Source organism: Tahibacter sp. (assembly GCF_032229445.1).
Lineage (GTDB): Bacteria > Pseudomonadota > Gammaproteobacteria > Xanthomonadales > Rhodanobacteraceae > Tahibacter.
The window spans coordinates 1-57,671 of the sequence record NZ_JAVTWC010000093.1; the positions used below are offsets into that span (position 1 = coordinate 1).

General features: G+C 67.2%; 28 protein-coding genes and 1 pseudogene (1 of these 29 running past the window's edge). 7 read left to right on the forward strand and 22 right to left on the reverse strand.

Annotation, left to right across the window (positions count from 1 at the left end; all coding sequences use genetic code 11):
* Positions 1–1,375, reverse strand: a pseudogene (locus RUU78_RS15685) (hypothetical protein); the annotation flags it as partial.
* Positions 1,376–1,637: 262 nt separating this feature from the next.
* Positions 1,638–2,216, reverse strand: coding sequence for a hypothetical protein (locus tag RUU78_RS15690; RefSeq protein ID WP_313918236.1), 579 nt, complete (start codon positions 2,214–2,216; stop codon positions 1,638–1,640).
* 31 nt (positions 2,217–2,247) lie between these two features.
* Here RUU78_RS15690 and RUU78_RS15695 point away from each other — a divergent pair, with 31 nt between their 5' ends.
* The 6 genes from RUU78_RS15695 to asnB all read left to right on the forward strand — a co-directional run bounded on the left by RUU78_RS15695 (position 2,248) and on the right by asnB (position 27,766).
* Positions 2,248–2,901: a hypothetical protein gene (locus tag RUU78_RS15695; protein WP_313918238.1), complete on the forward strand. Its 654-nt coding sequence runs from the start codon at positions 2,248–2,250 to the stop codon at positions 2,899–2,901.
* Positions 2,902–3,944: 1,043 nt separating this feature from the next.
* Positions 3,945–4,265 carry a hypothetical protein gene (locus RUU78_RS15700; protein WP_313918240.1) on the forward strand — a complete coding sequence of 107 codons (321 nt, stop codon included), beginning with the start codon at positions 3,945–3,947 and terminating at the stop codon, positions 4,263–4,265.
* 163 nt (positions 4,266–4,428) lie between these two features.
* Positions 4,429–19,761 carry a non-ribosomal peptide synthetase/type I polyketide synthase gene (locus tag RUU78_RS15705; protein WP_313918242.1) on the forward strand — a complete coding sequence of 5,111 codons (15,333 nt, stop codon included), beginning with the start codon at positions 4,429–4,431 and terminating at the stop codon, positions 19,759–19,761.
* The gene (locus RUU78_RS15710; protein ID WP_313918244.1) at positions 19,754–24,034 is read left to right on the forward strand and encodes an amino acid adenylation domain-containing protein; all 4,281 of its coding nucleotides are present in this window, start codon (positions 19,754–19,756) and stop codon (positions 24,032–24,034) included. Before RUU78_RS15705 ends, RUU78_RS15710 begins: the two co-directional genes overlap by 8 nt.
* On the forward strand, positions 24,031–25,896 hold the full coding sequence (locus tag RUU78_RS15715) for a serine hydrolase domain-containing protein (RefSeq protein ID WP_313918246.1): 1,866 nt from the start codon (positions 24,031–24,033) through the stop codon (positions 25,894–25,896). Before RUU78_RS15710 ends, RUU78_RS15715 begins: the two co-directional genes overlap by 4 nt.
* A 13-nt stretch (positions 25,897–25,909) precedes the next feature.
* Positions 25,910–27,766, forward strand: a complete 1,857-nt coding sequence (asnB, locus tag RUU78_RS15720) for an asparagine synthase (glutamine-hydrolyzing) (RefSeq protein WP_313918248.1) — start codon at positions 25,910–25,912, stop codon at positions 27,764–27,766.
* On the opposite strand, the gene RUU78_RS15725 is transcribed toward asnB, so the two are convergent.
* The 10 genes from RUU78_RS15725 to RUU78_RS15770 form a co-directional block, all read right to left on the reverse strand.
* Positions 27,737–28,504 carry a prohibitin family protein gene (locus tag RUU78_RS15725; RefSeq protein ID WP_313918250.1) on the reverse strand — a complete coding sequence of 256 codons (768 nt, stop codon included), beginning with the start codon at positions 28,502–28,504 and terminating at the stop codon, positions 27,737–27,739. The genes asnB and RUU78_RS15725 overlap by 30 nt on opposite strands.
* Positions 28,505–28,686: 182 nt before the next feature.
* Positions 28,687–30,330, reverse strand: coding sequence for a cyclic peptide export ABC transporter (locus tag RUU78_RS15730; protein ID WP_313918252.1), 1,644 nt, complete (start codon positions 30,328–30,330; stop codon positions 28,687–28,689).
* A 3-nt stretch (positions 30,331–30,333) separates the two neighbouring features.
* Positions 30,334–36,780, reverse strand: coding sequence for a type I polyketide synthase (locus RUU78_RS15735; RefSeq protein ID WP_313918254.1), 6,447 nt, complete (start codon positions 36,778–36,780; stop codon positions 30,334–30,336).
* Positions 36,777–38,900 carry a beta-ketoacyl synthase N-terminal-like domain-containing protein gene (locus tag RUU78_RS15740; protein WP_313918256.1) on the reverse strand — a complete coding sequence of 708 codons (2,124 nt, stop codon included), beginning with the start codon at positions 38,898–38,900 and terminating at the stop codon, positions 36,777–36,779. Before RUU78_RS15740 ends, RUU78_RS15735 begins: the two co-directional genes overlap by 4 nt.
* A gap of 198 nt (positions 38,901–39,098) precedes the next feature.
* A complete protein-coding gene (locus RUU78_RS15745) occupies positions 39,099–41,177 on the reverse strand; it encodes a TonB-dependent copper receptor (RefSeq protein WP_313918258.1) in 2,079 nt (692 codons plus the stop codon).
* Positions 41,178–41,611: 434 nt separating this feature from the next.
* On the reverse strand, positions 41,612–42,124 hold the full coding sequence (locus RUU78_RS15750; protein ID WP_313918260.1) for a hypothetical protein: 513 nt from the start codon (positions 42,122–42,124) through the stop codon (positions 41,612–41,614).
* Between the two features lie 321 nt (positions 42,125–42,445).
* Complete coding sequence (locus RUU78_RS15755) at positions 42,446–42,727, reverse strand: acyl carrier protein (protein WP_313918261.1); 282 nt, start codon at positions 42,725–42,727, stop codon at positions 42,446–42,448.
* Positions 42,728–42,893: 166 nt separating this feature from the next.
* On the reverse strand, positions 42,894–43,664 hold the full coding sequence (locus RUU78_RS15760) for a 4'-phosphopantetheinyl transferase superfamily protein (RefSeq protein WP_313918263.1): 771 nt from the start codon (positions 43,662–43,664) through the stop codon (positions 42,894–42,896).
* On the reverse strand, positions 43,661–43,921 hold the full coding sequence (locus RUU78_RS15765; protein WP_313918265.1) for a hypothetical protein: 261 nt from the start codon (positions 43,919–43,921) through the stop codon (positions 43,661–43,663). The genes RUU78_RS15760 and RUU78_RS15765 overlap by 4 nt, the downstream gene beginning before the upstream one ends.
* A 183-nt stretch (positions 43,922–44,104) precedes the next feature.
* A complete protein-coding gene (locus RUU78_RS15770; RefSeq protein ID WP_313918267.1) occupies positions 44,105–45,079 on the reverse strand; it encodes an acyltransferase domain-containing protein in 975 nt (324 codons plus the stop codon).
* A 726-nt stretch (positions 45,080–45,805) separates the two neighbouring features.
* On the opposite strand from RUU78_RS15770, the gene RUU78_RS15775 reads away from it, so the two are divergent.
* On the forward strand, positions 45,806–47,086 hold the full coding sequence (locus tag RUU78_RS15775) for a hypothetical protein (protein ID WP_313918268.1): 1,281 nt from the start codon (positions 45,806–45,808) through the stop codon (positions 47,084–47,086).
* A 446-nt stretch (positions 47,087–47,532) separates the two neighbouring features.
* On the opposite strand, the gene RUU78_RS15780 is transcribed toward RUU78_RS15775, so the two are convergent.
* The 10 genes from RUU78_RS15780 to RUU78_RS15825 form a co-directional block, all read right to left on the reverse strand.
* The gene (locus RUU78_RS15780) at positions 47,533–47,823 is read right to left on the reverse strand and encodes a hypothetical protein (protein ID WP_313918270.1); all 291 of its coding nucleotides are present in this window, start codon (positions 47,821–47,823) and stop codon (positions 47,533–47,535) included.
* A gap of 127 nt (positions 47,824–47,950) precedes the next feature.
* Positions 47,951–48,226: an enoyl-CoA hydratase-related protein gene (locus tag RUU78_RS15785; protein WP_313918272.1), complete on the reverse strand. Its 276-nt coding sequence runs from the start codon at positions 48,224–48,226 to the stop codon at positions 47,951–47,953.
* A 110-nt stretch (positions 48,227–48,336) separates the two neighbouring features.
* A complete protein-coding gene (locus RUU78_RS15790; protein WP_313918274.1) occupies positions 48,337–49,554 on the reverse strand; it encodes a beta-ketoacyl synthase N-terminal-like domain-containing protein in 1,218 nt (405 codons plus the stop codon).
* Positions 49,555–49,739: 185 nt separating this feature from the next.
* The gene (locus RUU78_RS15795; protein ID WP_313918276.1) at positions 49,740–50,336 is read right to left on the reverse strand and encodes an aldehyde dehydrogenase family protein; all 597 of its coding nucleotides are present in this window, start codon (positions 50,334–50,336) and stop codon (positions 49,740–49,742) included.
* Between the two features lie 259 nt (positions 50,337–50,595).
* Complete coding sequence (locus RUU78_RS15800; protein WP_313918278.1) at positions 50,596–51,387, reverse strand: 4'-phosphopantetheinyl transferase superfamily protein; 792 nt, start codon at positions 51,385–51,387, stop codon at positions 50,596–50,598.
* A gap of 69 nt (positions 51,388–51,456) precedes the next feature.
* Positions 51,457–52,215 carry a hypothetical protein gene (locus RUU78_RS15805; RefSeq protein WP_313918279.1) on the reverse strand — a complete coding sequence of 253 codons (759 nt, stop codon included), beginning with the start codon at positions 52,213–52,215 and terminating at the stop codon, positions 51,457–51,459.
* Between the two features lie 69 nt (positions 52,216–52,284).
* Positions 52,285–54,264, reverse strand: a complete 1,980-nt coding sequence (locus tag RUU78_RS15810; RefSeq protein WP_313918281.1) for a hypothetical protein — start codon at positions 54,262–54,264, stop codon at positions 52,285–52,287.
* Positions 54,265–54,330: 66 nt separating this feature from the next.
* Complete coding sequence (locus RUU78_RS15815) at positions 54,331–56,049, reverse strand: thiamine pyrophosphate-dependent enzyme (RefSeq protein ID WP_313918283.1); 1,719 nt, start codon at positions 56,047–56,049, stop codon at positions 54,331–54,333.
* A 592-nt stretch (positions 56,050–56,641) separates the two neighbouring features.
* On the reverse strand, positions 56,642–57,583 hold the full coding sequence (locus RUU78_RS15820) for a sodium-dependent bicarbonate transport family permease (protein WP_313918285.1): 942 nt from the start codon (positions 57,581–57,583) through the stop codon (positions 56,642–56,644).
* Positions 57,584–57,655: 72 nt separating this feature from the next.
* Positions 57,656–57,671 carry the final stretch of a hypothetical protein gene (locus RUU78_RS15825; RefSeq protein WP_313918287.1) on the reverse strand. The gene runs 668 nt beyond the window's last position, so 16 of the gene's 684 nt are visible here — the last part of the coding sequence; its start codon lies beyond the right edge, outside the window; the stop codon is at positions 57,656–57,658.

The window sequence follows — 57,671 nt, forward strand, 5'->3', positions numbered from 1 at the left end:
CTACTGGCTCCATTAGCCCGATCTTGGGTGGCTCCATTAGGCCGGTCGGTGACAGCAGACCCATGGGTGTTTCATGGGCCTGCCGCCACGCAAGACCTGGCGCCATCTGCAGCGTGCGGTGCGTGTCGCGGTGGTATGCCACAATCTCACGCACGAGCCAGATCTCGGATTCTTGCAGCGTCATGCAGGCCGTCTCGGCTGGGTCGTACCCGCGGCGCTGTTTCGCGCTCGCGCCGGTCGCGCCGGGAAGTACCTCGGCTTTGCGTTGGAACGTGCCAATCAGACGCTCAACAAAGGCGCCCTGTTCCTTGGCTCCCGGATTGCGCCACTCCGGCGTGATGCCCCATTCATGGCATCCAGTGATGTACGCATTCCCCTTAAACTCAGCCGCATTGTCTGCTTTGGAGGCGGTTGGCTTCCCATACATGGGCCACTCGATGTCACTTAAACCGCGTTCAGCTAGCCACGAGTCCTTCGGCAAGATCGCGTGCACAAGTGCCAGCGCGGCCGTCAGCGAACTAGGCGGCTCGAGTGACACGCAAATACCCAATACTGCACGCGTATGGATATCCATCACCCAGGTGACGTATCCCCGCCCGATCGGCAGGCGCTCGATCGAGTCCACCAGGATTAAATCCAACGGCGAGTGATCGATCTGGACCTGCGCGAGCGCGTGGCTCGTTTTCATGACACCCGGTTTGGCACGCACACGTTCGCGCGCACGTTGGGGCCCCAATCGGCGCCGAAATCGTAGTTCGGGGCCATCGACGCTCACTCGGCGCGCTAGAGTCTGGCGATGCGGTGCCTTTTGTCCGGCATTCCCACAGAGTCGGGTGACCTCGTCATTCAACGCCGACAGGGACACCGTTTTCTTACCTCGCACCGCCCCAATAATCGCGGTGCGAACGATGCTCTCGACCGGCTTTGGAAGCATGCGGCAGTTGCGACGCCGTCCGCGCGCCCTGCGAACGATGGACAATGGCACGGGGTCGCGGGCCAGCTGCCGCATGAGCTTGCGAATCTGGCTTTCCTTGAGACCCAACTCTTCCTTGATCATGCTCATCTGCGCGGCACTGAGGCGTTCGCCGCACAGCACGAACGGCCGCAGGGCTTTCTCACGCGTGCATGCACGCGCAAGTTCAGCAGGATCGACGTCGCCGACAGGTGGGCTCTCGAGGGACGCCCCCATCGGCAACAACTCACCGACAGGAGCAACAACACGCTCACCCGTGATCAAATGGCGTAGTTGCACACGCTGCAGGTCGTCAATCGAGACGACGTCGTACAGGGCCGTGTTCCATACAACGCTCGCGCCGGGCACGAGCTGCCACAACGCTGGAGCACGCTCCGGCGCCTCTTGTTCGTTCATGGTCATGCCTCCTCCTTCAGGAGGCAGCAACCAGCCCTGCCAGCAGCGAGAACTGCTTGACACCTACGCTGCACGTCAGGACACTAACGCCCGGACTCTCCGCTCAATTGAGTCCTCCCGGCCCCAAGCGACCACGAATCGCTGGGGCCGGCGCGTTTTTGGCTGCTGCAAACACTTGTGCTTGTGCCAAAATCGCCTCCGTGCCGACCCTCCTTGTTCGCGTCGGGTACGTCCTTCGCACCCAGCGAACGCACCTGCCCTCCCCTGTTTAGTCGGCGGCCTCGCCACCGGGCTGTTTGTTGACGCTGTTCGTCTGCGATACCACCAGGTCAGGGCGCCGAAACTGCCGCCCCTCCGAGATGCTCCAGAGCCAATCCGCGATATCCGCGGTCAAAGCAAAACGCCCCCGCCGACCTTGGATCTCAAAAACGGCGACGGGTAGGCGCTGATGCGCCAAGGCTTGCCGAAAGGCGCTCTGACTGGGATAGCCCAACGCACGGGTCAACGCAGCGCCGCCAACCAGCGGCCCGTACGAACTCGTGAGCGATTCACGCAATGCGCGTAACCGGCTAGTCACGGAAAACGCCTCCTCGTGCGCGCCAATCACGCTAGATGACGCTTGAGAGATCGTAGACTTGTCGGTCAGCACCGCAAGTACGTCGCCCGAATCCAGAACGACAAAAATCTGAGCAGGAGGAAAGAAGTGGACTCTTCCAACCTTCTTTACCACATGCAACCTCGCCTCAAGCGTGCGCGACGAGGATGATCGTTGGCGCGGGAACGACGCGCTTTGGCGGCACCGGTACGCCGTCGCTCGCTGCGCGGGCTCGGCATGCTTTGCTGCCATTGCGCTTCATTTCGGGACGGACTCGCCCATTGTGCTTGAGCGACGTATCGACCGCCGCCGTCCCTACCTCACCGAACTCGGTACGCCAGTCTGGGCGGGCACTTATCGTCGCTGGCGCAACCATGGCGTGGTTCCGAGTGCTGCCAAATCGGCGCTGATCGAGAAACGCTCGGGCGGCTCCGTGCACATCCGCACCTGGAGCCGATCATGGCTGTGGCCGCTGCTCGCGGAACCGACTATCGTTCTCGGGCAAACGGAGTTGCTCTACGCCTTCCCGGCGCAGATTGTGCGCATCTTGCTGCGCAGCGCGCCACGCAACGACACGGCAATTGTCTGGTTGGAGGCTCGCCCACCCGACGTACAAGCGCTGTTTCGTCTGGGCTCGCTCAACGCATTTCTGGCACTGCTTCTGTTGGCACGACATGCCGAGCGACTCGGAAGTACAGGCCGCGACCTCTACGCCAGTCAGTGCGCCTATCGCTTGCTGCCGCAAATCTTGTATCAGACGCCGGTCTTGCGGTACCGCTGGAGCGCGCTCTATCAATGCATCGGGCGGGTGCTCAAGCGTTCTTTCAGTGAGCCCATCTCGATGGAAATGTCAGAACGCGACGTAGCCTCACGGTTGACGGAACTGGATCAGAGGCCCTGCGGGGCCAGCGAACTGAACCCGCCTCCGATTTCGTGACGGAAGCAATACAGGTGATCCTCGCAGCCTAAGCCCCCCGCGGTACATCGTTCGCCGGCAAGCGCTGCGCGCGCCGAGCCTGCCCAACCGGCGTACGGTCGCGAGCTTTTCCGCCAGCAGTGGGCGCACATCTTGCCCTGCTCTCGGTCGTGGATAGACTGGCCGCAGGTCATGTTTTTACGGGACTGCCGGCGGGTACGAACACCCCTAAGCAACTGCTACGACTGCCGGACAGACGAATGGGTGTGCAGAAATCGTCGCCGATTCGACTCATTGATCGCCGTTTCCAAGAACGACATCGAAAAACATTTAGGATTCGTTCCGTCCGCTCAATCAGCGATTTTTTGTGCAGCGGCACACCGCTCTAACTATATGAAAAATCATTATTTTTGGCGATATTCCGATTGAGCGCGATTTAGCGCGTCTGCCAGAGACTTACAGCCCAGCAGACCTACGTCCCAGCCTCTGCTCTATCGGAGTCAGGCTCATCCCCGATCAGGGCGCCTCGGCCGCAAGCGCGCTTGCTTCGTCGAGCCGCATCCCAACCGAGTGCAGCCGATGGTCTGGCCCATGATCCCTTGCCGCTTTCTGGTCCAGGCGTGACCCACCTCAGTGCTGCGCGCCGATGGCAAAGCCCCCGAGGTCGCGGTTAGTGTGTTGGCCGCGGGAGATCTCCTGAGCCCGGCCCTGAGCCCGGCGCGGCGCAAAGGCTTAGATGCTTGCGCACCAAGCCAAGGCTCGACCATTTCCACGCGGTCCGGGAGCGCAGTTACGCCAACCCCACCCCGATCGGCGACATGGTGTTCTGCTTCGTCGCATCGAATGCGGTGCGACGAGCACAGGCTGCCACTCGCGCACCGCAGGATGCGCTCCCTGGCTTGTTCTCCAGGCTCCTCTGGCGGTGAAGACTTGCATAAATAAGTTGTTGCATTTTAGTTTTATACCGCTATTCTCGCCCATGAGAACGCTAGGATTTCTGCAGTAACCGTAGCGGTCGCGTGATTCCGCGAAAGATTCGTCGAATTCTTCGGAAAGGACAGCAGATGAATACCACTGAGACGATGGACGGCAACACCACGCTCGCCAAGACCGCGATGGTGGCAGCCGAGATTCTTGTTCCCGGAGCTTCAAACCTCGTTGCCGGAAACGTCGGTACTGGCGTGGCCACGTTCGTGGGCACTGTAGCCGCGGTAGCGGTGCTCGCGCCGACGATGCCGATCCTCGGTGCGCTCGCTGCGATTGGCCTGCGCATCAATTCGTACAAGTTGGCGACCACCGGCACGAGCCTGATGAGCGATGCCAGCAGCGCGCTCAATGCCGCCAACGAGAAGATCAACAAATCGCCCAGCAAGACCGCAGGCTGAGACCTTCCTCTGACCGGCGCGTGCGGCGCGCCGGTCGGCCATTCGCAGACTAGGTTCCAGGTGCTGGGCCTGATCGCATGCACTGTGATCCGGTATCGCGGCATGCTTTTGCGTGCCCGATGCACGCGATTCTCGACCTGGATGTCCATCCGCCGGGGGCGCAGTGCGGATCGAAACCGAAACGCCAGAGCAGAACCAATATGTCGAGGCGCTGCGGCGCGCCTCGATTCAGATCCGCGCGCTGCGTGAAGAAAACGCGGCGCTGCGTGCGACCAGTCCGATCGCGGTGGTAGGCATGGGCTGCCGCTATCCGGGCGGTGCCGACGATCCCGAACGCTTCTGGGAATTGCTGGCCGAAGGCCGCGACGCTGTCGCGCCGATTCCGCGCGAACGTTTCGACATCGACCGATGGTATAGCGCGAATCCGACCGACCCCGGCCGCATGTATGTGCGCGAGGCGGCGCTTATCGGCGACGTCCGCGGGTTCGATCCGGGCTTCTTCCGCATTACCCCCGCCGAAGCAGAAGCAATGGATCCGCAGCAGCGCCTGCTGCTCGAAGTGAGCTGGGAAGCGTTCGAGGACGCGCGGATCGACACGCGGCGCCTCGCCGGCACGCGTACAGGCGTGTTCATTGGGCTGTCGAACTACGACTACATCCAGGCGCACGTCCATTCAGGCGACCCAGCGCGGATTACGCCGTATTCGGGTAGCGGCGTGATGTTCAGCACCGCGGCGGGACGCCTTTCCTATTTCTACGATTTTCGCGGACCGTGCATCACGCTCGACACCGCCTGCTCGTCTTCCCTGGTCGCGCTCGATGCGGCGATCAAGGCGCTGCGCCGCCGCGATTGCGACGTCGCGCTGTCTGGTGGGATCAGCCTGATCCTTTCGCCCGACAGCAGCGTCGCCCTGTGCAAGGTCCAGGCGCTCGCGGCCGACGGACGCAGCCGCGCGTTCGACGACCGGGCCTCGGGCTATGGTCGCGGTGAAGGCTGCGGACTGCTGGTTCTCAAACGGCTCGACGATGCACTGCGCGACGGCGATCCGGTGCATGCGCTGCTAGCCGGCTCGGCAGTCAATCACGACGGGCGCAGCAACGGGCTTACCGCGCCCAACGGCCTCGCGCAGCAGGCCGTGATCCGCGCTGCACTTGCCGACGCGCAGCTCGGGCCTGATGCAATCGACTATATCGAAGCACACGGCACCGGCACGCTGCTTGGCGATCCGATCGAGTTCGGCGCGCTCGACGCGGTGTTCGGCAAGCGTGTCCCGGAGCGCACGCTAAAGCTCGGATCGGTCAAGACCAATATCGGTCATACCGAAGCCGCAGCGGGTGTGGCGGGCGTGATCAAGACGATTCTGGCGATGCGCCACGCGACGCTGCCGCCAAGTCTGCACTTCAAAACACCCAACAGTCATATCGACTGGGCTTCGGCTTCGATCGACGTCGTCGCGGCGCCGCAGACCTGGCCGGCGCAGGCGGCAGGGATCAGTTCGTTCGGGCTGAGCGGGACCAACGCACATCTGGTCGTCGCGGCAGCGCCGACGTACGACGCGGCCAGCGTGGCCCCCCCCCTGCCCCACGTCCTTGCGCTTTCCGCTGCGACGCCTGCTGCGCTGGCGGCGATGGCCGCGGCCTGGGAGTCGCGGCTCGCCGAAGCGACGAGTGCCGATATCGCCGACCTCTGCGCCACTGCCGCGCGGCGGACGCCGCTGGCCGCACGCCTGGTCGCGGTCGGCGCCGACGCTGCGCAGCTCGTCGCCGATCTTCGCGCCGCCGCGGCGCGCGCGCCTGCTTCGCCGCGCCAGTCTGCCACGGCGTTCCTCTTCACCGGCCAGGGTGAGCACGATGCCGGGATGGGCCGTGTGTTGATGACGACCGAGCCGGTGTTTCGCGCGGCGTTCGAGCGCTGTGCCGCGGTCGCGGGCGACGCGCTGGGCGCGCCGCTCGCCGCGTTGCTCGACGACGGCGAAGCGCTGGCACGGAGTGGGATCGCGCAGGCGGTCACGTTTGCGATCCAGTGGGCTCTGAGCGAGCTGTGGGCGAGCCGCGGCGTGAGACCCGACGCTGTGGTGGGGCACGGCGTCGGCGAGTTCGCGGCGGCGGCGGTGGCCGGCGCAATCACGCCCGAGGCAGCGATGGCACTGGTGATCGAGTGCGGGCAGCGGACGCAGGCGTTGCCTATGGGTGGTGCGAGGGCGACGGTGTTCGCGGCGCGCGAACGGGTTGCGCACGTGGTGCAGAGGCACTCGGACAAGCTGGCCATTGCAGAGGTCAACACTGCCGAGTCGATCACGTTGTCGGGTGACGCGGCAGCGCTGGCCGAAGTGCTGGCGGTGCTTGCCCGGGAGGGTATCGGGTCCCTCCGGCTGAAGGTGTCGCACGCGTTCCATTCGCCGTTGATGCGACCGATGCTCGCGGGCTTTCGGGCGGTCTGCCAAGCCATTCAGGCGGGTTCGCCGCGGTTGCCGTTTTATTCGACGCTGACCGGCGCGAAGCTGGCGGCCGGCCAGGCGCTGACAGCCGACTACTGGATCGAGCAGATCACCGCCCCAGTCCGCTTCGCCGATGCGCTCGCCGCGCTGCGTGCCGACGGATTCGAGCGATTCCTCGAGATCGGCACCAGCGATGTGCTCACCGGTTTCGCGCACGCGGGCGGCGCGGCTCTGACCACGGCTTCTCTCACGCGCGGCGTCGACGAACGCGTCCAGATCGCCTGGGCGAGCGCCGCCTTGTGGTGCGACGGCGCCGAAGTGGACTGGGCGGCGACCATGCCTGCCCCCCGGCACATCATCGCCGCGCCGCACTACCCGTTCCAGCGCAAGCCTTATTGGCTCGAGGTCGCGCCACTGCGTCCCGCCGGCTGGTCCTCCCCTGATCAAAGCCCATCCGGCGCAGCGCCGGCCGAGATAATCGCCATGAACACTGCCGGAATCGTCGACCATCTGATCGAAACACTGGCGTCGATCACCCGGCTCGAACCGGCCGAGATCAGCCCCGTGCAGCACCTGACCGACATGGGGCTGGATTCGCTGATGCTGCTCAAGCTCGGCCAAGCCGTCGAGCGTGACTATGGCGTCGAACTCAAGATGAGCCAGTTGTTCAAGGAGCTCGGCACGCTCGCCGAGATCCAGATCTATCTGGAAGCGAACGCCAAGCGTTGCCCCGACGCGCCGACACCGCTTCCCGCCGCGGCGTCCAGCGTGCCAATCGCCCCGCACGCGGCACCGCCCGCAGCAAGCGCTCCGCTCGCCACGGCCCCCGCAGCGATCACCGGCGACAGCACGCTGTTCCAGCAGCAGCTACAGGCGATGGCCGCGCTCGCCGCGCAGAATCTTGCCGGCCTGAACGAGCTTAGCCGGCTGCAGCTCGCCGCGGCGGGCCAGGCGCCAGTCGCCCTCCCCGTCCCCGCGACACGCGCGGCAGAGGTTTCCTTGCCGAAGGCGGAGCAACCCAAGGCGCCGGTCTCCGTGCCGATCACGCAAATCCGCGGCATCAACCTTGCTGGCGTCAAGCTCAGCACCGAGCAGCAGGCCTATGTCGACCGCCTGGTCTGCGTGCATGTCGCGCGCACCGGCGGTTCGAAGGTCCGCACGCGCGATAGCCGCGCGGTGCTCGCCGACTGGAAGCACACCCTGTCTTTCTGGGGACAGCTCAAGGAAGCCAAATATCCTATCGTCTCGGCGGGTTCCGACGGGCCGTTCGTTACCGATGTCGACGGCAATCGTTACATCGACATTGCGATGGGCATGGGCGTGCATTTCTTCGGCCACAAGCCCGCTTTCATCCATGACGCGCTCAAGACGCAGATGGACCGCGGCATCGAACTCGGTACGCAATCGCCGCACGCGGCCACTGCGGCGCAACTGATCGCCGAGCTGACCGGCACCGAGCGCGTGGCATTCAGCAACACTGGCTCGGAAGTGGTGATGGTCGCGCTGCGCCTCGCCCGCGCCGCGACGGGGCGCAAGACCATCGTGCTGTTCAAGAACAGCTATCACGGCATCTTCGATGGCGTTCTCGCGACCGAAATCGACGGCGAGCGCGTTCCCATTGGGCTCGGGACGCCCGAGGGGATGATCGAAGACCTGGTGGTCCTGCCCTACGACTCGTCGGCGTCGCTCGACTATATCCGCGCGCACGGCGACAGCTTGGCCGGGGTGCTGGTCGAACCGGTACAGAGCCGCGATCCCGACCTCCAGCCCCAGGGCTTCCTCAAGGCACTGCGGCGCCTCACGCGCAGTTCGGGCACGGCGTTGATCTTCGACGAGATGATCAACGGCTTCCGCGCCGGACCGGGCGGAGCGCAGGCCTGGTTCGGAATCGATGCCGACATGGCGCTCTACGGCAAGATTGTCGGCGGCGGCATGCCGATCGGCGTGATCGCCGGCAAGGCGCGCTTTCTCGACTATATCGATGGCGGCGACTGGGACTACGGCGACCGGTCAGGCCCGCAGTCGGCGATGATCTATTTCGGCGGCACTTTCTGCCGCAACCCCGCGACGATGACCGCGGCGCATGCGGCGCTCACGCATATGAAGGCCGAAGGCGCGGCGCTGCAGGATGGGGTGACGGCGCGCACCGAGGCGTTCTGCGACCGGCTGAACCACTGGTTCGAGCGCGAGCGCGTGCCGCTGCGCGCGAAGCATTTCTCGTCGCAGTGGCGGATCGTGCCGATCGGCGCGCAGGACCGCGAGCCGATCGAGCTCGAATTGCTCTATCTGTCGATGCTGATCCGCGGCGTCTACACCTGGGAGCGGCGGATCAACTTCTTCTCGACCGCGCACAGTCAGGCTGAAGTCGACGCAGTGTTCGAGGCAATCACCGGTGCGATCGTCGAGATTCGCGCGCATGGCTTCGATTGGTCGACCGACGCCTATCCCGCTCCGCAGTTCAGCGCGCTGAGTTCGCCCGAAAGGCGGCTCTACGCGCTCGCGCAGCGCGAGGGCGGCGAGGCGCCCTATCACTTGCCTCAGGCGTTCACGATCGACGGGCATCTCGACGCAGACCGGCTCGAGGACGCGTTCCGCGCGACGATCCGTCGCCACCCGGCGCTACGCACCGCCTTCGTCACGATCGACGGCGAGCCCGTGGCCAAGCGTATCGCGGAGCCGCGCTTCGCCATCGAGCGCATGGATGTCGCGGCCGGCGGCGAGGACGCATTCATCGCGGCGTTCATCCGCCCGTTCGACGTGTCGCAGGCGCCGCTGATCCGCGTCGCGATCGGCCGGCTCGCGCCGGAGCGGCACCTGTTGCTCGCCGACACACACCACATCGCGGTGGACGGACTGTCGTTCGACATCATCGCGGCAGAGCTCATGGCGCTCTACGCCGGCGAGACGTTGCCGCCGGTCGACTATGACCTCGCCGCGGCACGTCTCGCCGCAGCTGCTGGCGGCGAAGGCGCGCGCGGCGAAGCCAACGCTGCCTTCTGGCGCGGACAGCTCGCCAATCTGCCCCAGCTCGATCTGCCTGGCGATCGCCCCCGTCCGCTGGAACGGGATTTTCGCGGTGACGCGGTCATCGTCCATGCCCCCAGGACGCTGGTCGACCGGCTCAAGGCACTCGGCCGTACGCGCGGCGGCGCCTCGCTCTACATGGTGCTGCTCGCGGCATGGAGCGGTTTCCTTCACCGGTTGAGCGGGCAGGACGATATCGTGATCGCGGGCGCCAGCTCCGGGCGCGAGCAGGCGGCGGTAGCGCGCGCGGTGGGCATGTTCGTCAATACAGTCGCGTTCCGCACGCGGCCGAGCGCGGAGCTGCCATTCGCGGCGCATCTCGACGCGGTCGCACAGGTGGCACTCGCTGCCTATGATCATGGCGACTTCCCGTTCGAGGCCGCCGCGGCACTCGCTGGACCGCCCGCGCCGGGGCGCAACGCCGTGTTCGACACCATGCTGTCCTATGAGAACGCGACCGCGCGCGCGTTTCGCATCGCCAATCTCGACTTCACCAGCCGTGAGATCGCGCTGCAGGCGGCAATGTTCGACCTGGCGCTCGACATCACCGAGATCGACGGCGCGCTGACCTTGCGCTTCGGCTTCGCCACGCAGTTGTTCGACCGCGGCACCATCGAGCATTGGGCCGCGGCGTTCGGCCAGATGCTGGCGGCCATTGCCGACAGTCCGGACGACCCGATCGGCGGGATCGACCTGGTTACGCCGGGCCAGGCCGCCGTAGTCGCCGCGCTCAATGACACCGCTGCCGACTATCCGCGCGAAGCGACGCTGGTCGAGCTGTTCGACACCGCCGCAGCGGCGCATGCCGGGCGCGTCGCGGTGGTGTCGGGCGACACCGCACTCGACTATGCCGATCTTTCCGCCGCCTCCGATGCGCTGGCCGCGGCGATCGCCGCGCGCGCGCCGGCAGGGTCATGCGTGGGCATGTTGCTGCCGCGCTCCGAGCGGTGCGTCGTGGCCGAGTTGGCGATCCTCAAGGCGGGCTGTGTGTTCGTTCCGCTCGATGGCGCGCATCCGCCGGCGCTGCTCGCACATATCCTCGGCGACAGCGGTTGCGCCGCGGTGATCGTCGACGCCAGCACGGCGGCACTGCTGCCCGAAATGGCGCGCGGACTTGCGCTCGACGTGGGCGCGCGCGGAGCGACGCGGCCTGTCGTCACGCGCACACCCGACGACACCGCCTATGTCATCTATACCTCGGGCTCGACCGGCCTGCCCAAAGGATGCCTGGTCAGCCACCGCAACGCGGTGCGGCTGCTCGCAAACGACCGCATGCCCTTCGCGTTCGGACCGTCCGACGTCTTCGTATGCGCGCACAGCTTCGCGTTCGACTTCTCGATCTGGGAAATCTGGTGCGCGCTCGCGAACGGCGGATCGGTGGTGATCGCGGACGCCGCGACTGCGCGCGACCCGGCTGCGCTGCTCGATCTGGTTCGCGCACACCGCATCACCGTGCTGAACCAGACGCCGGCCGCCTTCTACGGGCTGATCGACGCTGAGCGCACCGTGTCGACGCACGATCTGGGGGGACATCTCCACACCGTGATCTTCGGCGGGGACCGCCTCGAACCGGCCTATCTGCGCGCCTGGGCTGCGCTCTACCCGCTCGCCACAATCGCGCTGGTCAACATGTACGGCATCACCGAGACCACGGTGCATGTGACCTGGCACCGGTTGAGCGAGGCCGACCTGGTGAGCGGGCGCAGCGCGATCGGGCGGCCGATTCCGGAGACGCAGGTGCTGCTGCTCGACGCCACCGGCGCTGCAGTGCCGCTGGGCGTGCCGGGCGAGATGTGGGTGGGAGGCAGCGGCGTCTGCGCGGGCTATCTCAACCGGCCCGAGCTGACCGCCGAGCGTTTCGTCACGCGCGATGGCCGGCGCTACTACCGCAGCGGCGATATCGGCCGACTCGGCGCGGACGGCGTTCTGACCTATCTCGGACGCAACGACCATCAGGTGCAGGTGCGCGGTCATCGCGTCGAGCTGGCGGCCATCCAGCATTGGCTGCTCGATCATCCGGCGGTCGAAAAGGCCGTCGTGACGGCCGGCGACGACGTGCTCACCGCCTATGTGGTGGGCGAAGTGGCATTGACGGCCGAGGCGCTGCAGTCACACCTCGCGCGCAACCTGCCGATGCATGCGATCCCGGCGCGCTTCGTCCGTCTCGACGCGCTGCCGCTCACGGCGAATGGCAAGATCGATCGCGCCGCGCTGGCCTTCGCCGATGCATCGGCGCTGCCCGCGAGCGCCATCGCCAAGGCACCGCGCACGGCGGTCGAAGCGACGATCGCCAGCATTTGGAGCGATGTGCTGGGATGCAGGGCGCCGGGCGTGGACCAGGACTATTTCGCGCTCGGCGGCGACTCGATCAAGGCGCTGCAGATAGTCAGCCGTCTGCACCGCACCGGAATCAGGGTCAGCCTCGCGCAGATCCTCGCGGCGCGCACGGTCGCCGCATTGGCGGCCGTGGCGGGTGGCACGGAACCGGCCGCCGCACTCTCGAGAGCCGACGATGCGCCACTCACGCCGATCCAGCGCTGGTTTGTCGAGACGCACGGTACCGCACCGGGGCAGTTCAACAATGCGGTGCTGCTCGCGGCGGAGGCGATCGATACGGATGCGCTGGCTCGCGCACTGGCCGCGGTGATCGAGCGGCATGACGGGCTGCGGCTGTCGCTCGATCTGTCGCGTGGGGTGCAGCGGGTCGCCGCGACGATGACGGTGCCGGTGGAGACGGTCGCGCTCCCCAGCGCAGCAGCGCTCACGGCGCATGCGGTTGCGCTCCAGGCGGGTTTCGACGTCGCGCGGCCGCCGCTGCTACGCGTGGTGCACTACCGCCTGCCCTACGGCGAGCGGTTGCTCCTACTTTGTCATCATCTGGTGATTGACGGCGTCTCGTGGCGCATCCTGCTCGAGGATCTGTTCGCCGCCTATGCCGCCGAACGCGCCGGCGAAGTCGCGATGCTCGCGCCATCGGGGTCCTGGCTGGATTGGCCGACGGCGCTGGCGCCGGCCGCGCGCGATCCGGCGCTGCTGGCCGAGATCCCCTACTGGCAGGCAGTCGAATCCGCCGAGGCAACCGCTCTGCCGCGCGACTACGACGACGAAATCAATGCCGTTGCCGATGCACGCAGCATCGCGCTCGAACTCGACGCCGACGCGAGTTCAGCACTGCTGCGACGCGCCGGGGTCAACGAAGGCGGCATGGCCGCGCTGCTGCTCGGCGCGCTGGGACTGGCCTTCCGCGAAACCTTAGGCATGCCGCGCATCCGCGTGCGGCTCGAAGGCCATGGCCGCGAGGAACTGGCGCCCGGACTCGACATCAGCCGCACGATCGGCTGGTTCACCTCGTTGTTCCCGGCGGCGATCGACATCGGCGATGCGGCAGGGTTGGGCGCCGCCGCGGCGCGCGCCGGTGCGACGCTGGCGGCGATCCCGCGCAAGGGCGTGGGTTATGGCCTGCTGCGCTATGCGACCCCGCCCGAGCTGCGCCCCGGCCTCGGCTTTGTCGAGCCCCCCGAGATCGGGTTCAACTACATGGGCCAGTTCGACGCCGAGCTTGTCGGGGGCTTTCGCCTCGCCGACGAGCCGACTGGGGCGATCCTTGGCCCTACGCTGCGTCGGCCCGAGCTGATCGACGTCGAGGCTGCGGTCGTCGGTGGAAAGCTTGCGCTCAGCATCGGCTATGGCGAGCGCATTCATGCGCGCGCGACGGTGCAGCGGCTGGCCGATGCGCTGCGCGACGCGCTCGTCGGCCCGCCGGCGCCATCGCGCGATCGCGTGATGGCTGATACCGCAGAACTCGATGCGGCCGGCGTGGAAGTGGTACTGCCGCTGTCGCCACTTCAGGAAGGCATGGCGTTTCATGCACTGAGCGGTGATCGCCAATCCTATGTGCAGCAATTCGCTTTCACGCTGCGCGGCTCGCTCGATCACGAGCGGTTCGCTGCCGCCTGGCAGGCCGTGCTCGCGCGGCACCAGACGCTGCGTGCCGTGATCGTCGCCCCGTCGGGCGCTGCGCCGTGCCAGGTCGTGCTGGTCGATCGGCCAGGCCCCGTCGAGGTCGAGGATCTGCGCGAGCTCGCTGCCGACCACCAGGCCGAGGTGGTCGAGCACCGCGCGGCGACCGAGCGTGCGCAAGGCTTCGACCTGGCGCGCGATCCGCTGCTGCGGCTGTTGCTGCTGCGTCTGGGCGACACGCAGACGCGCGTGATCCTGACACTGCATCACATCGTCGCCGACGGCTGGTCGCTGGGTATCGTCTTCGCCGAGCTCATGGCGCTCTATCGCGGCACACCGTTGCCGCCCGCACCGCCCTTCGCCCGCCACCTGGAGTGGCTCGCCGCTCAGGATTCCGCCGCCGCGCGGCGCTATTGGGTGGCGCGGCTGCTCGATGCGCCCGAGCCCGTCGCGTTGCCAGGGTTACGTGCGGTCGCGGACAGCGGCTATGCGATGCGCGAACTGAGCTTCGCGTTCGACGCGACGACGACCGAGGCACTGGTCGGGCTGGGTGCGCGGCTCGGCGTGACCCTCAACACGCTGGTGCAGGCGCAATGGGCCGTGTTGCTCGCCGGGTTCGGTGGCGACGCGGACGTGATGTTTGGCGCCATCGCCTCTGGCCGCCCCGCCGAGCTGGACGGAATCGAGGCGATGGTCGGACTGTTCCTCCAGCCCGTGCCGGTGCGCGTGCGCGTCCCGAGCGATCAGGGTTTTGCCGCTCTTGCGCGCGCGATCCAGCACGATGCCGGCGAAGCCGCGCCGTTCCATCATTTTCCGCTCGCCGAGATGCAGCGGCTCGACGGCAAGCGCCGCACGCTGTTCGACCACGTGCTCGTCTTCGAAAATTATCCCTTCGCCAGCCTGGGCGACGCCGAGCTCGCGATAGATGACGTGCGGGCGATCGAGCAGATGCATTTTCCGTTCAGCATCGTCGTCGAGCCCGGCCAGACGCTGGCGATCAAGTTCACCTACAACGCCCGCGCTATAGCCGAGGCCGATCTGCGCGCGATCGAGGCGCAGTGGCGCCAGCTCGCAGGGGCCGTGCTCGCCAACGCCGACACACCACTGGGCGAGATCGCGCTCGGCGCGCGCACCGCGCCCGTCGCGACACGTGAGATCGAAGGCACGGTACTCGACCGGTTCGAGGCCCAGGCCGCGGCGTGCCCCGATGCGATTGCGATCGAGGACGCGGGCGAGACGCTGAGCTATCGCACGCTCGACGCTCGCGCCGAGGCGCTGGCCCGGGCGCTGGTCGCGCTCGGTGTCCAGCGCGGCGACCGTGTCGCATCGTACCAGCCCGCCGGGATCGGGCATGTCGCGACCCTGCTCGCGGCGTGGAAGGCCGGCGCGGTGTTCGTCCCGCTCGACATCGAGGCGCCCGCGCGCCGGCTGGCGCTGCTTACCGCGCGCGTCGAGCCCAAGGCCTGGATCGTCGCGCCCGCGCTGCGCGACCGGCTGGTCGGGGCGGTCAGCCCGCCGCCGGAGCGCGTGGTGCCATGGAATGCAGCGGGTATGTTCGGGTTCGACGGCGGCGCGCTCGACACCAGCCGGCGCCCTGGTCCCACCGACCCTGCCTATGTGATGTTCACTTCGGGATCGACCGGTGCGCCCAGGCCGATCCTCGCCGGCCATGCCGGTCTGCGCCATTTCATCGACTGGGAAGCGCAGGAGCTGGCGGTTCGGCCGGGCGTGCGCGTAAGCAATCTCGCGCTGCCAACCTTCGATGTCTCGCTGCGCGACATCTTCCTCCCGCTCGCGACGGGGGGCACGTCATGCATCGCGCCGATCGAGGTCCGACGCGACGGCGCGCGGCTCGCGGCATGGCTGGCCGACGAGAAAATCGCCGTTGCGCATGTCGTACCCAGCATCTTTCGCCTCGCGCTCAAGGCATTCGAGGAGCAGCCACGCCCGCTGCCCGCGCTCAAGCACCTGCTGTTCGCGGGCGAGATGCTGTGGGGTACCGATGTCGAGCGCACGCGTGCCGCCCTCGGCCCGCATGTCGCGCTGCGCAACCTCTATGGTCCATCGGAAACTTCGCTCGCCAAATGCTGCCACCGGATCGACGGCCCGGTCGGCGCGGCGCGCGCAGTACCGGTGGGGCGGCCCCTGCCCGGCACGCAGGTGCTGGTGATCAAGGAAGGCAGGCTCGCCGCGCCCGGCGTGATCGGCGAGATCCACATCGCCCCGCCGTTCGCCATGTTCGGCTATCTGGGGGACGCCGAGGCGAACTCGGCACGCTTCATCCGCGGCGAGCCCGAATGGGGCGTGGAAGGCATGATCTATCGCAGCGGCGACATGGGCCGGGCGCTCGCCGACGGCACGATCGAACTGGGCGGACGGCTCGACGGTCAGGTCAAGGTTAACGGCGTGCGTGTGGAGCTCGGCGAAATCGAAGCCGCGGCGATGGCGCACGAGGCGATCGAGACCGCAGTCGCCGTTGCGCACAGGCGCGACGATGGCGAGCTCGCCATTGCCTGCTATTACACGGCGGCGCGCCCGATCGGCACCGACGAATTGCGCGCGCGCCTCGCGCTCGACCTGCCCCAGGCGGTGATGCCGCACTTCCTGATCGTGCTCGACGCGATGCCGCTCGGACTCAACGGCAAGGTCGACCGCCGCGCCCTGCCCAAGCCCGAGGAACTGGTGATCGGCCGAACTGCGTTCGTCGCGCCCGAGGGGCCGGTAGAAACGCGCATCGCTGCCATCTGGGCCGAGGTGCTGGGCATCAAGCGCGTCGGCGCATGCACGTCGTTCTTTGACGTCGGCGGAGATTCGCTGCGCGCGATCCGCGTGCTCACGCGCGCCAACGCCGAGTTTGGCGGCAGCTTGACGATCGCCGACTTCTTCGCGGCGCCGAGCGTACGCGCAATGGCGGCGGCACTTGCGCCCAGGCCGGCGCCGCTGCAGCGCATTCCCGCAGCGGCGTGCGCGTCCGACTATCCGGCCTCGCATGCGCAGCGCAGGCTTTGGGTCCTCGATCAGCTTGGCGGCAATCCGGCCGCCTATGTGCTTTGCGCTGCCTATCTGCTCGACGGCGCGCTCGACGCCAAGGCGCTTGGCGCCGCAATCGAAGCGCTACCGGCGCGGCACGAGGCACTGCGCACGGTCTTTATGGAAAGCGATACGGGCGTACGCCAGCGCGTGCGGGCCGAGGCCGATTTCGCAGTCACGTACATCGACCTGAGCGGCGAACCTGATCCTGATGCCGCGGCCCGGCAGCGCGCCGAAGCATTGGCGTGTGACGGCTTCGACCTTGCGCGGGGCCCGCTATTGCGCGCGAGCCTGCTCCGCCTCGGCGCCGAACGCCATGTGCTGCTGTTCGCCGTCCATCACATCGTCAGTGATGCCGAATCGGTGTCCGTGATGATCGAAGAGATCCTGCGCGGCGCGCGGGGTGAAGCACTGCCGCCTCTGCGCATCCACTACAAGGACCACGCCGTCGCCGAAGCCGTCTGGCTCGCTTCGCCGGCCGCCGGCGCGATGCGGCAGTGGTGGCTGGCTCGCCTCGCCGAACTGCCGCCGCGGCTCGACCTGCCGTTCGACCATGTTCCCGCGGGTCCGGCCAGCCATGACGGCGACCGCGTCTCGACGACACTCGACGCCGCCACCACGCAAGGCCTGCGTACACTTGCGCGGGCGACAGGTACGAGTTTCTTCTCCAGCCTGGTCGCGCTCACTGCCGCGCTGCTCCAGCGCCACACCGGCTGTCACGAGACCGTGCTCGGCATTCCGGTGACGTGCCGCGACGATCCCGAACTCGAGACGCAGCTGGGCTTTTACGTCAATCTTCTGCCGCTGCGCCTCGCGCTCGACGCCGACGACGACATCGCGGCGCTGCTCCGCCGCGCGGGCAATGCCCTCGCCGAAGCCATGGATCATCGGGCCTATCCTTTCGATCTGCTGGTCGAGCAGCTGGCCCTGCCGCGCGATGAGAATCGCCCGCCGCTGTTCGATGTCGCGGTCGTGTTCCAGGACCGGCGCCAGCGCAGCCTGACGCTGGCTGGCGTCACTGTGTCGCGGTTCGGCGGCGAGCCGCGTGTCGCCAAATATCCGCTGACGTTCGAATTCGTCGAAAGCGACGACGGCGTGACGCTCAATCTCGAATACGCGAGCGACCTGTTCGAGCGTGAGCGCATCGAGCGGATGGCCGAGCACTATGCCCGGCTGGCGGCGGCGGCCGTAGCCGAACCCGAAAGTGCGGTGGCGCGGCTGACGATGCTTGGCGCAGAGGAACTGGCGCTGGTCACAGCGCCCGGGCCTGTCATCGACTTGCCCGAAAGCGCGACCGTTCCCGCCATCTTCGCCACCTGGGTGGCACGCCAGCCGGGCGCACCCGCCGTGGTCTGCGCCGGCGCGACGCTGAGTTACGCCGAGCTAGACGCGCGCGCCCGCGAGATCGCCGGCGCCCTGGTGTCCAACGGCGTCGCGCCCGCAGAGGTGGTTGCGGTGTTGCTCGATCGCTCGGAGCGGCTCGTCGCCGCATTTCTCGGCGTGCTCATGGCGGGCGCGGTCTATCTGCCGATCGATCCCGGCTATCCCGCCGAACGAATCGCGCTGATGCTCGCCGATTCGGGCGCGAGCGTGCTGCTTACCGAGCCAGGATACGACGAAGTGCAGCCGGCTACCCCGCTGCGCAGGATCGACGTCACGGCGCTCGGCCCAGCCGTCGGCACGCTGCCGCCCACGCCGCGCCCGGAGGACGCCGCGTATCTCATCTATACCTCCGGCTCGACCGGTAGGCCCAAGGGGGTGTTGCTCGAGCACCGCGGTGCGGCGAACCTGGCCTTCGCACAGCGCCACGGGCTCGGTATCGAATCGCATCACCGCATCGTCCAGTTCGCGCCGGTCTCGTTCGACGCGTCGGTCTGGGAGATGGTGATGGCGCTGCTCAACGGCGCTTGCCTGCTGGTGGCACGACCTGACGACGTGCGCGACCCCGCCGCCTTTTCCGCGCTGCTCGCGGCCGGACGGGTTTCAGTCGCGACGCTGCCCCCCTCCTATCTCGCCGAGTTGAGCGACGACGCGCTCGCGCCGCTCGAGATGCTCATAACGGCGGGGGAAGCACCCGATGCGCCGCGCATGACCCACCTTGCCACGCGGCTGAGCACCGTCAATGCCTATGGCCCGACCGAGACCACGGTCTGTGCGAGCTGGCACCGGATCGATCCGCAGGCGCCCGATGCGCGGGGCATTCCGATTGGCCGCGCGATCGCCAATGGCGAGATGTTCGTGCTCGATCGCTTTGGCAATCCGGCGCCGGTCGGCGTGCAGGGTGAAATCGTGATCGGCGGCGCGGGCCTCGCGCGCGGCTATCATGCGCGCCCCGATCTGACCGATGCGGTCTTCGTGCCGCACCCCTGGCGCGACGGTGCGCGCGTGTATCGCAGCGGTGATCGCGGCGCGATGGGAGCGGACGGTGCGATCCGCTTCGCCGGACGGCGCGACCGCCAGGTCAAATTGCGCGGATATCGCATCGAGCTGGGTGAAATCGAGCGTGCCATCGCCGCGCTGCCAGAGGTGCGCGACGTGGCCGTGGCCGTGCGCAAGGGTCCGTCGAGCGACGAACTGCTTGCCTATGTCGTCGGCGCCGAACCCGATGCGCTGGCCGAGGCACTCGCGCGCGTGCTGCCCGCGCACATGCTCCCCGCGCGCTGGAGGAGGCTCGACACGCTGCCGTTGACGCCCAGCGGCAAGACCGACTACGCCGCGCTCCCGCCAATCGAGACGACCGCAGACCAGGCGACGATCGACGATCCGCGCGAGGCGCTGGTCGCGCAGGCGTGGCGCGCCGTGCTCGGCCATGCCGGGTTCGGCCGGCACGATCGCTTCTTTGCGGTCGGTGGCGATTCGATCCGCGCGATCCAGGTCGTCGGGCGGCTGCGCGCCGCCGGCCACCGGATCGAGATGCGCGCCTTCCTCGGCGCGCCGACCGTGGCGGGGATCGCTGCCCTGCTGGTGGACGCTGCGCCAGCACCCGACGCCAGCGGCGGCCGCGTTGCGCTGACCGAGGTCGAGGAGCTGTTCGAGCATGGATAAGTCCGCCTTCGCCCTCACCCGCGACGCGGTCGAGCGCGTCTATCGCCTGACTCCGCTGCAGGCGGGGATGCTGTATCACGAGCTCGAGACCCCCGGCGCTTCGCCGTATCACCGCCAGGTACGCTTCGAGATCGAAGGCGAGATCGACGCCGCCGCCTGCGAGGCGGCATGGAACGGCCTGCTCGCGCGCCACGCCATGCTCCGCTCCGTATTCGACTGGGAGCGCACCGCGCAGCCGCTGCAGATCGTGCTCAGGCAGCAGCGCGTCGCATTCGAGGCGCGCGACGCCGACGCCGCTGCTGTCGACCAGTGGTGCGCGGCCGATGTGACGCGCGGGTTCGACCTGCGCCGGGACGCTCTGATCCGCATCGCGCTGTTCCGTCTGGGTCCGGCGCGTTTCGAGCTGGTGTGGAGCCACCCGCACATCCTGCTCGACGGCTGGTCGGGCGCGGTGCTGATCGAGGAATTCATCGCACTCTATGCCGCGGCGCGCAGCGGCGCGCCCGCCTCGCTCGCGCCTGCGACCGATCCCGACGGCTACATGGCCGAAGCGGCGTTGCGCGACGAAGCGACAGCCGTGTCGCACTGGCGATCGCTGCTGGCGGGCTACGACACGATCGCCACGCTACCCCGCCTGCCGCGGGGCGGCGCGCCATCGCAGATGGCGGAACATTGCCTGCGGCTGGCTGCACCTGACACGCACGCGCTGCGCGAGCTGGCGCGGCGCAGTGGCGCGACGCTGGGCGTGCTGCTCCAGGCAATCTGGGGGCTGATCCTCGCGCGCTGGACCGGGCGCAACGATGTGGTTTTCGGCATCGTGACGTCGGGGCGCAACATCGCCACGGCGGGCATCGAACGGCTGGTCGGCATGTTCGTCAACACGCTGCCGGTGCGTGTGCAGCTCGAGGACGGCGACACGCTCACCGCGCTGCTCGCGCGGCTGCAGCAGCAGTCGGACGCCGGCAGCGCACACGACCACGTCGGACTTTCGACGATACAGGCGGCGTCGGCGCTGCCGGCGGGGCTGCTCGATCATCTGCTCGTGCTCGAGAATTTCCCGGCCGGCGACGCGGGCGCCCACGCGGACACTGGCTTCACCGTGGTGGCGACGCATGCCGTCGAACGCGCCAATTATGACTTCGGCATCCTCGTCCATGACGACGCCGAGTTGCGAGTGACATTCCAATACGATGCGAGCCGCATCGACACCGCGCTTGTCGCGCGCGTTGCGACGCACTGGCGAGCGGTGACGACGGCGCTGCTCGCCGCACCCGACGCGCCGCTGTCGGACATCGACATGATGCCGGCCAGCGAGCGTGCGCAGCTCGATGCCGCCGAGCACGGCCCGGCTGTCGCGCGGGATCCCGCGGCGACGCTCGTATCGCTGTGGCACGGTCAGGTCGATCGCACGCCCGATTCTCCCGCGCTCGCCGACGAACGTGTCGCGCTCAGCTACCGCGCGCTCGACCGCGCCGCCGAAGGTCTCGCGGCGAGACTGCGCGGCGACGGGATAGTCCCGGGTGACGTGGTCGGGCTGCTGTGCCCACGCGGCGCGGCGCGGATCGTGGCGCTGCTTGGCATCCTCAAGGCCGGCGCGGCCTATCTCCCGCTCAGCCCTGCGCTCCCCGATGCGCGAATCGCGATGATGCTGGCGGATTCGGGTTGTCGGCGCGTCCTCGCCGACGCAGCAGGCGCCGCGCGGGTCGACGCGCTGGCGCCAGGATTTGCCGTACCGATCGCCGGCGCCGAGGCGGAGGGACGCGCACCATCGCCGGCGACGCCCGACGTGTTGGCCTATCTCATCTACACCTCGGGCTCGACCGGGCAGCCCAAGGGCGTCGCCGTACCGCACCGCGGCTTCGTCAACATGATCCTGGCGCAGATCGACGGCTTCGGCGTGCGGCCCGAGGATTCGGTGCTGCAGTTCGCCTCCTGCGCATTCGATGCGTCGCTGTCCGAGATTTTCATGGCGCTGCTCGCCGGCGCGCGGCTCGTGATCGCCCCCGATGCGGCCGTCCGGGACGGCGCGGCGCTGCTCGCCCTGCTCGAGGCCGAGCGGATCACGGTCGCGACGCTGCCGCCTTCGTATCTGCGCGCGCTCGACGGGGCCCCGCTCGGCCCGGTGCGCGTGCTGATCACTGCTGGCGAGCCACCCGACAGCGCGGACATGCGCCGCCTCGCGCGCACGCTGTCCGTATTCAACGCCTATGGCCCGACCGAGGCGTCGGTCTGCGCAAGCTGGCACCGCATCGATCCGCAGGCCGACTATGCCCAGGGCATCCCCATCGGCCGCCCGATCACCAACACGGCCATGTCGATCCGCGACCGCCTCGGCCGGCGGATGCCGCTGGGCGCGCTCGGCGAGATCTGGCTGGCAGGCCAGGGCCTCGCGCGCGGTTATGTCGGGCGGCCGGAGCTGACCGCCGAGCGTTTCCCCGAGGTCGAGAGCCAGCGTTCCTACCGGACCGGCGACGCGGGCGTGCTGCGGGGCGACGGCGAGATCCTCTACGCCGGGCGCCTCGACGGGCAGATCAAGCTCAACGGGCACCGTGTCGAGCTGGGCGAAGTCGAGGCCGCCCTACGCGCGCTGCCGGGTGTCGCGCAGGCCGCTGCGGCCATCGCCCAGGGGCAGCTGGTCGGCTTCGTCGTCCCCGGCGCGCCGCTCGACTGCGATGCGCTGCGCCACCGGCTGGCGGAGACGCTGCCGACCTGGATGGTCCCGGCCGAAATCCTGCCATTGCCGGAGCTGCCAACCACCCTTGCAGGCAAGGTCGACCGGCACGCGCTGGCCGGCATGCGCACCCGCCAGGCGCTGGCAACGCGCGCACTGACACACGAGGAAGCGCGTGTTGCCGAAGCCTTTGCCGCGATCCTGGGCAACGGGCCTTATGGTCCGGACAGCGGCTTTTCGAGCAGTGGCGGCGACTCGCTGCGCGCGATACGCCTGCTCGCACGACTGAGGCGCGGAGGGATGGGACTGACGATGCCAGCCCTGCTGGCAGCGGACACCGTCGCGGCGATCGCACGGCTGGGGTCGATCGCCGCCGCGACGCCGGCTGATGCGGTCGCGGGGCCGGTCCCGCTCACGCCGATCCAGCGCCGGCATTTCCTGTCCGATCCCGACGGCTGCGCGCGGCTGACGCACCAGGTACTGCTGCGCATCGGCTCGGGCCAGGGATTGAAAGAAGCAGTAACGGCGCTCTGGCAGCGTCACGACGCGTTGCGGCTGCGCTTCGCACACGGCGGCGGCGACTGGACCGCCGAGGTCCAGCCCGTCGATACGCCGCTCGCCTGGCGCAGCGTCGATCTGCGCGGCGCCGGCGATGCGGCGCTCGCCGCCGATGCCCAGACGCATGCACCAGGCGGCGCTGGCGAGGCCGCTGCGCTGTTCGTCGCAACGCGGTACCGGCTCGACGACGGCGACTATCTGCTGTTGGCGGCTCACCATCTGCTGGTCGATGCCATGAGCTGGCGCATCCTGCTCGAGGACCTGGCCGATGCGCTGGCCGGAGTCGCGCCCCCGCTCAGCACAACCTGGCGTGCCTGGGCGATGGCCCTGTCGGCATCGGACGCCGGGCGGGAACGCGCCTATTGGGCATCGGTCGCGGGTGCACCGTCCTGGCCTGCGCCCGAACACGGTTATGGCGAGACCGACATCGTCACGCTCGACCTCGGCCCGGTGCCGCCTGGCCTGTCCGAGCGCGGCGTGCTCGCGCGGCTGCTCGCTCGCCTGGGCCCGGCGCTGGCGGACCGCGATGACGGCGACGAGGCGTGCGTTACGCTGACGAGTCACGGCAGGCATGCGCCCGGTGTTGCGCTCGACGTCAGCCGCACCGTCGGCTGGTTTACGGCCGAGTATCCGTTCCGGCTGGCCTGCGGCGCCTCGCCCGAAGCGATCGAGGCCGCGCTGCGCGACGTGCCGTCGCACGGTGTCGGCTGGAGCATGCTGCGCTGGCTCGCACCCGATCCGGTGGCAACTGCCGAGCCCGCGATCGCTGTCAACTACCTCGGCGACGTCGATCCCGCCGCCGACGCCCCCTTCGCGATCAGCGACCGCCTTCCCGGCGTCGTCGCCTCTGGCCTGCGCCGCACGCGTGCGATCGAGATCGAGGCGTGGCGCAGCCGTGGCCGGCTGGCCGCCGCGATCCGATACACGCCGCGCTGCGATTCGCCCGCCGCGATCCAGCGCCTGGCCGAACTGATTTCGAGCGCGCCCGCAGCGCCATCGCCGCGGGCGCGGATTTCCCCACCGACAGAAGGACAGCACGCATGAACACCCGCTTCCGGAATCGAGTCCGCCGTCCCGTGCTTGCCACCCTGCCCCTGATCGCGCTGGGTCTGGCCGCGCCGCCGGCGCCTGCCCAGCACACCGTACCGCCGAGGCAGTTGAAGCAGATCCCGGCGGCCGCGCCGCCAGCGACGCTCGCGACCGCGGTGACGGCCGATGACGCTGCGCCGGCGAGGCAGTTGAAACAGGTCCCGGCAGCCGCGCCACCAGCGACCCTGCCTACGCCGATCGGCTACCCACCGGCGGTGTGCCAGCCGCCGCCGCCGACGGCGAAGGCGCAGCTACGTGGCGGGTCCAATGCGGTTCCCCATCGCGCGTTCCCCGCGACCTGGCAGAAGGTGATCGACTCTCTGGTGGCCAATGGCGGAGTTCCCGGTGCCGTGGTCATCGTGCGCTCGCCCGACTGGGGCGTGCGCGTGGGTGTCGGCGGTGTCGCCAACCTCGCCACCAAGCAGCCGATGACGCCCGACCTGCATTTTCGCGTCGGCAGCGTGAGCAAGGCGTTCCTCGCCCAGGCGATCCTGCGGCTGGAGCAGCAGGGCAAGATCCAGCTGACCGCGCCGGTGCTGACCTATCTCGGCGACAACCCGACGGTAAAGGGCATTCCCGGCATCGGCAGCCTCACCGTCACCAACCTGCTGCAGATGACTTCCGGCGTGGCCAATTATCTGGGCTGGGACACTGTCGGCTTCTCGCCGCAGATCACGCCACAGCGCAGCTTCAAGCCCGAGGAACTGGTCGCGGCCGTCTCGACCACCGGTGTGCCCAGGGACCAGAAACCCTTCGGTGCGCCGCCCGTGGCGCCGTCGTTCGCCGCCGGCGCCACCTACCCCAATCCTTACTGGGTCTCGGTGTTTGCGAGCGCGCCGCCAGCACCGCCGCAATATCCGGCCTGGGACTACTCGAACACCAACTACATCCTGCTCGGCCTGATCGCCGAAAAGGTCACCGGACTGCCGGCCGAGGAAGTGATCAAGCGCGAAGTGTTCGATGTCGCCGGGCTCAAGGATACGTATTTCGCGACCGACACCCGGAAGCTGCCCACCATGCACGGCTACACCAAGTGGGGTTCGATCCCGTATCCGGCGCAGGTCTACAGCGACTGGTGCGACGTCACCGACACCAACCCGACCTACGCCTGGACCGCCGGCGCGATCGTCTCGACGCCCTGGGACCTGCTCAAGTTCGAAGATGCGATGTTCCGCACCGACACGCTGCTCAACCAGGGCACCAAGAACAAGTGGTATACGTTCGTCTCGGCCGACATCCATGTCGGCTGGCAGCCGATGCAATACGGCGTGGGTGGGCTGATGCAACCCGAACGCAGCTACGGTACGGCACGCGGCCATGGCGGCGCCTTCCCGGGCTACAAGACACTGCTTTACTACTTCCCCGACCAGCAGACCTCGTTCGTGCTGGCGACCAACACCTGGGACGACGATTGCATCCTTCCGCGCGATCCGGCGATCTCCACCGCCGAGGCCGGCCAGTGCGAAGCGGTGATGCTGGATGCCATCATGCCGCAGGTCAGTTCGGCCGTTACGACGCCGTGGCCGGAGCGCGATGCCAAGGCACGCGTCAACAGCGACAAGGTCGACGTCAAATGGCAGGCGGGCCGCATCTATGGCAAGAGCTACGATGTCTATTGGGGCACCGACGAGACCGCGGTCGACGGTGCGAGCGCGGAACATCACCCGGGCACCGAGCGCACCACGGTGACCGCCGTCACCGCGGGGCTCCCGGTCAAGCCGAACACGACGTATTACTGGCGCGTCGACACCGTCGCGCCGGACGACAAGATCATGCCATTGGTGATCGGCCCCACCTGGAAGTTCCAGACCAACTAGGGCGACCGACGACGTGTGTGGCATTGCCGGAATCTTCAGCGCCGATCGTTCGCGACCAGCGCAGAGCGCCGCGTGCGCCGCCATGGCGGCGGCGCTGCGCCACCGCGGTCCCGACGAGGGCGGCGATTTCGCCGCGCCTGGCGTGGCGATGGGGTTCACTCGCCTGTCGATCATCGATCTGGCGACCGGCAATCAGCCGCACAGCAACGCGACGGGCGAGATCGTCTCGATCGTCAATGGCGAGATCTACAACCACCGCGAGCTGCGCGCCGGACTGGAGGCGCGCGGCCATCGCTTCCGCACGCGCTGCGATGTCGAAGTGGTGGTGCATCTGTACGAGGAGTACGGGCTCGATTTCGCCAACCGGCTTAACGGCCAGTTCGCCTTCGCGCTCTATGACGCGCGCGCGCACCGGCTGGTCCTCGGCCGCGACCAGACGGGGATCGCGCCGCTGTTCCACACACGCGTGGGCGACACGCTGCTGTTCGGCTCCGAAATCAAGGCGCTGCTCACACATCCGGGAGTCGAGCGCCGCCTCAACCTGCGCGCGCTCGACCAGATCCTGACCTTTCCCGGCATGCGCAGCCCGACCACGATGTTCGACGGTGTGGATGCGCTGCCGCCGGGACATCTGCTGATCGCCGATACGACGGGCACGCGGCTGCGCCAATACTGGGACCTGGTCTACCCCACCACCCAGGCGCCCGTGCCCACCGATGCACACGACCATGTCGAGCGACTCGACGTGTTGCTGCGCGCGGCGGTCGAGCGCCGGCTCGCGGCGGACGTTCCGGTCGGGCTCTATCTCAGCGGCGGGCTGGATTCGAGCCTGATCGGCGCGCTGGCGCGCAAGGCTGCGCCCGATCAGGTGTTTCACAGTTTCTCGATCACCTTTCCCGATGCCGCGATCGACGAGCGCGCCTCGCAGCGGGCCATGGCAACGGCGCTCGGCACGATCCATCACGAGATCGAATTCTCGGCCGACGAGATCGCGCGCCGGCTGCGCGACGCCGTAGTCGCCGCCGAGGCGCCACTCAAGGAATCGTATGACACCTGCTCGCTCGCGCTATCGCAGCGGGTGCGCGACAGCGGGCACAAGGTGGTACTGACCGGCGAAGGCGCCGACGAATTGTTCGGCGGTTATGTCGGCTATCGACTCGACGCCGCCGGCGAGCCGCGCGGCGTGGCCGACGGGCTGGAAGCGATGCTCGAAGACGAGTTGCGCGGCGAGCTGTGGGGCGATCCGGGCTTCTTTTACGAACGCGACTATGCGCTGTTCCGCGAGATCAAGGCCGGCCTGTACAGCGCCGACGTCGCCGCGCGTCTCGCCGACTTCGACGCGACGCGCGAGCCCGCGGTCGATCATGCGCGGATGATCGGGCGCCACCGGCTCCACCAGCGCTCCTACGCCGATTTCAAGCTGCGCATGGCCGATCACCTGCTCGCCGATCATGGCGACCGCGTCACCTATGCGCATTCGGTCGAGGCGCGCTATCCGTTCCTCGATGCCGAGCTGATCGAGTTCATGACGCACGTTCCGCCCGGACTGCTGGTGCGGGACGGCACCGAGAAATGGCTGCTGCGCCAGGTCGCGCAGCGCCACTTGCCATCTGAGCTGGCGCGGCGCGAGAAGTTCGGATTCGTGGCGCCCGGCGCTGCCTATCTGCTCCAGCAGCGCATCCCCTGGGTCGAGGAACTGCTTTCGCCCGCCACGATCCGGCGGCAGAACATTTTCGACGCGGATACGGTGCAGCGGCTGCGCGCGCGCCAGCTCGCGGGCGGCGAGCGCCCCAACGCGACCTTCGACACCGATGTGCTGATGCTCGTCCTGACCTGCGGGCTATTTCTGGACGCCTTTGGTCTCGGCTGATCGGGGCTCGACCGACCCGGGATCGAGCACGAAGGGCATATCCTTGCCGCCGCCCAGCACCACCACCTTGGCATTGGGCGATAGCGCGAGCTTCTCCAGCGCATCGACGCTGCGCCATCTGACCAGCGCGGTGCCGGTGCGGGCTTCGAACTCGCGCGCACCCTCGGCCTCGATCGACCAGGTCTGGCGCCTCAGGGTCGCGGAGAGCACTTTCTGCTCGTCAGCCAGCTTCTCCTGGATCTGTGCCTGCACGCGCTCCGGCAACATGACGCGCGTGATCAGCACGCGATCGAGATCGACTCCCAGCCGCTCGACCGAGCGCCGCGCCGCCGCCTCGACGCGCTGCGCCAGGTCGGTCTCGCCGGGCACAGCCAGTTCCTCGGGCTTCAATCGGTTCACGGCCTGCTGGAGCGCGGCGATGGTGTCGGGCCACAGGGCGATCTCGCGGTACCGCGGACCCACGGACTGGTGCAGCTTCGTCAGGTCATCGGCGCGAGGGCGATAGCGAATGGTCACGTCCATCGCCACATGCAGCCCGTCGCTGGTCAGCACATCGGCCTTGCCATGCATTTCCTGGTAGCGCAGGTCATACACCGCCATCCGGTCCCACGGCCAGATCACCCAATAGCCCTCACCAAAGCGCCTGTCCAGTATCGTGCCGCCGCCGAGGCGCGACCAGAGCACGCCCGATTCGCCCGATCCGACCGGAATGAAGATGTGGTTCCACAGCAGCAGCATGAGCAGTGCAGCGAGCAATCCGCCCACCCAGAGGCGGAAGCGGCGTCTGGACATACCCAGATAGGCGGCGGCCCCCGTATCGACGCGGGTTTCGCCAGTGGACGCGCGCGGCGGCAGTACTTCGTCGGACACGTTGTTCTCCGGGATCTGGAACGCGCCGGGCGACCTCGGCAAGGGCTGTTTCATGACGTGGCATTTCGTTGCCGCTGCGTCGACACGAGGCGACCCAGCTCCATTTTCACCACCATGTCGGCGATGCCGAAATAGCGGTCGTCATGCGTGGCGACGAGCACCGTCTTGCCCTTCGCCTTCAGCATCGGCAACAACTCCTCGTAGAAATGCGCGCGGAACTCGGGGTCCTGCTCGGCGGCCCATTCATCGAAGATCAGGATCGATCGGTTCTCGAGCAGGGCGACGACCATGGCCACGCGCTTGCGCTGGCCGGTCGACAGGTCACGCGTCGAGAAGCCTGTATCGGAATAGCTGAGCTTGTCGGTCAGCCCCATCGCTTCGAGTTCGGTGGCGATCGCCGCATCGTCTGCCTCGATGCCGTAGAGCTTGGGGAACAGGTGGAAATCGCTAAAGATCGCGCCGAACATCTCGCGCTGCCGTTGCTCTGCGTTTTCGGGCACAGGCTTTCCATCGAACAGCAGTTGGCCGGCGCTGGGCTTGTAGAGACCCGCGATCACCTTGAGCAGCGTGGTCTTGCCGCTGCCGTTGCCGCCGACAAACATCACGATCTCGCCTTGGGTCAGCTTCAGGTTGATCGGGCCGATGCCGAACATTTCGCCCGTAACGCCGGGATAGTGGAACTCGAGGTCGCGGCACTCGATCGCCTGGGTCATCGGCAGCGGTCTGGGCGCCGGCCCCGGCGTCGGTCGCGACGCCGCGGCGCGCCCGATCTCGTCTTCGAGCGCCAGCAGCGATGCCGCCGCGTGATCGGCGCGGCCGATCGAGGGGATCGCCGTGATCAGTGTCGACAGCGGCCCGAAGATGAACAGCACCGCGGAGAGCAGCTTCGGCGCCTGCGGCGCAAAATTGTCGATCAGCGCAGGAAGCACGAACACGATCACGGCGAGCAGGGCGTAGAAGAAGGTCTGCGAGAAGATCGCATTCGCGTTGTACAGACTGGTGGTGCGCACCTTCACTTCGCACAGCTCGTGGCCGACGTCGTCGAGCTCACTGAGCACCGCCTGGCGCCGTGCCGTGCTCAGTTTCACTTCCTGCAGCCCCTTGACCATGTCGTTCATCTTGCCGAGGAAACCGGCTTCGAGCCCCGAACTGCGCGTCGCGAGCTGGTCGAGTTCTTTGGCGCCGGCGAGATAGAGCAAGGCGCCGGCGGCGATCACCGCGACCACGATCAGGAAGGCCGGCCACGACACGGTGAGCACATAGACGCCGGTCATCGCCACCATCAGCGCGGAGTGCACGGCCGCAACCAACAGCCCCTGCGATTCGGAAATGACGACGGTGTCCTGCGCGATCGATTGGAGGATGCGTCCCTCGCGCAACTGGCGCAGCGTAAGCAGGTCGGCATGCGCGATGCCCCGCATGATGCGCTGGCGAATCTGCGCGAGCATGCTCTCGATCGCGTGCGTCGCCACGCCGAAGGTGAAACGCAGCCCGACCACGTAGAGCGCCATCGCCACGATGAACATGCTGAGCAGGCGCAGATCGCCCACACCCTCGGCGGCCGAGGCGGAGGCCTGGTTGATGATGACCAGGATGCCGGTGTTCGCTGCGGCCGAAATCAGCAGCGCGACGAGCAGATCGCGTCGGATGTCGCCGGTCTCGCGCGCGAGCAGCGATAAAAGGATGCGCGGCACCGGCTATTCCGCCACGGTCTGCACCCGCGATTGCCCGATGAGGCTATCGATCTCGTCGAGGATGTCGGCCACGCTCGGCGCGGAGACCGTAGCCTCCGGCGGCAGCGCGCTGTCGAGCAGGTGCCGGCCGATCCGGTCGAGCGTCGGGTAGTCGAACAGCAACGATGCCGGAAGCGTGCGCCCCAGTGCGCGATTGAGGCGATTGCGCATCTCGACCGACATGAGGCTGTCAAAGCCCTGCTCGGCGAGCGGCTTGTCCGGGGCGATCGTCTCGCCATGGCCATAGCCGAGCGTCTGGCGCGCCAGTTCCTGCAGATAGGACCGCATCAGTCCCTCGCGTTGCGCAGGGAGCGAGGCCCCTAGCTCGGCCAGGATGTCGCGCGAGACGGCCACCTCGGCGAGCGCGGCCGCGCCGGCCTCCGGCATGCCGACGACGGAGGCGAAAAGTCCGCTGCCGCCACCGATCCCCTGCGCCCTGCCATAGGCCGCCCAGTCGATGTCCGCCACCACCGCCTGCGCTGGCGACTCGCCGATCAGGCGCATCATCGTGCGCAGCCCCTGCGTGGGAGCGAGCTGGCGAATGCCCATCGCGGCGAAACGGTCGTTCTCCAGCGCCGCCGCCATGCCGGCTTCGGCCCAAGGTCCCCAGTTGAGGCTGGTCCCCGCCAGCCCGCGCCGGCGGCGCCAGATGGCAAGGCCATCGAGAAAGGCGTTGCCCGCGGCATAGGCGCCCTGGCCGAGGTTGCCGATGATCGCCGCGACCGACGAAAAGAGCAGGAAGAAATCGAGGTCGAGCTTCGCGGTCGCGCGGTGCAGGTTCCACGCGCCCGCAACCTTGGGCGCCAGGATGCGCGCCAGTCGGCCGGCATCGAGATCGGCGATCATCCCGTCCTCGAGCAGGCCAGCGGCGTGGACCACGCCAGCGAGCGGCGGATCGGACGCGGCGGCGACCATCCGTGCCGCGTCGACGGCCAATGCAACGTCTCCCTCGACGATCGTCACGCGCGCCCCGGCCGCTTCGAACTCGGCGATCGCCGCGCGCGCCGACTCGCCCGGGCTGCGACGGCCGCTGAGCACCAGGTGCCGCGCGCCCTCCTCGACCATTCGCCGCGCCACGCGCAACCCGAGCGCTCCGAGCCCGCCGGTGATCAGATAATGCGCATCGCCACGCACGCCCCGCGCCGCGAAGCGCATCCGACGCGACTCGTCCTCGCGGCTGAGAACGATCTTTCCGATATGGCGCGCCTGCGCCATGAAGCGGAACGCCTGCTCGGCATCGGCCATTGGGAAGACCGTGACTGGCAAGGGTACGAGCCGGCCGGCCGCGACTTCCTCGAGCAGCCTCTCGAACATTGCCACGAGTGTCGCCGGATCTTCCTGCGCAACCGCCGCGAGATCGAACGGGCGATAGACCCAGCTCGAATCGTGCGCGCGCACACGCGCCTCGTCCCAGATACCGATCTTGCCCATTTCGAGGAAGCGACCGCCCGCGGCGAGCACGCCGAAGCTCTCGGCAATGAAGTCGCCGCTGAGCGAATTGAGCACCATGTCGACGCCCCGACCGCCGGTGATCGCGCGGATGCGGTCGGCGAAGTCGAGCGTGCGCGAACTCATCACATGCGCAACGCCCATGTCGCGCACGAACTGCTGCTTCTCGGGCGCGCCGGCGGTGGCGAATACTTCAGCCCCGGCGGCGAGCGCGAGCTGCACTGCCGCCATGCCGACGCCGCCTGCCGCGGCATGGATGAGCACCCGGTCGCCCGCCCTGATCCCGCCGAGATGATGGAGCGCGTAGTAGGCGGTGAGCAGCGCCGCTGGCAGAGCCACGGCCTCGGCGGCGCTCAGCGCCTCGGGCTTGCGCACCACCAGCGCGCGCCTGACCGTTACATGGCTGCCGATACAGCCCGGCGCGGCGAGCGCAATCACGCTGTCGCCGATCGCCAGCCCGGCGACGTCGGGTCCGAACGCAGTCACGCGTCCCACGGCCTCGAAGCCGAGCAACCCGGCTTCGCCCGGATATTGGCCAAGTGCGTTGAGCACGTCGCGAAAATTGAGCCCCGCGGCGAGCACTTCGATCTCGACTTCGCCGGCACGCGGGACACTGCGCGCGAGCCGTTCGAAACGCAAATCGTCGAGCGTGCGCCGCGGCCCCTTGTCGAGCCTGAAGCGTTCGCTATCGCCGAGTTCGGGCAACACCGGGGCCGGCGCGGCGGGTACCAGCCGTGCGGCGAAACACTGGCCGTTGCGGCGGATGGCAAGCTGATCCTCGCCCACGGGACTCACTACCGCGGCGATGACCGCCGCCGCGGCAGCGTCGCTCGGCTTGGTTTCGACATCGAGCAGTCCGCCCCAGATATGGGGCATCTCGGTGGCGATCGCGCGGCCGATGCCCCATAGCGCCGCGCCGTCGAGCATCGGCAGAGCGGCGCTGCCATCCTCGGGCACGACCTGCTGGACCTGCCGGCTGAGCAGCCACAGACGTGCCTGGAGCGGCATGGTCCCGCTGCCGAGGGCCTGCACGGCGGGCAGCAGCGCGGAAAGTGTCGCGCGCGTCTCGTCCTCGGGATCGGCACTGGCGCCCCAGGCAAACAGGACGTTGGCGCGCTCCACGCCACGCTGGGCGGCCCAGGCGGTCGCGACTTCGGCGAACCTGGACGGTTGCGTGTCGCCGCGCAGCAGCTCGAGGCAGGGCACGGCCGACTGAAGCAAACGCGCGGCGACGGCCCTGCCCCAGCCGTCCCGATCACAGAATACGATCCAGCCGTCCGGCGCCGCCTCGGGTGAGGCCAGCGTCACCGGCTGCCAGTCGATCGCATGGACCAGCGCGCGATCGCCGTCGCCGAGTTCCTGGTAGAGCGTCGCACGGTCGGTGCGTTTGAGCAGGAAGTCGCTGATCGCGAGTACGGCCACGCCGGCTTCGTCGTATGCGGTGAGTTGCGCCTTCACCAGCTCGCCCACGACCTTGACACGGCTGTGGCACCACAGCGGCTGATCGAGGCTGCCGTGGATCGCCACACGCGCCATGTGCAGTGGGATCAGCACGCTCTCGCCGTCGAGCATGTGCGCGGCGTCGCTCTCGCAGGCAGGCAGCACGGTCTGCAGCATCGAATCGATCAATCCGGGATGGATCGCCCTCGCATCGATGGGGTCGACCGCGGCGACCCTGCACAGCGCTTCGCCCGCGCTCTTGGCGATCTCGCGAATACACTGGAAATGCGCGCCGGTCTTGTAGCCGAGCGTCTCGATCAGCGCGTAGAAATCGGCGGGCGCCATAGCGCCGGAGCAGCGCGCGCGGATCGCCGCGAGATCGAGCGCCTCGGGTGCGGCGGCCGGCGCGCCGATACGCCCGGCGGAATGTACGGTCCAGACGTCGCCGGGCTTGTCCGCCAGCTGGCTCGCGAGGCTGTAGCTGGTGCCGTCGCCTTCGATCGAGAGCTGTACGTTGCGCGGTGCGTCGGGCTCGACCACGAGCGGTGCCGTGAACGACACATCCTCCAGGCACGCGCCGTGCCCCGCGGCGGCGAACGCCATCGAAAGATGCGCTGCGGCTGGCGAGATGATCTTGCCGAAGATCTGGTGCTCTACGAGGAATGCGGGATTGTCCGCGGTGAACAGTGCCTGGTGCAGCACCGCCCCCTTGGGCAGCAGCCGCGAATGGATGCGCTGGCCGAGATAGGGATGTCCGCCACTGGCCGCACCAGCCGTGCCGGCATGGCGCCCGGCATCGACGATGGGCGCTCTGTAGTGGCGCTTGCGCTGGAACGGATAGGTTGGAATCGCGGCGCGCCCGGCACCCATGGGCTTGACCACGGCCTTCCAGTCGGGATCGACGCCTCGGGCGTACAGTCGCGCAAGACTGTCAAGCATCGAGCGCCGCCCGTTGCCGCCGCGCTGCAGCGAGCCGAGGAATTGGATCCCTTCGCCCTCGACTGACTGTCGCGCCAGCCCGGCGAGCACCACCGCCGGGCCATATTCGAGGAAGACCGTCGCGCCTTCCGCCGCCAATGCCTGCGCGGCCGCCGCGAAGCGCACCGGCGCCTCGATCTGCTCCCCCCAGTAACGCGCGCCGAGCATGTCCGGCGTCATGCGCGTCGCGGAAACGGTCGAGAAGAATGGCAGCACCGCTTCTCCCGCCGGACATTCGGCGAGGCGTATGAACTCGGCCACGATCGGGTGCATCAGCTCGGAGTGAAAGGCATGCGAGACGTTCAAGGGCTGCACGCCGATATCGCGCGCTGCGAGCCGCTCGACCAGCTCTGCGATTGCCGTCTCGGGTCCGGAGACCACCACGTCGTTGGGCGTGTTCACGGCCGCGATCGAGACTCCGGCACCCGGTGCGAGCATCGTCGCAACGACGTTCTCGCTCGCGAAAACCGCTGCCATCGAACCGCCCGCCGGCAGGCTCTGCATCAGCCGGCCGCGCGCGCAGACCAGATCGATCGCGTCCTCGAACCCGAGAACCCCTGCGACATGCGCCGCGGCATATTCGCCAATGCTGTGTCCGCATACGAAATCCGGCACGACGCCCCAGCTTTCCCACAACCGATAGAGCGCCAGCTCGACCGCGAAAATGGCGGGCTGGGCGAAGCCGGTCTGCTGCAGTTCGGCATCGCTCGTGTCGGCGCCGTAGAGCAGGTCGAGCAGCCGCTTGCCGAGTCGGTCGCCGATCGCGCCATCACACGCGTCGATCGTCGCGCGGAACACCGGCTCGCTGTCATAGAGATCGCGGCCCATGCCTGGATATTGGGAACCTTGGCCGGTGAAAAGTCCGGCGATCCTGGGTCGTGCGCCGGTGCTGCCGGTAGCCAGATTGCGCGCCGGCTTACCGTCGAGGAACGCGGCAATTCCGGCCGTGACTTCGCGTGTGTCCGCGCCGACCACCGCCAGCCGCTGCGCGAGATGGCTGCGCCCGGCCGCTGCGGTGGCCGCCGCATCAGCCAGCGGGACATCACTCGTGGTGAGCCAGTCTCGCCAGCGCGCGGCCAGTTCGCCCAGTCCCTCTGCGGTGCGCGCCGAAAGCGGCAGCACCACCGGTCCCGCTGCGGCCACGGCCGGGACGGCTTTGGGTGCCTGTTCCAGGATCACATGCGCGTTGGTTCCGCTGAACCCGAACGAGCTCACGCCGGCGCGGCGCGGTCCTTCGCCGATCCAGGCCTTGCGCTCGGTGCGGACCTCGAACGGATAGGCGCCCCAGGGGATATGCGGACTGGGGTTGTCGAGATGAAGATGCGCTGGAATCTCGCCGCGGCGCAGGATCTCGACCGCGCGGATCAAACCCGCTATCCCCGCTGCGGCCTCGAGATGCCCGATGTTCGACTTGACCGTGCCGAGCACGATCGGGCGATCGGCCGGGCGACCGCCCTGGACGCGCCCGATCGCTTCGACTTCGATCGGATCGCCGAGCGAGGTGCCGGTGCCATGTACCTCGATGTAGCCGATGTCCTCGGGCGCGAGCCCCGCGCGAGCTAGCGCTTCGCGGATCACGCGCTCCTGCGCGAGCCCGTTGGGCGCAGTCAGCCCGTTGCTCTTGCCGTCCTGATTGACGGCCGACCCGCGAATCACCGCGAGGATGCGGTCGCCGTCGGCGCGCGCGTCGTCGAGCCGCTTGAGCACGATCACGCCGCAGCCCTCACCGCGGCCGTAACCGTCGGCCGAGGCGTCGAAGGTCTTGCACAGCCCGTCCGCCGAGATGGTGCCGAGTTTGGACGAGGCGATGTGGAATACCGGCGAGAGGATCAGGTTCACACCTGCCGCCAGCGCGACGTCGGTCTCGCCGCTGCGCAGGCTCTGGCAGGCCAGATGCACGGCGACGAGCGATGAACTGCACGCCGTGTCGATCGCCATGCTCGGCCCTTCGAAGCCGAAGGTATAGGACATCCGCCCGGCAGCCGGCGCGAGGCAGGTGCCGGTGAGCGAATAGCCGTCGATCAGCTCGAGCCGGCCCGAATGGCGGTGTGCCTGGGCGTAGTCGTCGCTCGAAATGCCGACGAACACACCTGTCGGGGTACCACTGAGTGACGCCGGGTCGATCCCGGCGTCCTCCAGTGCTTCCCAGGCGAGCTCGAGCAGCAGCCGCTGCTGCGGGTCCATCGCCAAGGCTTCTTTGACCGAGACGCCGAAGAAGGGAGCGTCGAACGCGTCGACGTCGCCATCCAGGAAATGCGCGCGCGCCGCGTGGGTGCGGCCCGAGGTGTCAGCCGATTGGCTGTAGAAGCTGGCTTGCGGCCAGCGATCGGCAGGGACGGCGCGCGCGGTGTCGCTCTCGCGGCAAAGCAGATCCCACAGCGCATCGGGGCTGTCGACGCCGCCGGGGAGCCGGCAGCCGATGCCAACGATCGCGACGGGTTCGGTACGCCGCGCCTCGAGCGCCTCGACGCGCGCCTGGGCGCGCTTGAGTGCGATGAAGGTCTTCTTGAGCGTGTCCGCGGGCTTTTCGGGCAGGTCAGTCATAAACGATCCACTTCGCGGTCAATGAGATCGGCGAGCTCTTCGGCGGACAATCCGTCGAGAAAGTCGAAGTCGCCTTCGTCCGCCGCCGGTTCGGCGACCGGCGCGGCGCGGCGCGGCGCCGGTATGGACGCGCCGCCGGAGAGAAGCCCGGCGATGCGGTCGAGCGTCGGGTAGTCGTACAGCAGTCCGGCCGGCAGGCGGCGTCCGGTGCGCGCCTCGAGGGCGCGGCGCAGCTCGAGCCCGAGCAGCGAGGTGAAGCCCTGGTCGACCAGTGGCACATCGGGTGCGAGCGGCCCGGTCGAAGACTGCCCCAGCGCGGTGCGCGCCTGCTCGGCAACGAGCGCCAACCAGGCCGAGCGCGCCACGGGCAGCGGCGCCTCGACGCGGACGCTACCCGCGCTGCCGACAGGCATCGCCGTATCGGGCCAGTAGCGCTGCGGATGAAAAGGGTGGCCGGGAAGCGCCGTCAGTCGGGCCGTGCCGTCGCGGAACAACTGGCTCCAAGCGACCGGCTCGCCCGCCTCCCAGTGGCGCGCGAGCGCGGCCAACTGTTCGTTCTGCGTCTTCGCCGGCTCGCCACGCAGCGCGCGTGCGAGCGTGGTGGAATCGTCCCCGACCACGGCACGCCGATGGCCGAACGCGTTGCGCCCGACGCCGAGCGTGAATGCCACGTCGCGCAAGTCGCGCGGCTCGGCCTCCAGCCAATCCGCCATCGTCGCGCAGATTTGCGCCAGCGCCACCGCGCTCCGCGCCGAAATCGGCAGCACTACGGCGCTCATCTCATCAGCGCCTGTCACCTCGCTGCGCAGCGGCGGCTCGGGTGCGGCCTCCAGGATGACATGCGCGTTGGTCCCGCTGAACCCGAACGAGCTCACGCCGGCGCGTCGGACGCGCCCGTTCGCCGGCCAGCGCGTCGCGACCGTCGGGACAGTGACGCCCGCGCGCGTCCAATCGAGATGCGGAGTCGGCGCCGAGAGCCGGGGATGGCCTGGAACCATTCCGTGTTCGAGCGCCAGCACAGCCTTGATCACACCCGCAAGCCCGGCCCCGGCCTCGAGATGGCCGATGTTGACCTTGACCGATCCGATCAGCAGCGGGTTCGCGCGGCCTGCACCATAGCTGTCAGCAAGCGCATTGAGTTCGATCGCATCGCCCAACGGTGTGCCAGTGCCATGCGCCTCGACATAGTCGACATCACCGGGGGCCAGACCAGCATCGGCCAGGGCCGCTGCGATCACCTTGCGCTGCGCCACGCCGCTCGGCGCCGTGAGGCTTGCGCTACGCCCGTCCTGGTTGACTGCCGAGCCGCGCAGCAGCGCGAGGACACGATTGCGGTCGCGCAGCGCCGCCGAATACGGCTTGAGCACTACTGCGCCGCACCCTTCGGCGCGGACATAGCCGTTTGCCGCGCTATCGAAGGCGCGGCACTCGCCGTCCGGCGAAAGCAGGTTGATCGAGCCCAGGCAGCCGAACAGATTGGGCGTGAGCAAGGCGTTCACCCCCGCGACCAGTGCCGCCTCGCACTCGCCGTTGAGGATGGCGCGGCGCGCCTGATGCAGGGCCACGAGCGAGGAGGAACACGCCGTGTCGATCGCCATGCTCGGCCCGGTGAAGCCGAAGCTGTAGGAAAGCCGCCCGGCCGCGGCGGCGAATGACAGGCCGGTCGCGGTGAACGGGTCCACCGGACCCGCCCCGGGGTTCCACAATTGCGCCCATTGATAGTCGGTGGTGCTGATCGCGACGAAGACGCCGATCGGCTTCCCCACTTCGGGCTCGATCGCTATTCCGGCTTCCTCCAATGCACGCCAGCCGGTTTCGAGCAGCAGCCGCTGCTGCGGATCGAGCGCCAGCGCCTCAGCCGGCGAAAGGTCGAAGAACGGTGCGTCGAACGCCTGCGGATAGGAACCATCGACAAAGCCGCCACGCGGCGGCGGCGCTGCGAACCAGCGCCCCGTCGGCGCCGGCCCGATCGCGCTGCGGCCATCGATCGCCATTCGCCAGAGCGCCGCGATATCGGGCGCGCCAGGATAATTGCAGGCCAGTGCCACGATCGCGACGGGATCATCCCCTACTTGCGCCGTAGCGGACGCCCGCCCAGCCGTTGGCCGCGTCTGTGTCATTGTTCCCCGGTGGATATCGAACCGAATCTTGCTCCGGCCGCCGGATCATCGCATGCGGAAAATAGGTCGCCAAGTATTTTTTAAAGCTTTACTAATAGTGATATTTTGCCTTTCTCTGCCGAAGAAAAACCTGGCAAAGGGTCAGACGCCAGACGCTGTCGTTCAGAAGCGGCTCAACGCCATCGCAATGCTGCGGCTTCAGAACGTGACGTTGAACTTGGTCCAGAGCATGCGGCCGGGTTCGTTGATGCGGATCGGGTCGGCCGGATAGCCGAAGGCCGCGTCGCCCGCGAGATTGAGGTGTTCCGTGTAACGGCGGTCGAACAGGTTGTCGATGCCGGCCGTGAGGCGCATCGCCTCGCCAAAGCGATAGCCGCCGTTGAGGGAGAAGACGCCGAAGCCGGCGCTGGGGCCGAGGTCGCGGCCGACCACGTTGCCCTCATCAATCGCCACGCGGTTCTGTGCCGCGACGATGCGCCACAGACTGCCGAACGACCACGCGCCACGCGTGTAGTCGGCGCTCAGCCGCGCCTCGAGCGGCGGCGTCTGCGGCAATGCACGCTCGTCAGTGGCGTTCTCGGCCCAGGTGCAGGCGAGCGAACCGTGCAGCTTCCAGTGAGGCGATACCCGCCAGGCAGCGCCCAGTTCACCGCCGCGCGTCCGTGCATCGACGTTCTCGACCTGCGACATCGGCCCCATCATGCCGCCTTCGCTGTAGCGGAACAGGATGAAGTCGTCGACGCGACCGGCATACAGTGACGCCCAGGCATTGACCGTCTCGCCAACGTACTGCGCGCCGACGTCGAGCTGCGTCGTGCGTTCCGGCTGCACGGCACGGAAGGGATTGACGCTGCCCATGGCGGCCATCTCGGCCGAGAACAGTTCCCAGTAGTCGGGATAGCGCTCGACGGTACCGACGCCGGCATACAGCGCCAGCGGCGTCGCCTCCAGTTCGCGCTCGTAGCGCGCGAAGCCCGAGCCCAGCGTTTCGCGGCGGCGCTCGTTCGCCGTCGGATTCGGCATTGGCATCATTCCGCTTGTGGTCAGGCGCTGGTCAGTTGCCGTGGCGCGGTCGGCGCGGGCGCCGGCGACGAGGCGCTGGCGCGCATCGAGCGGAATCGTCGCTTCGGCAAAAATGCCGGTACTGCTGAAGCGTGCATCCGGTGTCCACGGCTGGGCACCATAGGTGTCAATGCCCATGCCGCTGCGTCCTCGGTGCTGGTTACGCTGGTGATCGGCGCCGACGATGAGTTTCAGCGGCTGCCATTCCCAGTGCGTGGCGACGCGGCCACCCGTGGTGCGGCGATCGACGTCTGCAGCGACCGGCATCGGCATGGGGCCGTGCATGTCCGGCATGCGCAAGGTGTAGTTGTCCATGACGTGGTCGGCGTAGTTGTAGAACACGCTGGCCTCGACGCGGCGCAGGGCGCCCTCGAATCCATCCTTCTCGAAACGCAGACCTGCGCTCTCTCGGCGGAATTGCGAGCCGTCCATGCCGCGCCCGGCATAGCGCGCCTCGCCATCGCCGGCACCGACCGTGGCTTCCAGCCGTGTGTTGGCATCGGGTGTCCAGCCGAAGGTCGCGTCGGTGTTCCATTTGTACCAGCGCGAAGGCACACGGTTGCCGTCGCCGTCCTCGTAGTCGTCGGACTCGGCGCGATTGGCCGTAGCGCGCGCAAAGAACTGCGGATTGCCGACCGCCACGTCAGCGACCACATCGCGCCGGCCCCACGAACCCACCAGTGCGGACGCATTGCCGCGCACCGAGTCGTCGGTGAACGGCGCGGTGCGCCGCTCGAAACGCACGGTGCCGGCCGATCCACCCGGTCCCCAGATCACCGACTGCGGTCCCTTGATGACGGTCAGCGCGTCGTAGGTTTCCGGCGAGACATACGACAGCGCGTTGTCCATGCGTGCCGGACACGCGCCGACCATGGTGCCGTCGTTGGTCAGCAGGTTTAGGCGTGAGCCGAACATGCCGCGCAGCACCGGATCACCGTTGGTGCCGCCGTTGCGCAACACGGCGAAACCGGGAATGGTCTTGAGGTAGTCGGCGCCGTCGCTGGCCGGTACCGGCTGGCGCGGCTGCTTGGGATCGGTCTCCACGGTCAGTGCGCCGCTCGGCGCGATCGCCGTGACGACGATGGCGTCCCCTGTCCATGTCGACTCGTCGCCGGCCGTGTCCGTGACGACCGCACCGGCCGGCTGCACGAGTACTGCGATGATGGCGGCCGCGAGCGACCCGCTGCGACGGTGGGTGGTGAGCGATACACGCATGGCCTGGATTCCTGGGGTTCGGGCAGCGTGCGAGCGTAGCGACTACCCCGGAGACCGGCGTGTGACCGGTTGTCGCACGCCCCGCGCCTGCGACCCAATGCCTCAGCGACTGCCGGTCGCAGCGTCACGCGGACGCATCGACGCACTGCAGGACGCACCGGACAATCCGCCCGCCGCCCCAGGGCCTGCGTCCTCACCGAGGAATTCCATGGAAGCGCTGGCGTGCCGGCCCACGAGTCTTCGCGCGAGAAATGCCGGATAGCTTTCGCCGTGTGACGAGGCACAACGACGTGCCGCGGCGCAAGAAACCGGGATGTTCGAATCGCTACGCTACCTCGTACTCGCGTATGCCTCGGAAGCGATCCAACGCGCTGGCGCAAGCCGCGAGCGTCTTCTCACCGCGTAGTGCGGGCATGCGCCGCTGCCGGGGCTGATCAATTCCGGCCTTCATGACCGTTTCCAAAGATCCTGTCCGGATCGCGGGCGGCCCGCGCTCCTTGCTCGATCCAGTCGAGTATGAGTGCCTGGTTGGCGGCGCTCAGATAGGGAGGACCGGAACGTGGCATTCGGCGACCGAACGGCGTACCCGGAATTTCGTTGAGATTGGTGCAGTTGATCTTCTGGAACAGAAAGCTCGCTGCCGCATCGAACGGCGTGATGCGCGGCATATTCGCTGCGCTGTTGTTTGCGGGTACGTTGACCAGATTGCCAAACGCCGCTCCCACATTCATGTTCAACCCGCCCGAGGTACCGCCGCCGGTATGGCAGCCGGCGCATGCGACATCGAGGATGGGCTGGATGTCGGTGGGGAAGTCCACGTTGTACTTGGGCGGCACGGCTCCGAGATCGTCTTTCACGCAGGGAGTCACCTGCGCCTGCGCCACCACGCTGGCCAACAGCAGCACGCCAGCAACACCAAGATTGAACTCACCGGATCGCTTCGACATCGACAGGCTCCTCATCAGGCCAGGGGGACTGGCGGCGCACATGCCCCAGCCAGTCGTGTGAGTGCATTGAAGTGCCCTGTCGGGTTGTCGTGCGCCCTGCGACCGATTGACGCATACCCGGTCACGCCCCCAGGCACGCGGCGGCGCAGCATGCCGACGTCCAGCACGCCAGGCTGCAACCGCACGGCGTCAGCCGACTCCATCGGCATCGGCATCGGCTGCCGCGCGCCGAAGCATGCGGACCATCCAGCAACGCGAAAGGAAGGCCTGCCCTGCCCTGCCTTTCCGCCACCGCGACGTCACACCGCCATCATCAGCGGCTCACGCTCTCGCATGAATGAGCGCGGCGAGTTCACCGATGTTCTCAGCCTTCGCCAGGTCGATCAGGGGAATGCGCACGCCCAGCGATTCCAGCGTCATCATGATGATGTCGGCGCGGTCCACCGAGTTGGCGCCGAGCGCGCGCAGCGAATCGGCCGGCTGGAACGCATGCGCGTCGAGCCCCGGCACCACTTCCTGGGCATGCCCGACGATGATTCTGAAAATCTCTTCCTTGCTACTCACGTTCGTTCTCTCCACACATGGCCAACGGAACGGCATCATCGTCAAAACCGCAGTGCGATGCGATACCCGGCTGCGGGCTATCGCCATCATCCGGGCTGAAGCTCACCGGCTTGCGCTAGTAACGCAGCGCCTGCGCTGCCCCGCACACCCAGGCATCACGTACCGGCGTCACGTACCGGCGTCACGTCCGTCCAACGCGATCGGCTCAGCGCGCCGCGCCCAGAAGCTCCGGTGCCGGCACGACCTCGCGCACATGAATCGCATGTGGCCGGGGGCCGCAACGCACGCCGATCGCCAGTTGGTGCTGCGCGCTGGGCTGGTGCAATTCGAACTGCCAGATATCCGGATCGTCCTGCAGCGCGGGGTCGAAGCGAATGCGAATGCCCTGGTCCAGGTCGAATGAGAATTGCTCCAGCGGTATCGACAGGCCCATGCCGCGGGCCTTGATGTAGGACTCCTTCAGGGTCCAGTACTCGAAGAATCGCTGACGCTGACGCTCCGGCGGCTGGGCCTGCAGTGCAATCACTTCGGTCGGCGAAAAGAAATGGTCCGCGATTCCCACGGTCTCTCCCGGGCGGTCCGTTTCCTCCACGTCCACGCCCGCGTCGGCGCTGCGCGTGATCGCGCAAGCCACGAGCGACCGCGCATTGGAAAGATTGAAGCGCAGCGGCGCCAAGTCCCCGGGCATGTCGATCTCGGGCCTGCCGTAGGCATTGACGCGAAAGCGCCAGTCGGCCGGATGCCTCTGCACATAGCGCGACAGCGTGATGCGACACAGCGCGCGTGTAACGAGGTACTCGTGCTGCAGATACTCGAAATGGAAACGCAGCAGGCGCGCCTTTTCCTCGGCGCTCAGGAGGGAACGGTAGTAGTCGGCCAAGCCACGCTGCAAGCACTGGGCGGTCCAGCAGTACCAGACGTGGACCTCGCCGGGCTCCAGCGTGAGCGGCGCATTCAACCCCGGCGGCTGGCTCATGCAGATTCCTGCTCATCTGGACGGCGGACAGTCGCACGCACCATCGCGGCGATCCCTGCGCGTGCCCGGACTGTGCTGAGCCGCCCGTCCGGTCCGAGATTCCTCGCCTGCTCGCAGGCGCCGCCGGCACCGTCCAGCCATTCGCCGAAGGCGCCATGTACGCGTGCGCCGCCGCGCGCGTCGGCGACGGTAACCTCGCGCAGCCTGCGTTCGAACAGGGAGGGCCGGGGCATCGGGTCACGCTGCGACGAGGTCATGTGCTACGCCGGCGGCGTCCTGGCTGGGCATCGGAAAGTGAACGGCTCGCGGCCCGCTCGTGGTCTGGGCACGCGTACCGCATGCTGTCACGACAGCATGCGAGCGGTCCACCGGCAACGGTCAACGGTACGGCGCGCAAGGCAGGCCCAGGCGCCGCGCCGAGAACGAGTCGGCTCGTGGCCTCAGGTCTGCGCTCGCAACTGGTCGATGAGCTTGTCGAGGTTACGTCGTCCATTGCGGAATGGCGTCAGTATCGGGAACGGCAGCGAGCGCGCACTGGCTTCCGGGTTGTGCTTCACGAAAGTCGCCATCGTGCCGGCCGGCCCGCAGTCGACGTAATACGCAGGCCCTTCGCGCTCCAGCGCCAGCAGCGTGTCGCGGAACCGCAGTGGTCCAGCCACGACGGCGGCGAAATGCTCGGGCGTGAAGCGCCCGACACGACCCGTGGTCAGTGTCGAGACCAGCGGGATGCGTGGCGTCCAGGCAAACTCGAACTGCTTGCACGCGGCCAGGAATGGTGCAGTCGACGCCTGCACCAGCGGCGAATGAAAAGCGGTGCGCACAGGCAGTCGCACGAAAGTGACGCCCAGAGCGGCAAGCTCGGCCTCGATGCGAGCAAGCACCGCATTGCTTCCCGAGATCGTGAAATGGCCCGGAAAGTTTTCCCCGACGAGATAGGCCTCGCGCCCGCCGTCGCCGAGCCGCTGCAACGTCGTCAGCGGCCCCAGCACCGCGAGCATTCCGCCGTCGCCTGCCGAATGCTCCACCACGCAGCGCGCGTGCGCGACGGCGAAGCGCAGTGCCGTCGCCGGCGTGCAGCAGCCCGCGGCAGTGGCGGCGACGAGCTCGCCGAGGCTGCTGCCCAGCAGCAGGTCCGGCGTCACGCCTTCGCTGCGCAGGGTTTCGTAAAGCGCGAGCCCGACAGCGACCAGCGCCGGGTGCGTGGTCGCGAGGTCATCCATAGGCTGACTGGCGGGCGCGCCGAAGACCCGGCCCAGCAGCGAGAAACCGGCAGCTTCCTGCACGACGGTCTCCGCCTCGTCGAACACTCGCCGGAAAACCGGGTGCGCCTCGTAGAGATCCCGGCCCATCTGGTAGTACTGTGCTCCCTGGCCGGAAAAGACGAACACGATGCGCGGTCTGACGGGTGCGTTCACGCAGCCTTCCTCCGCCGCAGTGCGGCCTCGACGCCGCCCGTATGGGTGCAGGCATGCAGCGCGCTGGTCACGCCGGGCGGCGACCCGCTCAGCAAACCCGGCCACGCCGACGTAGCGCCGCAAACGGACGATGGCTGCGCGAATCGCGGCAGACTATCGAATCGCGCAACGGGCGCACGGCGTGACTGGCGGGCGGTGGAAATGGCATCCCTCTTCATGCGCGGGCGAGGCTCCTCTGAAAACATCGATGATGGCGGCTGACGCAGGCAGGCCACAGCACGGAGCGGAATCGTCGCAGGCATCCCGGCGGCAATTCGCTGTCCTGCTCTGGCGCTACGTTTTTCGGGAAGCGTAGCGGCTGGCGGGTGCAGTGCCTAGGTCCGGCCGGCAAGCGACGGATCGGATGCCACATGGATCAGACCCGACGCAGCGCGAATACCGCAAATGGTCGCACGAGGTTTTGCATCATTGGCGCATAGTGCGCGCTTGCCGCTGTCGCAATTCCTGGTGTAGGGTTAGGTCGTACGCGGCTTCTTGCTGCCTCCGTCGCGGACGGAGCCTGATGGCTCAGCCAGAAGCCGCCAGTCGTTTTTTGCCATGCCTGCATTCCTGAGTTCGTGGAAAAGCGGATTTGTGGCCTTCTGTTTTTTGGATCGCTGTGGTGTTGCGGGCGACGCTAAGCCCGGGCCTGCCGCAGGATTCCCGATCGGCGAGTTGCGAGGCCTCATGCTCAGACGCGTCCTGCGAGCCGTCCAGCTTCCCCGCGAGGGGTGGTGGCGCAAGATGCTGTCCACCCTGCGCATGAGATCACACGCCTGCGAATACCAGCGTCTGTCCGACTACACCTCGGACGAGACCCTGGGCAACCATCTCGACCTCGTATTCACGGTCAAGCATCAGCAGCAGCGCGCGCTCAACCGAATCATGCGCAGCCGCCTGCGCGAGGGCCAGCCCATGAAGGTCCTCGGCGGACGCACACCGCGCCCGTATCGGGAAGGCCTGCTGGTCCATTGGGCGCTGCGCAACAATTTCGTGCAGCAGATGCCCGTCAAGGAGCCGTTCGGCCTGGATCAGTCCGGCATGCGCCTGGCTGTGGCTGCCGGCGATGAGGTACGCGTCTACGACGTGCAGGCCGAAGTCATCCACGTCTACCGCAACCCCTGGTTTGCGCAGCTGCATTCGGTCTATTTCTCGGCCGACCACTCGCGCCTGCTCGTTGTCTCGACCGGTTTTGACACCGTGATCGAGTTCGATCTGGCGAGTGAGAACCTGACGTGGACCTGGAACGCCTGGGACCACGGCTACGACGTATCACCGGCCGGCATGCGCGTACGCCGCGGCACACCGGACGGGGGCCCCCGTTCGCCGAACCTCATCGTCGTCGACGATCCGCGCGACTGGAACGGCTTCGGCCTGCCGACCTCCCTGACCGCCGTGCATCTGAACAATGCCTGCTATCAGCATCACGACAGCATCTTCGTGACCCTGTTCCACCATGGCCGCGCGGTCACGGTCGATCGCAGCTCCGGTTCGGCGCGCGAAGTCATGACCGGCCTGCTCAACCCCCATGGATTCGAGCCGGGCTGGAACGGCGAGTACACGGTCACGGATACGCGTCGCGGCCAGGTGATCTTTTTCAGCCCGAATTTCGACGTGAAATACGTGCTGACCTTCGATGCCTGCGAGCCGTCGGCCAGCCGCGCCGACCTCGGCGAGTGGCTGCAGAACGTGCTGCACCTGGATGCGGGCCTGTACGGCGCGATCGACATCCACCGCAGTTGCATCTGGTTGTTCGAACCGACGACACGGCGCTATCGCCGGATTGCCGTCGACCCCGACTGGGCGGTACAGAACGTCATCGCGGTCGATCCGCTCAAGGTCAAGATGCTGCAGCGACGTCTCGACGAACTGCCCGAAGTCAGGCACGACGTGACGGATTGCTCCGGCCTCATGAGCGTCTCCGCGCAGCCACCGGGCCGCCGCCGGCCGTGGCCGCGCCGGGTCTGAGCCCGCCGCTGGCGAGCCGACGCAGCTTCAGCGCTGCCACACTCGACCCACCAAATGGATGCGTACTTGCCGATGGTCCGGCCTGTCTGCAACGCTCGTGTGTGGTCCGACGCCGTGCATGCATTGATCTTCTACCAGCGGCGGCCACGGAATCGTGAAGCCAGCAGCCTCCCAGCGCACCTCTCACGCTGGAAGGCTCATTCACTCACTCGACGATCGCTACACCGACTGGCCGACATGGCGCCAGCGTCTGCCCGCGAGCCGGCAGCCGAAGGCCAAGCAGTGGATACGCGTCCAGAATCGGGCGGTAGCTGGGCCAGTACGCGCGCAGCAGGACGGCGCGGAGCACGGCGACGACGGTGAAGGCGTAGTACCAGTGGATATCGAACCGGGAACACGCATACCACGACGCGTATCGGTGTCAGCAACGACGTGCCGAGTGCAGGTCAGCAGTTGAGCAGCCGGCTCGGTACACCGATCAGTTCGTGAGGGCTCAGAAGAACACCATGTCCTGCAGCTCGCCGTGGGACGACGCCGGATTCGATTTGCCGGCAATGTGCGCCGAAGTAGATGGCGTGGACGTCTCCGACTGCAACGAACAGGTAAATGATGCGCAGTAGATCGCTGGCGTCGACCAGTCCCCAGTCCAGCACGTTCCTCGCCGTTATCGCGTGAGCGCTCAAGATCAGGTAGCGCGCTTTCTGGAAACCGATGCGCGGCATCAGGAATGGCAGCACACAGGCCGCACAAGACCGAACAGCAGTTCCTACACACAGAACTGGGCCGACTCGTCGGCAAATACGATATCGCTGGCGCCAATGAAGTCGAGACTGCCGGCATTCGCATTGCCGCGCACGTAGGAATTCACCACGAACGGACCTTGGCTACATTCAGCCAGAGGTCGCACATCGGCCACGGTCCTTCCTGGGCGGTATACGCCGGCGCGCAGCCGACGGTCACCTCGAGGAAATCCACAGCGAAATACAACACCTCAGGCAACCCGCTGAACACGACGACGCCGACCGATGGCGCGCAGGCAGCGAGCACCTGCGTGCATTCGTCCACCGGCTGGCCGCTGATCGCATAGTTCGCCTCTGGCCGGTGGAACTGCAGATGGCAGCCCGATACCTTGAAACACACCTCGAGGGTTTCCAGGTGCGCGAAGTCCGGCGCGGGTGCCGCGACCGGCGCGTTGATCCGACGTCACACCTGCTCGTGCGAAACGGCGACGCGCCGTGGCGGCGGATCATTCACAATGACTGCCAGCAAAGCGCGGTATTCATGCCGCCGAAACCCATGCTCAAGGTCAGCGCATTGGCGACCTGCTGTGCGGCGCCCGCCGGCCCGACCCAGCGCAGGTCCGGGTCGATGGGGTTATCCAGATTTCTGGTCGGATGCAAGCGCCCGGCGCGCATCTGCAGCAGGGTTGCGATGACCTCCACTGTGCCCGCAGCGCTGAGGCCGTGACCGACCAGGGACTTGGTCGCGTTGAGATGCGCATGGGACAGTCCGCATTCGCGTAGCGCGCGCGTTTCGGTCTCGTCGCCGACGACAGAGCCCGTTCCGTGCGGGTTGACGTAGTCGATCGCGGTCGCCAGACAACCCGCGTGCGCGAGCGCGGCACGGATCGCGCGCGTTTCGCCCTGCAGCGACGGATCCGGATTGCGATTGCCGTCCATCGCGAGACCCCAACCCGCCAACGTGGCGTACGGTGCGGCGGTGCGACGCCGGCTCGACTGTAGCGACTCGATCACGATAGCGCCGGAACATTCGCCGTAGATGAAACCGTCGTGGTCGCGATCGAACGGACGGCAGGCCAGTTCCGGCGACGTGGCGAAACGGTCCGAACCCATTGCACCGATCGCGCGGAAGCCTTGGCATTCCCAGTACGAAAGATCCATCAGCGCGCCGACGGCGACGCAGGCGTCGACCTGACCCGACACCACCGCCTGCGCCGCCTGGATCACCGCAAGCTGGCCGCTGGCGGATGCGCCACCGACGGTATAGGCCAGTCCATGGATGCCGAAATGCGCGGTACAGAACCCGCACAGATCCGAATCCATGAACGACAAGGCATAGGTCGGCCGCAGGAACGCGATGCGCTCGCGGTAGCTGTCCTGCAGGTTGACCAGCTCGCGCTGCTGCACGTTGGAACCACCGACGATCAGACCGATTCGCTGCGGATCGAGCTGGCCGAGATCTGCTTCATCCCAGGCTTCCTGCACCACCGCCAATGCTGCCGTCGCCGACAGCGAGGCCGTACGCAGCAGCTGGCGGGGAATGGACGGTGGCACGGCGATTTCAGCGATTTCGGCGCCGAGCACCGGTACGTCGTCGCGACGCCGGCCGGGCCGTTGCATCACGCCGAACGCGCTGCGCCCGGCCAACAGCGCGGCGGTGAAATCCTGCTTGCCCTGCCCGATTGCCGACACCACGCCGAGGCCGGTCACAACCAGATTCGGGGCCATCGTGCGCTCCTGCGGGTCGCCGCATCTATCACGGCAAAGCGGGTGAGTGTGCAAGCAAGGCCATCGCGTGTGCAACAGGCAAGACACGCGGAATCGCATTGTGCAAATCGCCGCCGGCCATCTGGCCACCGCACGCACCTCCGCGCCAGCGTCTACGCGCTGGGCGCAGCGGGACAGCGGCACACTCAGCTGCGCCGGTTGCGTCGCTGCAATTGTCCAGTCTCACCTGCCCGTGGCACTTGGCCGATCTTGCGCCACAGCAGCAGCCCGACACCTGCGCCGCCGGGCTTGGTCGAATAGGGGGAACGAAAAGATTGCCGGGACGCGGTTGTCGGCGCCGCTGTCGACGATCGCGAATTCGGCATAGCCGTCGACGAGGTAGCAGCCAAAGCGCACGGGTTCGGCGCGACCATGCGCGTGATCATCAGCGGCTTGCCGACGTCCAGCGATTCCAGCTCGGCGAATTCCGCGGCGTGGCGCTCAAGCAGGTCGGCCAGCTTGAACAGTGGCCGCGCGCGGAACGTCGGCCGCTGCGTGGACCAGCGCCGGAATGCCGTGCGCGCCGCGGCGACGGCGAGCTCCACATCGGCGGCCGCGGCCGCGGCCGCGGCGACCTGCACGATGGTTTCGCCGCGCGCCGGATCTTTGACCGGTATGCGCGCGCCAGACTGGGCATCGACCCAGCGGTTGTTGATCAGCAGCTGCTTGGCACGCTGCAGGAAGTCGGCCGTCGCGGCCGGCAGGGCCGGACGTTGCGGCGAGATCGCGGTTGTGGCGTTCATGAGCGTGTATTCATCGACAGATCAGAGCTCGTGCTTCTTCCAGCGCGCGGGCAGGAGCTACAGCGCGGTCAGCAGGCCGAAGGCAATGGGCGGACCCGAAAGGCAGGTTGGTCACATGCAGCACCGCGCGAGCACCCGAGTTGCGGCGCACTCGTAGTAACGGACCGCCCTGCCGAGACGGCGAACCGTATCGCCTATTGTTAACAAATTTACAAGGTGAACCCATGCATCGTGGGTACTTTGGCACTACCACGACGTGCTACACGGTGATCTTGAGCACCTGCAGGTCGACGTCTTCCGGTTGCGCCATGGGCACGGCCTTGCGCAAGGTCACTCGCGGCAGCGCGCGTGTGCGTTCTCTTCGTTCGACGCACAGCGCCAGCAGATAGTCCCGCGTCGGCCGGTACTGGACGAAATTCCAGCGCGCGGCGTCGTCGCCGAGTTCCGCCTGCACCGCGAGCTCCACCGCCGCTTCGTGCGGAAAACAGAAGCTGAATTTGTCCAACGGTATCGACAGGCCCATGCCGCGCGCCTTGATGTAGGACTCCTTGAAGGTCCAGTACTCGAAGAACCGGTCCTGCTGCCGTGACGGCGCCGTCGCAGCCAGTTCCTCGACCTCGATCGGGGCGAAGAACCGATCGGCGATACCGGTCGACACCTGGCGCACGGTGAGGTATTCCACATCAATGCCGACGGCCCGGCCACGCGTGACCGCGAGGGCGATCAGACCGCGCGTATGTGACAGATTGAAGGAAATGTCCGCCGCGTCGCCATGCGCTTGCGCGATATGCGGGCGACCATAGGCATTGGTCGCAAACGACCAGTCCTCCGGCGCGACCGGTGCATAGCGCGACAGTGTCGTGCGCAGCAGCGCGCGCGTGACCCGATAGCGCTTGCGGTCGTCGGCGAAGTGGAAGCATGCTTCCTGCCGGCGTTCCTCGGCGCTGAGCAGCGTGCCGAGACGCTCGAGCAGCGCCGCATCGTCGATCTCGTCGTAGAACGCCAGCCAGACGTCAACGCCGTCGCTGGTGGCGGCAAGCTCCTCACTCATGCGCCAGGCCCCGCGCCACTGCGCCAGCGCGCAACGAGTCCCGCATCACGCGGTTTCGCCAGCACCGGGTCAGCCTCCATCGGCCTCGAGGAACGACACCATCAGCTGCCCGACGAACAGGATCCTGCCCTGCCGCGGATAGCGAGCGTCGTCGCTGCGGAATTCGCTGTCACCGGTCGGGATGCTGTCGTCTGCGCCGATGTCACCGTGGGTCAGGCCCACGGCGACAAACACCGTGCTGCGGTCTTGCGGGGCGAAGCGGCCGCCGTGCCAGTCGCGGATGCCGCCGCCGTAGTCCCAGTCAAGGCCGCTGAAGCTCACGGGCCTGCCGTTGGCCGCGACGAGTTCGGCCAGCGTCATGCCGAGTCGCAGGCCATTGTCGAGCTGCCAGCGTGACGTGGTGCCGGAGACGCGTATCGATGAAATGCCGCTCAGGGTTGCGTCGTCCTGCGGAAAGATCTCGGCGCGCCGCGCAGGGTCGTCGGGGAACAGCACGATCCCGCGGAAGGTTTCGCCTTCGGCGCCGTCGATCTGCGTCACGGTGACATTGGCCACGCCAAAGCGGCGACGCAGGTCATCCAGCGAGAGATCCTTCCGCAAGGTTCCTGGCAGGCGATACTCGGCGTCGGTCGATGATTGCGCCTGCCGCTCCCGGACAGCCGTCGGCGACGACGCCGGAGCCGCGACCGCGGCAGGCGCGGCCTTGGGCGGATCCGCTGCCGCGGAGGCTACCGAAGCCAGCAGCAGGACCGTTGCAGCCAGTCGCCGCAGCAGTACCGGGCAATCACGCCGACCCGCGCTATCTGTTTCGCCAATTGCCTTGTTCATCGTGCAAGCACCGGAAGGAAGCAGGCCGCGATCCTCCGGCGATTGGGCGTCCAACGCAATACGCCGCGCTCAGCACGCACAGATGAACGGATAGTCCGCGTCGTCGATGATCGGCTTGATGCCAAAGAAATCGTTGAGCACGGACTCGGCCGTGCAGTAAGCACCTTCGACCCAGGCCTGGTCGTTCGAGAATGCTTCCCCAACGACGAAGATGTTCGCGTCGGTGCCGTCGATGAGCTGCGAGGGCTTGCGGATCTTCTGCTGCACCTCACAGACGTCGTAGTGCGCGGCCCAGGCGTGGTAGCCGGCGTTGAAGGGCGGCAGCGACCAGTCGATGTAGGCGGTCTCCAGCGGTTCGGGCACCGCGGTGTAATCGGCCTGAGGCCCGAAATGTACGCTCGCAAGCTGCTTGCGCAGCATCTTCACCATGACCGGCGGCGCCTTGCGCGGGCCGACCAGAGGCTGCAGGTTGGCCGAATCCGGTACGGTGCGCTGGCCGTCGGTGCCGATCTCCAGCTCGTGCCAGAAGCTGGTAAAGGCTTCGTCGTCGTAGCTGGCCAGCAACCCATAGACTTTTCGGGCCTTTGCGCTGGGTGCGTTGTGGCCGAAGTAGACGACCTGGCGGATCGGAAGGTCGGTGACGCTGGGACCGATGGTATTGCGCTCGGCAGCCTGCAGCAGCTGCTGTTCCTGCACGATGCTCAAGCGTTGCGCGATGCACAGCTGCACCGCCTGCACGAAAGCCTGCTGGCTCGAGAACGGCTGCTCCATCAGTGCAGGGCTTGCCTTGATCGCCTTGAGCCAGGCCCCCGGGAATTTCTGCTTCGCGAGCGCGCGCAACACGTCTTGCGTGATCTCATAGCCGGTCAGCTGCGGTGCGTAGGTCGCCTGGGTCAACCACCAGGGTTCGTCGAAGAACATGCCGACCTTGTAGGACGGCTGCAGCACGGCCGATTGCAGGAACAATTGCACCTTTTCATGATTGAGCACGTCGACGCCGTCGTGCTCGATGTAACGTGTGGCCTGGGCCACCAGATCCAGCGCGGCCGGCGGCATGGCCATCCACGCTGCGTCGGTGACACGCCGGTCGCTGGCCTTGTTCGGCCGGGCGCGCGTGGCCAGTGTGTAGTGGACCATGCCATCGATCTGCAGGATCGAATGCAGGCGCGTATTCGGCTGGTAGTCCAGGCGCACGCCCTTCGCTTTCGCGAGCTTCTCCACCGCGTCGAACAGCGCGTTGAACATGCTCGAATAGCCGTGCGTCAGCGTCTTGTATTCGTTGCCTGGCGTGAACTCGTTGTTCGCGTTCATGGCCACCGCCGTGTTCCAGTTGATCACGTTGGAGGTATAGCCATTGCCGTCGGCGGTGTAGTTGAAGCCCTCCCCGCCGAGCTGGTCGAACATCAGGTTCCAGTAGCCGATATCCTTGAGCATGTCGCCCTTCTGGAACACCGACGTATCGGACATTTCCACATTGATGCGTCCGTTGCGAAAGAAATCGCACCACTGGCGCCGCGTCTGCGGACCCGAATCGCTGGTGACGGCAAGGTTCTCCACGATCGAGAAACCGTTGTCGGGCTGGGCGGATGCGCCATAGTGGTCGACGTTGTACGGCGCGGGGTTGGACGAGCTGATGTCGTTGAGGAACAGGTTCTTCGCGCGCAGGAAGAACAGCGGATTGGTGGATTCGTTGAATGGCACCGAATCCTTGTCGAGGTCGAGCTTTGCGATCACCGTGGTGACCAGCCGGTGCCCCTGCCCCTGCGGTGTGCCATCCCAGTCGGAATAGCGCATGCCGCCAAGTTCCAGGTAGGAGTTCTTCGGGTCGTTCTCGTAGTGCCAGGTGCACACGCGTGCGCCGGCCGCGCGCGTGCCCGGATGGCGCCTGGAAAAATCGTACTGGCCCCAGTCGAACAGCTCCAGCGTATCGCCCTTCGCCAGCAGCTTGCGCCGGCTCGCGGCATCCTTGGCCTCGCCGTTGAGCAGGCGCCAGGCCGTATACAGGCCGGCGGCGCCGGCGCCGAAAATGGAATAGGTCTTTGCGGTCACGATGCTGCTCCTTGAAAACCCATGGCTGACGCGGAATCGACGGTTTGCACGCAAGGCTCTGGCGGGCTATTCGATGCCCAGGCGGTACATCTGGCGCGGCAGATCCTTTTGCGGAATCACCACTTCCACCAGCGCCGGCTGGTCGTGCAGCGACTGCAGGGCCTGCAGCGTGCGATCGAGTTCGTCGAGCGTGGTCACGCGGAACCCGCGTGCGCCATAGGCCTTGGCCAGCGCGAGGTAGTCCCACTGCGGCAGCAGATCGAAGGAGTCGAACTGGTGCTGCGGGCCAGGTTCGAACGAGGTGATGTCCACATACACCTGTTCGATCGCGTAGACGGCATTGCTCATGACGAAGATCACCGCGTTGAGCTTGTTGCGCGCCAAGGTGGAGAGCGACTGGCACACCATCATGAAACCGCCATCGCCGGCGATCGCCCAGGCGCGTTTTCCGCTGCCGAGCTGCGCGCCGCTGGCCGCGCCCGTCTCGAAACCGATGCATTGCCAGGCGGCCGACGAGATATAGCTGTTCTGCGCGAGGCCGTAGGCGTTGGTCGCCACGTACATGGCCGAGCTGACACCGTAGGTCATCACGATCTGGTCGAACAGCTTGCGCTCGCGCAGGAATTTCATCGCGTGCTGGAAGAAGCGGTTGTAGGTCAAAGCCTGTGAATCATGACCAACGTTCGGATCGTCGTTCGCAGCCCAGGGATCAGGATAATGCGGCTGCGGCGGCGCGACACAGGTCAGCGGATACGTGGCCTTGGCGAGCCGGAAGCGCTGCAGCAGCGCCTGCATGAAATCCTTCATCGTCACGCCGGAGTACTTGAAGTAGCCGACGCGGATTTCCTCGCTCGTGGCCAGCACCATGTCGGCGTACTTGTTCTCGACGAACCACAGATAGTCGTCGGTGATGATGGTGCCGAGGGTGAGGAAGCAATCGGCTTCCAGCACGCACTCGCGCACACTGCCGATCGAGGCCGCATCCGAGTAGGTCCCAATGAACTTGTCGCCCTGCTCGTCCAGGACCGTCTTGCCAAGGCTCGTCGTGGTGTAGAGCATGCCGCTGGCGTCGATGAGCTGCTGCAGCAGGTCGGACAGGCCGAAACGTAGCACCTCCACGCCGGCGAAGATCAGCGGCTTCTTCGCCGCCGTGATCTGCGTCCAGGCCTGCTGCACCGCGTTCTCCAGCGCGAGCGGCTCGCTGCGCGCGATATGCGCGCGCAGCCTTGCTGCCGCGGGCCGAGGGCACGGCTCTCCCCAGACTTCCTTGTAGCAGGCGATATAGACGGGCCGGCGGTGGGTCAGCGCAGCCACCAGCAGGGCATCGATCTTCTCGGCCGCGCCCACTGACGTGGACAGGGTCTCCGCGGCCACCGTCACGTGCCGGTACACGTCTTCGTCGGCGTTCAGGTTACCGGTGGAATGGTGGTACAGCACGCCGTACATGGACCCGATCTGCCGCGCGTCCGCGCCTGGCGCGGCGCTGATCACTACCACCGGGCTGCGTTCCACGTAGGCGCCAGCGATCGCGTTCAGCGCACTGAATGTGCTCACGCCATACTGCAGCGATATCGCGCCCAGGCCCCGCGTGCGGCCGTAGGCGTCGGCGGCATAGCCTGCATCCAGTTCGTTGATCGCGCCGATCGCGGTCACGCCGTCGAAGTGCTCCAGCGCCTGGGTGAAGTGCTTGACGTAGTCGCCGGGAATCTGGAACACCTCAGTCACATCGAGCTGCTTGAGCCTCGTCAGCAGATAGTCGGCAACCGTGAATGGCGTGCTGGTCATGTCCAAACCCTCGGAGGCAAGTTGCGGAATCCACCACTGCGCGGCCGGTGCCGTGTCGCCGACGGGCCGGCCGGCGACGGGTCCAATGCGCAAAGGCGGCCAGGTCTTCGTATACCAGTATTTTTTTACCAAACGCAATATTCAGTTTTACCGCTCGCCAAGCGCGCGTTCCTGACGGTAATTCGCGCCCTCGGCCCGGACGGATTCTTTCGACGACGGCCACCTGAGCATCGCGCAAACCTGTTCGCTGGCACGGGCGGCCAGTCACTTGCGACAAGACGGTGACTGGCGCGCACTTCCCTGCGCAGGGGCCGCCTCTCATTCGGCCAGTCGCTTTTCGGCGACACACCTCACGCCGGTGCCGCCTGCCATCACTGCGAGTGCTAGCGCAGATTGGTCGGCATTCCTGTCAGGAAAAAATGCGCAAAGCGAGCGTGTCCGCGACGCCGCGGACGCATCAGCGTCGAGCCGCGGTGTTCGTTCATGGGACGGCAGCCCCTGATGAGTGAAGTACGCAGATGCGGATCTGTGGATGAACGGCGGGGCGTCAACTCAGGGTAACGATTGACTGCGAAGCCCGCTGCTGGAAAACCTATCCAGCAGTAGCAAGGGCATAGAACAGTGGGATTCCCGCCAGCAGGTTGAAGGGAAAAGTAACTGTCAGCGCGGCCACAATGCACATCGAGACGTTTGCCTCCGGTATCGATGTACGAACGGCTGCGGGGGCCGCGATGTATGACGCAGAGGCGACCAGCGTTCCGAAGACTGCTGCATTGGCTGGCGCGAAGCCCAATGCTCCGCCGAGCAGGGTCGCGATGCACCCATGTAGCAGCGGCACAGCGATCCCAAATACGACCAGCCGCCCCAGCGACCCGCGCACGCTGCGCAGGCCAGCCGCGGCCATCGCCCCGAGGTCGAGCAGGTAGAGCATCAGCACGCCCTGGAATAGCCCTTTGAACAGCGGCATGACCGGTTCTACCCGCGAAGGCCCCGAAACGAAACCAATCAACAGTCCGCCCAGCAGCAGGACGCTCGCGCGGGCAAGAAACACTTCCCGCAACGTCGATGAAATCTGCGACGAGCCTCGTTTGACGAGCAGCACCGCCAGCAGGATCGCCGGAATTTCGAGCACGGCAAGCAATGCGCTCATCCAATCGTCGGTCGGCGTGCCTCGATCAGCGACGAATTGAGATGCCGCGATGAACGTCACGGCCGACGCGGAGCCATAGTGGGCACCCATCGCGGCGGCATCGTGGCGGGTAGCCCGCAGTGCGATGCGCGCTATTGCGAATGCGGACAGGCACGTCGCCAGGCCAGCCGCGATGGTAGTGCCCAGCGGCAAAGCCAGCATGCTCAACTGCGCATGCGACAGCGCCTCGCCGCCTTTGAGGCCAATGGCCAGCAGCAGGAAGATGGCGATCGTCTCGCGAGCAGGCTCCGCCAGACGCATGTTCCCACCAGCGGCCTGGGAGGCAAAACCCAGCAGGAAGGCCAGAACCAGCGGTGAGACGAGATTATCGATGAACAAGTTCATGGCCGGCCCTGGCAAGACAGCGCAGCGATGGCCGACACCCGGTGCCGGGCACGGCGACTCGCGGCACCGGGATCACGGGGATGATGGA

What these genes read in the sequence shown, in the direction of transcription:
- RUU78_RS15735 (WP_313918254.1), bottom strand. Translation starts at nt 36,780, where the DNA reads ATGACTGACCTGCCCGAAAAGCCCGCGGACACGCTCAAGAAGACCTTC.
- RUU78_RS15790 (WP_313918274.1), bottom strand. Translation starts at nt 49,554, where the DNA reads ATGGCCCCGAATCTGGTTGTGACCGGCCTCGGCGTGGTGTCGGCAATC.
- RUU78_RS15715 (WP_313918246.1), top strand. Translation starts at nt 24,031, where the DNA reads ATGAACACCCGCTTCCGGAATCGAGTCCGCCGTCCCGTGCTTGCCACC.
- RUU78_RS15775 (WP_313918268.1), top strand. Translation starts at nt 45,806, where the DNA reads ATGCTCAGACGCGTCCTGCGAGCCGTCCAGCTTCCCCGCGAGGGGTGG.
- RUU78_RS15800 (WP_313918278.1), bottom strand. Translation starts at nt 51,387, where the DNA reads ATGAGTGAGGAGCTTGCCGCCACCAGCGACGGCGTTGACGTCTGGCTG.
- RUU78_RS15750 (WP_313918260.1), bottom strand. Translation starts at nt 42,124, where the DNA reads ATGTCGAAGCGATCCGGTGAGTTCAATCTTGGTGTTGCTGGCGTGCTG.
- RUU78_RS15820 (WP_313918285.1), bottom strand. Translation starts at nt 57,583, where the DNA reads ATGAACTTGTTCATCGATAATCTCGTCTCACCGCTGGTTCTGGCCTTC.
- RUU78_RS15745 (WP_313918258.1), bottom strand. Translation starts at nt 41,177, where the DNA reads ATGCGTGTATCGCTCACCACCCACCGTCGCAGCGGGTCGCTCGCGGCC.
- RUU78_RS15740 (WP_313918256.1), bottom strand. Translation starts at nt 38,900, where the DNA reads ATGACACAGACGCGGCCAACGGCTGGGCGGGCGTCCGCTACGGCGCAA.
- RUU78_RS15700 (WP_313918240.1), top strand. Translation starts at nt 3,945, where the DNA reads ATGAATACCACTGAGACGATGGACGGCAACACCACGCTCGCCAAGACC.
- RUU78_RS15725 (WP_313918250.1), bottom strand. Translation starts at nt 28,504, where the DNA reads ATGCTGCTGCTGTGGAACCACATCTTCATTCCGGTCGGATCGGGCGAA.
- RUU78_RS15805 (WP_313918279.1), bottom strand. Translation starts at nt 52,215, where the DNA reads ATGAACAAGGCAATTGGCGAAACAGATAGCGCGGGTCGGCGTGATTGC.
- RUU78_RS15815 (WP_313918283.1), bottom strand. Translation starts at nt 56,049, where the DNA reads ATGACCAGCACGCCATTCACGGTTGCCGACTATCTGCTGACGAGGCTC.
- RUU78_RS15795 (WP_313918276.1), bottom strand. Translation starts at nt 50,336, where the DNA reads ATGAACGCCACAACCGCGATCTCGCCGCAACGTCCGGCCCTGCCGGCC.
- RUU78_RS15765 (WP_313918265.1), bottom strand. Translation starts at nt 43,921, where the DNA reads ATGACCTCGTCGCAGCGTGACCCGATGCCCCGGCCCTCCCTGTTCGAA.
- RUU78_RS15690 (WP_313918236.1), bottom strand. Translation starts at nt 2,216, where the DNA reads ATGGCAGCAAAGCATGCCGAGCCCGCGCAGCGAGCGACGGCGTACCGG.
- RUU78_RS15760 (WP_313918263.1), bottom strand. Translation starts at nt 43,664, where the DNA reads ATGAGCCAGCCGCCGGGGTTGAATGCGCCGCTCACGCTGGAGCCCGGC.
- RUU78_RS15710 (WP_313918244.1), top strand. Translation starts at nt 19,754, where the DNA reads ATGGATAAGTCCGCCTTCGCCCTCACCCGCGACGCGGTCGAGCGCGTC.
- RUU78_RS15755 (WP_313918261.1), bottom strand. Translation starts at nt 42,727, where the DNA reads ATGATGCCGTTCCGTTGGCCATGTGTGGAGAGAACGAACGTGAGTAGC.